Origin of the sequence: Streptomyces sp. NPDC049597, from assembly GCF_040675505.1 — a bacterium.
Taxonomy (GTDB): domain Bacteria; phylum Actinomycetota; class Actinomycetes; order Streptomycetales; family Streptomycetaceae; genus Streptomyces.
In genome coordinates this window covers 1-43673 of sequence record NZ_JBFAOY010000003.1, presented here as the reverse complement: position 1 = coordinate 43673, position 43673 = coordinate 1, and the positions used below count along the sequence as shown (strand labels likewise).

Annotated in this window: 31 protein-coding genes; 17 read left to right on the top strand and 14 right to left on the bottom strand. The window is 73.5% G+C overall.

Annotated elements, in window-relative coordinates:
* Positions 1–74: 74 nt before the first annotated feature.
* Positions 75–1670, bottom strand: a complete 1596-nt coding sequence (locus tag AB0K02_RS05480; RefSeq protein ID WP_365991051.1) for a hypothetical protein — start codon at positions 1668–1670, stop codon at positions 75–77.
* 38 nt (positions 1671–1708) lie between these two features.
* Positions 1709–1903, bottom strand: a complete 195-nt coding sequence (locus AB0K02_RS05475) for a hypothetical protein (RefSeq protein ID WP_018850156.1) — start codon at positions 1901–1903, stop codon at positions 1709–1711.
* 307 nt (positions 1904–2210) lie between these two features.
* On the opposite strand from AB0K02_RS05475, the gene AB0K02_RS05470 reads away from it, so the two are divergent.
* From AB0K02_RS05470 to AB0K02_RS05445, 6 genes are all read left to right on the top strand, one after another.
* Positions 2211–2603: an ankyrin repeat domain-containing protein gene (locus AB0K02_RS05470; RefSeq protein ID WP_365991050.1), complete on the top strand. Its 393-nt coding sequence runs from the start codon at positions 2211–2213 to the stop codon at positions 2601–2603.
* Positions 2604–2933: 330 nt separating this feature from the next.
* Complete coding sequence (locus AB0K02_RS05465) at positions 2934–4352, top strand: HEAT repeat domain-containing protein (protein WP_365991049.1); 1419 nt, start codon at positions 2934–2936, stop codon at positions 4350–4352.
* Positions 4353–4461: 109 nt separating this feature from the next.
* The gene (locus AB0K02_RS05460) at positions 4462–5586 is read left to right on the top strand and encodes a glycosyltransferase family 1 protein (protein WP_365991048.1); all 1125 of its coding nucleotides are present in this window, start codon (positions 4462–4464) and stop codon (positions 5584–5586) included.
* On the top strand, positions 5583–6743 hold the full coding sequence (locus AB0K02_RS05455) for a glycosyltransferase (RefSeq protein ID WP_365991047.1): 1161 nt from the start codon (positions 5583–5585) through the stop codon (positions 6741–6743). The genes AB0K02_RS05460 and AB0K02_RS05455 overlap by 4 nt, the downstream gene beginning before the upstream one ends.
* A 680-nt stretch (positions 6744–7423) precedes the next feature.
* Positions 7424–8287: an SGNH/GDSL hydrolase family protein gene (locus AB0K02_RS05450; RefSeq protein ID WP_365991256.1), complete on the top strand. Its 864-nt coding sequence runs from the start codon at positions 7424–7426 to the stop codon at positions 8285–8287.
* Positions 8284–11883 (top strand): hydantoinase B/oxoprolinase family protein, encoded by a 3600-nt coding sequence (locus AB0K02_RS05445; protein ID WP_365991046.1) that lies wholly within the window; start codon positions 8284–8286, stop codon positions 11881–11883. The genes AB0K02_RS05450 and AB0K02_RS05445 overlap by 4 nt, the downstream gene beginning before the upstream one ends.
* A 38-nt stretch (positions 11884–11921) precedes the next feature.
* On the opposite strand, the gene AB0K02_RS05440 is transcribed toward AB0K02_RS05445, so the two are convergent.
* The 5 genes from AB0K02_RS05440 to AB0K02_RS05420 all read right to left on the bottom strand — a co-directional run bounded on the left by AB0K02_RS05440 (position 11922) and on the right by AB0K02_RS05420 (position 16324).
* On the bottom strand, positions 11922–12788 hold the full coding sequence (locus AB0K02_RS05440; RefSeq protein ID WP_365991045.1) for a biotin-dependent carboxyltransferase family protein: 867 nt from the start codon (positions 12786–12788) through the stop codon (positions 11922–11924).
* Positions 12785–13429, bottom strand: coding sequence for an allophanate hydrolase subunit 1 (locus AB0K02_RS05435; protein ID WP_365991044.1), 645 nt, complete (start codon positions 13427–13429; stop codon positions 12785–12787). The genes AB0K02_RS05440 and AB0K02_RS05435 overlap by 4 nt, the downstream gene beginning before the upstream one ends.
* A complete protein-coding gene (locus AB0K02_RS05430; protein ID WP_365991043.1) occupies positions 13426–14190 on the bottom strand; it encodes a 5-oxoprolinase subunit PxpA in 765 nt (254 codons plus the stop codon). The genes AB0K02_RS05435 and AB0K02_RS05430 overlap by 4 nt, the downstream gene beginning before the upstream one ends.
* A 17-nt stretch (positions 14191–14207) precedes the next feature.
* The gene (locus AB0K02_RS05425; protein ID WP_365991255.1) at positions 14208–14954 is read right to left on the bottom strand and encodes a putative hydro-lyase; all 747 of its coding nucleotides are present in this window, start codon (positions 14952–14954) and stop codon (positions 14208–14210) included.
* Between the two features lie 92 nt (positions 14955–15046).
* Positions 15047–16324 (bottom strand): MFS transporter, encoded by a 1278-nt coding sequence (locus tag AB0K02_RS05420; protein ID WP_365991042.1) that lies wholly within the window; start codon positions 16322–16324, stop codon positions 15047–15049.
* Positions 16325–16617: 293 nt separating this feature from the next.
* Between AB0K02_RS05420 and AB0K02_RS05415 the strand changes: the two genes are divergently transcribed.
* From AB0K02_RS05415 to AB0K02_RS05400, 4 genes are all read left to right on the top strand, one after another.
* On the top strand, positions 16618–17328 hold the full coding sequence (locus AB0K02_RS05415; protein WP_365991041.1) for a GntR family transcriptional regulator: 711 nt from the start codon (positions 16618–16620) through the stop codon (positions 17326–17328).
* 111 nt (positions 17329–17439) lie between these two features.
* Entirely contained in the window at positions 17440–18966 is a 1527-nt protein-coding gene (locus AB0K02_RS05410; protein ID WP_365991040.1) for a hypothetical protein, read from the top strand.
* Positions 18967–19276: 310 nt separating this feature from the next.
* Positions 19277–20209, top strand: a complete 933-nt coding sequence (locus AB0K02_RS05405) for a hypothetical protein (protein WP_365991039.1) — start codon at positions 19277–19279, stop codon at positions 20207–20209.
* 107 nt (positions 20210–20316) lie between these two features.
* Entirely contained in the window at positions 20317–25281 is a 4965-nt protein-coding gene (locus tag AB0K02_RS05400) for a hypothetical protein (RefSeq protein WP_365991038.1), read from the top strand.
* 293 nt (positions 25282–25574) lie between these two features.
* Here the strand turns inward: AB0K02_RS05400 and AB0K02_RS05395 are convergent, their stop codons facing one another.
* Positions 25575–26072: a hypothetical protein gene (locus tag AB0K02_RS05395; RefSeq protein WP_365991037.1), complete on the bottom strand. Its 498-nt coding sequence runs from the start codon at positions 26070–26072 to the stop codon at positions 25575–25577.
* Positions 26073–26571: 499 nt separating this feature from the next.
* Here AB0K02_RS05395 and AB0K02_RS05390 point away from each other — a divergent pair, with 499 nt between their 5' ends.
* From AB0K02_RS05390 to AB0K02_RS05375, 4 genes are read left to right on the top strand one after another with little or no spacing between them, the layout of a single operon-like run.
* Positions 26572–29412, top strand: coding sequence for a nitrate- and nitrite sensing domain-containing protein (locus AB0K02_RS05390; protein ID WP_365991036.1), 2841 nt, complete (start codon positions 26572–26574; stop codon positions 29410–29412).
* The gene (locus AB0K02_RS05385; RefSeq protein ID WP_365991035.1) at positions 29409–29864 is read left to right on the top strand and encodes a roadblock/LC7 domain-containing protein; all 456 of its coding nucleotides are present in this window, start codon (positions 29409–29411) and stop codon (positions 29862–29864) included. The genes AB0K02_RS05390 and AB0K02_RS05385 overlap by 4 nt, the downstream gene beginning before the upstream one ends.
* A 9-nt stretch (positions 29865–29873) precedes the next feature.
* Positions 29874–30278, top strand: coding sequence for a DUF742 domain-containing protein (locus tag AB0K02_RS05380; protein WP_365991034.1), 405 nt, complete (start codon positions 29874–29876; stop codon positions 30276–30278).
* Entirely contained in the window at positions 30259–30864 is a 606-nt protein-coding gene (locus AB0K02_RS05375; protein ID WP_365991033.1) for an ATP/GTP-binding protein, read from the top strand. The genes AB0K02_RS05380 and AB0K02_RS05375 overlap by 20 nt, the downstream gene beginning before the upstream one ends.
* Positions 30865–30992: 128 nt before the next feature.
* Here AB0K02_RS05375 and glpK read toward each other — a convergent pair whose 3' ends face one another.
* The 3 genes from glpK to AB0K02_RS05360 all read right to left on the bottom strand — a co-directional run bounded on the left by glpK (position 30993) and on the right by AB0K02_RS05360 (position 34644).
* Positions 30993–32507 carry a glycerol kinase GlpK gene (gene glpK / locus AB0K02_RS05370; RefSeq protein ID WP_365991032.1) on the bottom strand — a complete coding sequence of 505 codons (1515 nt, stop codon included), beginning with the start codon at positions 32505–32507 and terminating at the stop codon, positions 30993–30995.
* A gap of 54 nt (positions 32508–32561) precedes the next feature.
* On the bottom strand, positions 32562–33323 hold the full coding sequence (locus AB0K02_RS05365; protein ID WP_365991031.1) for an MIP/aquaporin family protein: 762 nt from the start codon (positions 33321–33323) through the stop codon (positions 32562–32564).
* Between the two features lie 505 nt (positions 33324–33828).
* Positions 33829–34644 (bottom strand): M15 family metallopeptidase, encoded by an 816-nt coding sequence (locus tag AB0K02_RS05360; RefSeq protein WP_365991030.1) that lies wholly within the window; start codon positions 34642–34644, stop codon positions 33829–33831.
* A gap of 60 nt (positions 34645–34704) precedes the next feature.
* Between AB0K02_RS05360 and AB0K02_RS05355 the strand changes: the two genes are divergently transcribed.
* Positions 34705–35214, top strand: coding sequence for an NUDIX domain-containing protein (locus tag AB0K02_RS05355; RefSeq protein WP_365991029.1), 510 nt, complete (start codon positions 34705–34707; stop codon positions 35212–35214).
* Positions 35215–35227: 13 nt separating this feature from the next.
* Here AB0K02_RS05355 and AB0K02_RS05350 read toward each other — a convergent pair whose 3' ends face one another.
* Positions 35228–37606, bottom strand: a complete 2379-nt coding sequence (locus AB0K02_RS05350) for a glycoside hydrolase family 31 protein (protein WP_365991028.1) — start codon at positions 37604–37606, stop codon at positions 35228–35230.
* A gap of 227 nt (positions 37607–37833) precedes the next feature.
* Here AB0K02_RS05350 and AB0K02_RS05345 point away from each other — a divergent pair, with 227 nt between their 5' ends.
* Entirely contained in the window at positions 37834–39810 is a 1977-nt protein-coding gene (locus tag AB0K02_RS05345; RefSeq protein ID WP_365991027.1) for an acetoacetate--CoA ligase, read from the top strand.
* 121 nt (positions 39811–39931) lie between these two features.
* Positions 39932–40840, top strand: coding sequence for a hypothetical protein (locus AB0K02_RS05340; protein WP_365991026.1), 909 nt, complete (start codon positions 39932–39934; stop codon positions 40838–40840).
* Between the two features lie 61 nt (positions 40841–40901).
* Here AB0K02_RS05340 and ptsP read toward each other — a convergent pair whose 3' ends face one another.
* Positions 40902–42572, bottom strand: a complete 1671-nt coding sequence (gene ptsP / locus AB0K02_RS05335) for a phosphoenolpyruvate--protein phosphotransferase (protein ID WP_365991025.1) — start codon at positions 42570–42572, stop codon at positions 40902–40904.
* 76 nt (positions 42573–42648) lie between these two features.
* Positions 42649–43098: a PTS glucose transporter subunit IIA gene (locus tag AB0K02_RS05330; RefSeq protein WP_365991024.1), complete on the bottom strand. Its 450-nt coding sequence runs from the start codon at positions 43096–43098 to the stop codon at positions 42649–42651.
* Between the last annotated feature and the right edge of the window lie 575 nt (positions 43099–43673).

The following is a 43673-nucleotide window of genomic DNA, read 5'->3' as shown; positions in this document are numbered from 1 at the left end:
GGTCCGGGGCGCGACGCCCGGACGCACCGCGGCCGGGACCGCGTCGATGCGCGGGCCCGGCCGGGGTGGTGGCGTCAGCCTTCGGCGGGGACCGTGGCGGCCGCCGGTGCGGGGAAGGACGCAGGCCCCGCACCGGCCTCGGCGTCCGGCGCCTGCGTCGGCTCGTCCGGACGCGGCGGCAGCAGATCGAGCACCGCCTGCCGGTGCGCCTCGCTCGTCGCGTCGTCGAACGGGTCGGGCGTCGCCGGCACCTGGAGCCTGAGCACCGGACCCGTGCCCAGCCGCGCGTAGCCGCGCCCGGGCGGGACGTCCGTGGCCGGTGTCGTGTGGGGAACCGTGCCCAGCACCGTCCCGACCCGCTCGAAGTCCGCCGAACCGAGTGCGACACGGGCGCGCGTGTGCGTCCGCACGTTCTCGGTCAGGGCGTCCGTGCTGTCGAACTGCTCGGCCACCACGACCGTGACGTGCACCGCCCGGCCGTGCCGCAGGGGCGCCTGCAGCAGCTCCTGCGGGTCCATGTGACCGTCGGCGGCGGCGAGATGGCCGAGCACGCTCGGACGGTCGAGCAGGATCCACAGCGGCCGCTTCGTGTCGTCGGGCGCGGGCTTGCCCGCCTGCCGTGCGCGGTTGGCGACGATCAGGCGCCGCTCGGTCTCCTGCGCGGCCCATTCGAGGCCGGCCACCGCTCCGGCGAGATCGCACTCGACGGCGAGGACGCCCGGGCGGCCGGTGAGGCAGGCGTACTCGCCCGTGCCGCCGCCCTCGACGATCAGGACGTCGCCGTGCTGGAGGGCCTGCAGGGCGATGGAGCGCAGCAGCGTGGTGGTGCCGCTGCCGGGCTCGCCGACCACCAGGAGGTGGGGTTCGGTGGAGCGCGGCCCGGTGCGCCAGACGACCGGCGGCTCCTGCTGCGTGGTCTCGCCGCAGGTCACCGGCAGCGTGCGCTGGACGGAGTCGGCGTCGGTGAAGCCGAGCACGGTCTCGCCGGGGCCGGTGACGAAACGCTGGGCGGCGATGGAGGTGGACAGGGCGGGCAGCACGCTCATGTCGAGCTGATTGCCCTCCTCGTCCCAGCTGAAGCGGTACTCGCGGCCGCGACCGGACTTGGTGTGGAGCAGGTGCTCGATCCGGGCCCGGGAGTCGGCCTCGGAGTCGGTGAAGTACGCCGGGTACGTCACGCGCAGCCGGGTGAGCCGCCCGCCCTCGTCGAACGCGTAGTTGCTGAAGACCTTGCTCCACTCCCCGCCGTGGGTGAAGAGCGGAGCGGGGTCCTCGGGGGCCGAGAAGTAAGGAACGAGGGCCTCGTACAGGGCCTTGAGCCGGGCGACTTCGGCTTCGGCGGGGCCGGTCCTGACCGGTGCCCGGACCCGGCCCGCCCAGGCGGCCGCGGCCATCACCGTGATGAGGGCGATCAGCAGCCCGTACGGGACGACCGCGACGGCCAGGACGCAGACCGCCACGAAGAACAGGGTGGGACCACGCCGTTCCTTGGGAGTGGAGGTCCACTTGCTGCGGGCCATGGCGGCCAGCTTCCGCAGACCCCGCGTGACCGTGATCAGCGGATGGAGGACATCGGTGGCGCCGTCGGCGGCCGTGCGCGCGATCTCACGGCTTCGGGCGATCTGTGCGCTGCCGCTGGTCAGAATGCGGGGGAGTGGTCGCCGGGCCACATCTGTCTCCTGAAGGTGCTCGTCGGTCGTTCGGGGCGTCAGAACTTGATCCCGCCCAGCAGCCCGGCGAGGCTCGTGGTGCCCGCCGTGATGCTCGGCGCGATCGCGGTGCCCGCGAGGAAGAAGCCGAAGAGCGCGGAGACGAATGCGTGAGACGCCTTGAGCCCGTCTTTCCTGAAGAAGAGGAAGACGATGATGCCGAGCAGCACGACGCCTGAGATGGACAGGATCATGAGGTTCTCCTGGGTGAGGGGACATTCACCATGAGTTCTTCCATGCTTACAGAAGGTATCTATACGATAAAAGCTGCAAATGGGTGAAATCGGGCGGGTTTCACTGCACTGGAGCACGCACGTTCGTTGATCGGCGCGCACGCGGCAGGGCGCAGCGGCCCGGTGTCTCCCGCGGCCTGCCCACCAGGGGATCCGTTCCCCCTCGTCAGCGCCTCGTCCCAGGCGCCTGGCAGTACCCTGTCGGTTCACTCGTACGGCTGCTCCTGCCGTGCGGCCCAGGTCAACGCGGTGAAAGGCGGTCCGTCCGATGAGCGAAGTCCCGGACTCCGAGGTGATCGAACTCGCGACCAAGGTCTTCGACCTGGCGCGCCGGGGGGAGACCGAGACGCTCGCCGCGTACCTCGACGCCGGCGTCCCGGCCAACCTGACCAACGACAAGGGCGACACCCTCGTGATGCTCGCCGCCTACCACGGCCACGCCGCCACGGTCGAGGCACTCCTCGCCCGGGGCGCGGAACCGGACCGGGCCAACGACCGCGGCCAGACGCCTCTCGCCGGCGCGGTCTTCAAGGGCGAGGACGCCGTCATCCGCGTACTGCTCTCCGGCGGCGCCGATCCGCAGGCCGGAACCCCCTCCGCCGTGGATACCGCGCGGATGTTCGGGAAGACGGATCTTGTGGAGCTGTTCGACGGCCGCTGAGCGGCCGTCGCGCACGTTCCGGTCGGCGCCGCACGCGCTGCGACCAGCCATGACGGGACCACTGGCGGGGGTGAGCGCCCACAGCGGCCGCCAGGCCGTGGGGGAGCCGTAAATGTGGTCGCGGTGGTGAAATGCGTGGGTCATCATGACGTCAGCCCTGTCCCGGACCTCATCATCCGGGAATTCCCCTGGGGCACCGAAGAGAGGCAGAGGAACATGCTCACCACCAAGCAGAAGACGCGTATGACGACGGGCGGCCCGACATGCTGCTGCGCGGCCTAGGCATTCCAGTCACCGGTCGCGTCGACAGCTTGATGTGAGGCATTTCCCATGTTCGATCCAGTCATAGCGCCGAGCGGCACCCTGCTCGGCCTGCTGCAGAGGGGCCGCGGCGACGGCACACTGCACGCGCTCGCCGCGCCGCGCGCGGAGGCGCTCGCGGCACTCGACCACTGCGTCCTGAACGACCCCCGCCACGACTGGCAGGTCGAGAACCGCTCCCTCTACTACGCCCGCCTGTACCTCGACCTCCACGGCAGCCTCGAGGCGATCGAGCGGCACCTGTGCGACGCCGACGACCACCTGGACGCCGACGAGACCAGGACCGGCCTCGCACTCTCCGTGCTCGGGCACCTTGCCTCCTACGGCCGCGGCGATGCCCTCGCCCTGCTGCGCCGGTACGCCGCGCAGGGCGCCAACTGGGCCTGGGCCCTCGACGAGCTCGCCCTGCGCGACGACGACGCGGGCCTGCGCTCCCTCGCGGCCCCGATCCTCGCCCGCTTCCCCGCCACCCCCGAGGGCGACGCCGACCTGGCCGTCGCCGTCCGCGACGCCTTCGAGCCGCGGCCGTGGCGGCTGTGGGCGGAGGACCGGCGCGAATTCATCGGGGGCCGGGTGCGTGCCGCGCAGGAAGCGGGCTCCTTCGACCGCTGGCAGCGCCAGATGCGTCCCTCGGGCCCCCGCCCCGGCTGGAGCGTCCAGGCCGTCCTGGAATGGGCCGACCAGGGCCTGGCACGCGGCAGCGCGCTGCACGTGCCCGCCGCCCGCTGCCTGTCCGCCGTCGCGGGACCCGAGGACCGGCCCGAGATCGTGCGCGCGGCGCACGGCGGATCCGACGGAGCCCGCTGCGCCGCCCTGCACTACCTCGCCGAGTCCCGGGACCCCGTCGTCCTCGACCTGATCGAGGCGGCCGTCGCGAACGGATCGTCCGCCGTCGCCGAAGCGGCGATCTCCGCGTTCGAGCGGATGTGCGGCGACCAGGCCGTGGACCGGGCCCGGGGCTGGGTCCACCGGCCCGACGCCCTCGGCGCGTCCGCCGCCGGAGTCCTCGCCTGCCGGGGAGCCGCGAAGGACGCGCCCCTCGTGCTCGGCGCCCTCCGCGAGACCGTCCGCGCGGACGGACCCGACGCGCCCTTGCTGTGGACGCTCGTCGACGGCGCCGGCCGGCTCGGCATCGCCTGCGCCGCACCCGTACTGCGCCACGTCTACCGCGAGACGACTTCCTCCCGTCTCCGCGGCCGTGCCGCCCGGGCGCTCGCCGCCACCGACCCCTCCTTCGCCACCGGATTCGCCGTCGAATGCCTGTGGGACTGCGAGGAGACCACCAGAGAGGTCGCCGCGCTCCACGCCGAGACCGGTGACGTACGCGTCGCCGAACGACTGCGCAGGCTCGCCGCCGATCCCGCCGAGGAGGCGGAGGTGCAGACCGCCGTACGCAGCAGGATCGGGCCCGACATGCCCGCTGTGTGACGACTCGGAGCCGTCGGGCCGGGCGTGGCAACAAAACGCTCATGGGACGTTCCCCGGCCGGAAAGATCCACGTTGGCGCAGCCACCCCGGGCCCGACGACAACACGGGTATGCGTGTCGTCATCGTCACCGAATCCTTCCCGCCCGACGTCAATGGTGTGGCGCACTGCGCCCTGCAGACCGCACGGCACCTCGCCGCGCGCGGTCACGAACCGCTCGTCATCGCCCCGGCCGCGGCCGGGGCCGACAGCGCCGACCCCCACGCGCCGTGCCCCGTCGTCCGGGTGCCCTCCCTGCCCCTGCCCGGCTATCCGCAGGTACGGGTCGCGCTCCCCAGCCGCAGGGTGGCGGCGGCGATCACCGCACACCGCGCCGACATCGTCCACCTCGCGAGCCCCTTCGTGCTCGGCGTACGCGGGATGGCCGCGGCGGCCCGGCTCGGCCTGCCGGCCGTCGCCGTCTACCAGACGGACCTGGCCGGTTACGCCCGTACCTACGTCGGAGCGGGCGAGGGAACGGCCTGGCGGCGCATCAAAGCGGTCCACGGAGCCGCCGACCGCACGCTCGCACCGTCCACCGCGGCCCGGCGCGACCTGGAGGAGCACGGCGTCGAACGCGTGGCGCTCTGGCCGCGCGGGGTCGACACGGCCCGCTTCCGTCCCGAGCTGCGCGACGAGAACCTGCGGCGCGAACTGGCGCCCGGCGGCGAGCTGATCGTCGGCTACGTCGGCCGCCTCGCCCCCGAGAAGCACGTCGAACTCCTGGCCGGCGCCTGCGGCCTGCCCGGAGTACGGGTGGTCGTCGTCGGCGACGGACCGAGCGAGACCTCGCTGCGCGGCGCGCTGCCCGGCGCCGTCCTCCTCGGTCGTCGCACCGGGGACGACCTCGCGCGGATCTTCGCCTCCCTCGACGTGTTCGCGCACACCGGCCCCTACGAGACCTTCTGCCAGACCGTGCAGGAGGCCATGGCGAGCGGCGTCCCCGTCGTCGCGCCCGCCGCCGGCGGTCCGCTCGACCTCGTCGACCACGGGCGGACCGGCCTGCTCGTGGCGCCCCACAGCACCGACGCGGTGCGCGACGCCGTACGGACGCTGGCCGACGACCCCGCCCTGCGGGCCGGTTTCGCACGCGCCGGGCGCGCCGCCGTCGAGGGCCGCACCTGGGCCGCGATCGGCGACATGCTGCTGGACCACTACGCCGACGTCCTCGGCGCGCGCACGGCGGTGGCGGCATGAGCGGACTGCGCATCGTACGGCTCGCGAACTTCGTCACGCCGTCGTCCGGCGGGCTGCGCACCGCCCTCGACCAGCTCGGCCGCGGCTACCTCGCCGCCGGGCACGAGCCCGTTCTCGTCGTCCCCGGCGACCTGGCGAGCGACCGGCACACCCCGCAGGGCCGCGTCATCACCCTGCCGGGCCCCGAGCTCGTCGGCACCGGCGGGTACCGCGTGCTCGCCGGGCGCCGACGGCTGCGCAGCCTCCTGGAGGACCTCGCACCCGACCGCCTCGAGGTCTCCGACCGCACGACGCTGCGCTGGACCGGCGAGTGGGCACGCCGCCACCGCATACCGTCGGTGATGGTCTCGCACGAGACCGCCGACGGTGTGCTGCGCACCTGGGGCCTGCCGGACTGGCTCGCCGCGCGGACGGCGGACCGGCTCAACCGGCGCAGCGCCTGGGCCTATTCGAAGATCGTCTGCACGACGGAGTGGGCGGAACGCGAGTTCATCCGCATCGGCGCCTGCAACGTCGTACGGGCGCCGCTCGGCGTGGACCTCCGGCGGTGCCGGCCTGGGCGGCGCAGCACGGTGCTGCGCGCCCGGTACACCGACGGCGCGCGCGTCCTGCTGCTGCTCTGCTCGCGGCTCTCGGTGGAGAAACGACCCGGCACCGCCCTGGACGCGCTGGCGGAACTCCGGGAGCGAGGAGTGCCGGCGTCCCTCGTCGTCGCGGGGGACGGTCCCCTCAGGGCCTCGCTGGTGCGCAGGGCGGAGGCCGAGCGGCTGCCGGCCCGGTTCCTCGGCCACGTCGCCGACCGGGAGGCCGTCGCCGACCTGCAGGCGGCCGCGGACGTGTGCCTGGCGCCCGGTCCCGCGGAGACGTTCGGGCTGTCCGCGCTGGAGGCCCTGGCCTGCGGCACGCCTGTCGTGGCGAGCGCGTCCTCCGCGCTGCCGGAGGTGATCGGCGACGCCGGCGTCGCCGCGGCGGACACGGCGGCGGACTTCGCGGACGCGGTCCTGGAGATCCTCGCCCGGCCCGAGAGCACCCGCCGCGAGGCCGCCCGGGCGCGGGCCGAACTCTTCGACTGGGACGACTCGGTGACGGCGTTCCTGGCCGCGCACGACGCACTGCCGGCACGGAACGGAGCGAAGGAACCGGGAGTCCAGGCATGACGACCGCGGACCTCGACGGCACACGGCGCAAGGCCGCCCCGGCGACCACGGCGGCCCACACCGAGCCCGGGCTCTCCGGCCCGCCTGCGGACCGTGCGGCGGGCCGCGTGCCCGACCGCATTCCGGGGCAGCAGGCACCCCGGCCACCCGTGGGCGGGGCCCGAGCCGGCCGCCCGGCACCCGCACGCACCGGAGCGGCCCTCGTGGGGCCGGACGGCTCGGGCGAGACCGCCCCGCCGCCCCGCGGTGGGGTGCCCGCCCTCACGGGACCGCGACTGTGCGGCAAGGGCGGACCGCCGGTGGGAGGCGAGCCGGGTGAGGCGGGACCGGAGCTTCCGGGGAGCCTCTCGGGGAGCACGGAGCGCGGTGGCCAAGGGCATGCGACCGGGGGCGGCCGGATGCGGGGGCCTGACTCCCTCGAGGCGGGCGCGTCGCCGCGTGGTCGCGGTCAGGCGGCTGTCGGGACGCTGTCCTTGCCCGGCGCGGATCCCGGTGAGTACGCGGAAAGCGGTCGGGAGAGCGTGGCCGGACTCCGGATCGGCGCGGACGGGGACGGCTCCCCGGGCGGGTGGCACGCCGTACCCCTGCCGCACGGCGGCCGTGCCGGGGCGGTGCCCCCGGACGGGACCGCCGCACCACCGCGCGCAGAGGAAACAACGGGGACGGGCACCGTCCCGCCCCTGCGGTTCGTCGCGCTCGGCGACTCGCTCACCCAGGGCGTCGGCGACCCCGTCGGCGGCGGGTGGCGGGGATGGGCCGCGCTGCTCGCCGACAGCCTCGGGAGCGACGAGCGGCCCGCCGTCTTCAGGAACCTCGCCGTCAGCGGCGCCCTCAGCCGGGACGTCGCCGCACACCAGGCGCCGCAAGCCCTCGAGTTCGGGCCGGACATCGCGTCCGTCGTCGTGGGAGTCAACGACACCCTCCGGCGCACCTTCGACATCGGCCGGCTCACGGGCCATCTCGACCAGGTGTGCGGTGCGCTCTCCGCGCGCGGCACCGTCCTGCTCACGGCCTGCCTGCCCGACCCCGGCGCGATGTTCGCCCTGCCCGCACCCCTGGCCCGTCCTCTGGCCCGGCGGCAGCGGGCCGTCAACGCCGTGGTCCACGCCCTCTCCGACCGCTACGGCGCAGTCCATCTGCACGCCGCCGACCCCGCCTGGGTCGCCGACCGGTCCATGTGGAGCGCCGACCGGCTCCATCCCGGCGAACGGGGACACCGCATGCTCGCCCGGACCTTCCACGACCTGCTCTCCGCCCGCGGACTCGTCCACGGCCCGCCCCCCTCCACGGAACCCGACCGGCCGCGGCCCACCCGCGCCGAGGCGCTGCTGTGGCTCGCCACCGCGGGCACCGGATGGGTGGCGCGCCGGTGCACCGACCTGATCCCGCAGCTCCTGCGGCTCGCCGTCGACGAGATGCAGCACTGGGCACGCGGCACCAGCGCCCGGCTCGACCGGTCCGCCGAGCACGCCCTGTCCGCCGCTCTCGCCGCCGTGTCGCCGGACCCGCCGTTCCGCCCGGCCGGGGCAAGAATGGGGGAATGAGCGGGCGCTGGGAGTTCTGGATCGACCGTGGCGGCACCTTCACCGACATCGTGGGCAAACGCCCCGACGGGCGGCTCGTGACCCGCAAACTGCTCTCGCACAACCCCGAGCGCTACCGTGACGCCGCCGTCGCGGGGATCCGCCTGCTGCTCGGCACACCCGACGGCGAGCCCGTCCCGGCCGACCGCGTCGCCGCGGTCAGGATGGGCACCACCGTCGCCACCAACGCTCTGCTGGAGCGCCGCGGCGAACCGACCGTGCTCCTGATCACCGAGGGATTCCGCGACGCCCTGCGCATCGCGTACCAGAACCGGCCCCGGCTCTTCGACCGCCGCATCGTCCTCCCCGAGGCCGTGTACGAACGGGTCGTCGAGGTCCCCGAGCGCGTCGACGCCAGTGGAGCCGTGATCACCCCCCTCGAGATCGACGCCGTCACCGAGCAGTTGGCCGCCGCCCGCGCCGACGGCATGTCCGCCGCCGCCGTCGTGCTGATGCACGGCTACCGCCACCCCGACCACGAGCGGCGCATCGCCCGCGCCGCCCGCGACCTCGGCTTCACCCAGGTCAGCTGCTCGCACGAGGTCAGCCCGCTCATCAAGCTGGTGCCCCGCGGGGACACCACCGTCGTGGACGCGTACCTCTCCCCGATCCTGCGGCGCTACGTGGAGGAGGTCGCCTCCGAACTCGCCGGTATCCGCCTCATGTTCATGCAGTCCAACGGCGGCCTGCGCGAGGCCACGCACTTCCGGGGCAAGGACGCGGTGCTGTCGGGCCCGGCGGGCGGCGTCGTCGGGATGGCCCGTACGTCGGAGCAGGCCGGGTACGGACGGGTCATCGGCTTCGACATGGGCGGCACGTCCACCGATGTGTCGCACTACGCGGGCGAGTTCGAGCGGGAGCTGGGCACCCAGGTGGCCGGCGTCCGGATGCGGGCGCCGATGATGAGCATCCACACCGTGGCCGCGGGAGGCGGGTCCGTACTCCACTTCGACGGGCGCCGATACCGCGTCGGCCCCGACTCGGCGGGCGCCGTGCCCGGCCCCGCCTGCTACCGGCGCGGCGGCCCGCTGACCGTCACCGACGCCAACGTGATGCTCGGCCGCATCCAGCCCGAGCACTTCCCGGCCGTCTTCGGACCGGACGGCGACCAGCCCCTGGACGCCGGCGTCGTGCGCGAACGCTTCGCCGCGCTCGCCGATGAGGTCGCCCGCGCGAGCGGCACACCGCGCAGCCCCGAACAGGTCGCCGCCGGCTTCCTCGAGATCGCCGTCCTCAACATGGCGAACGCCGTCAAGAAGATCTCCGTCCAGCGGGGGCACGACGTCACCCGGTACGCACTGACCTCCTTCGGCGGGGCGGGCGGCCAGCACGCCTGCGCCGTCGCCGACGCCCTCGGCGTCGACACCGTCATCGTCCCGCCGCTCGCCGGTGTGCTGTCGGCCTACGGGATCGGGCTCGCCGACGCCACCGCCATGCGCGAGCAGTCCGTGGAGGCACCCCTGGACGAGGAGACCGCGGGACGCGTGAGCGCCCTGTGCGACGAACTCGCCGACCGGACGCGCGCCGAACTGCGGGCCGACGCCGTCCCCGACGACGCGGTCACCACCCGCGCGCGTGTGCTGCTGCGCTACGCCGGAACCGACGCGAGCCTGCCCGTCGCCCTCGGCTCCGCCGGGACCATGAAGGCCGCGTTCGAGTCCCTCCACCGCACCCGCTACGCCTTCACGATGGACAAGCCGCTCGTCGTGGAGGCCGTCTCCGTCGAGGCCGTGGGCGCCGCGGGTGACCACGGAGAGACGGTCGTGGAGGAGACCGACGGGTCAGAGGGGTCCTCCGAACCGAGGGCGCGTGTGGGCGTGTTCGTCGAGGGGGAGCGCGTGACCGTCCCGCTGCACCGGCGCGGCGACCTGCGGCCGGGGCAGGCGGTGCTCGGTCCCGCGATCGTCGCCGAGGCCGACGCCACCACCGTCGTCGACCCGGGCTGGCAGGCGGCGGCGGGCGACACCGGACACCTGCTGCTGACCCGCGTGCGTCCGAGGCCCGGACGCGTCGCGGTCGGCACGGACGTGGATCCCGTGCTCCTGGAGGTGTTCAACAACCTCTTCATGGCGATCGCCGAGCAGATGGGCGTGCGCCTGGAGAACACCGCCCACTCGGTCAACATCAAGGAACGGCTCGACTTCTCCTGCGCGCTCTTCGACGCGGACGGCAATCTCATCGCCAACGCCCCGCACATCCCCGTCCACCTCGGCTCCATGGGCGAGTCGATCAAGGAAGTGCTGCGCCGCAACGCGGGCGCGATGCGGCCCGGCGACGTGTACGCGATCAACGACCCGTACCACGGCGGCACCCACCTGCCCGACGTGACCGTCGTGACGCCCGTCTTCGAGGGGGACGCTCTGCGTTTCCTCGTGGCCTCACGCGGCCACCACGCGGAGATCGGCGGCATCACTCCCGGGTCCATGCCCGCGTTCAGCCGGACCATCGACGAGGAAGGGGTGCTGTTCGACAACTGGCTGCTCGTACGGGACGGACGGCTGCGCGAGGCCGAGACCCGGGAGCTTCTGACCGGAGCGCGTCACCCGTCCCGCGCCCCGGACACCAACCTGGCCGACCTGAGGGCCCAGATCGCCGCCAACGAGAAGGGGATCGCCGAACTGCGGCGTATGACCGAGCAGTTCGGCACGGACGTCGTCCAGGCCTATATGCGGCACGTCAGGGACAACGCGGAGGAGTCCGTACGCCGCATCGTCGCCGGTCTGCGGGACGGCTCGTACCGCTACGAGACCGACGGCGGCGCGGTCATCCAGGTCTCGGTCCGCGTCGACCACGAACGGCGCAGCGCCGTCATCGACTTCGCCGGCACGTCGGCGCAGCAGCCCGGCAACTTCAACGCCCCCACGTCGGTGGTCATGGCCGCCGTCCTCTACGTCTTCAGGACCCTGGTCGGCGAGGACATCCCCCTCAACAGCGGGTGCCTGGAGCCGATCGAGGTCCGAGTGCCGGAGGGCTCGATGCTCGCGCCCTCGTACCCGGCGGCGACGGTCGCGGGCAACGTGGAGACCTCGCAGGCCGTCACCGGCGCGCTGTACGCGGCGCTCGGCGTGCAGGCGGAGGGCTCGGGCACGATGAACAACGTGACGTTCGGCAACGACCGTGTGCAGTACTACGAGACGGTGGCCAGCGGCTCGGGCGCGGGCGACGGCTTCGACGGCGCGGACGCCGTGCAGACCCATATGACCAACTCCCGGCTGACCGATCCCGAGGTGCTGGAGTGGCGCTATCCGGTGCGCGTGGACTCCTTCGCCGTACGCGCGGGCAGCGGCGGCCGGGGACGCTGGCACGGCGGCTGCGGCGCCGTACGGCGCATCCGGTTCCTGGAGCCGATGACCGTGGCACTGCTGACCGGTCACCGGCGGATCGCGCCGTACGGCATGGCCGGCGGCGCACCCGGCGCACTCGGCGAGAACGAGGTCGTACGCGCCGACGGAAAGGTGGAGCGGCTCGGCGGCGTCGACTCCGTCGACGTCGGGCCCGGCGACGTACTGGTCCTGAAGACACCCGGAGGCGGCGGCTACGGCCCACCCGGCCCGTGACCGGTGCCGGGCAGGCCGGTGTGCCTCGGGAACGCCGGTCACCTCACCAGGGTGAAGCGCACCGGCGTGCCCGGGACGGCCTGTGCCGCCGCCGCGAGGTCCCGGCCGTCGACGACGCCCACCACCGGATAGCCGCCGGTCGTGGGATGGTCGGCGAGGAACACCACGGGCCGCCCGTCCGAAGGCACCTGCACCGCGCCCAGCACCATGCCCTCGCTGGGCAGCTCACCGGCGACCGCACGCTCCAGGGGCGGCCCGTCCGTGCGCAGCCCGATGCGGTTGCTCGCCGACGACACCCGGTACCCGGGTCCGGTCAGCGTCCCGAGGGCCCGTCGGGTGAACCAGTTGTCGCGGGGCCCGAGCCGGGTGCGCAGCACCAGCTCCTCCGGGGGAGCGGGCCAGGGCAGCGCGCCGTCGACCCGGGCCTGCGGACCGCAGGGCTCGCCCAGAGGCAGGACGGCACCGTCCGTGAGCGGCGCGGGGCCCAGGCCGGAGAGCAGATCGGTCGAGCGGCTGCCGAGCACCGGATCGACGGCTATGCCGCCCGAGAACGCGACGTAGCTGCGCACACCCCGCACGGCGGGGCCGGTCCCCAGCACCGCTCCGGCCGGCACCCGGACCGCCGCGCCCCAGGCCACCGGCCGGCCGTCGACGGTCACCGCGCACGGCGCGCCGCCCACGGCGGCCACGACGGCGCACCGCGGCCTTACCACGCATCCGTTGAGCGTCGTCTCCAGGACGGCCGCACCGTCGTCGTTGCCCACCAGACGGTTCACCAGCCGTGCGGCCGGGCCGTCCAGCGCGCCCGAACGCGGCACCCCGAGATGGGCGTGCCCCGGCCGGCCGCCGTCCTGCACCGTGGTCAGCGCCCCTGCCCGGACGACCGCCAGCGCCCGGTCGGTCATCGGCCCTCCGGTACGAAACGCACACGGGTCCCCGGGGAGAGCAGCGCCGCGGGCTCGCGCGCGGGGTCCCACAGCACGACGTCGGTGGAGCCGATCAGCTGCCAGCCTCCCGGCGACGAGCGGGGGTACACGCCCGAGTAGGCGCCGGCGAGGGCGAGGGAACCGGCAGGGACCGCGGTGCGGGGTGTGGCCCGGCGGGGGACCGTGTACCGCTGGGGCAGGCCCGTCAGATAGCCGAACCCCGGCGCGAATCCGCAGAACGCGACCCGGAATTCGGTGGACGCGTGGATGCGGACGGCCTCCTCCACGCAGACGCTCCAGACAGCGGCGACGTCCGGCAGGTCCGGGCCGTCGTAGCGCACCGGGATCTCGACCGAGCGCTCCGCGCGCGGATCGAGGTCCGGTATCGCCCATCCGGCGAGGTCGCGGGCGAGGGCCGGCGGGTCGTCCACGCCGTCCAGCAGCACCGTCCGGGCGGCGGGGACGATCTCCCGCACCGGCGGCAGCGTGCCCGCCGCACGCCGGCGAAGCAGCTCCGCGTGGAGAGCCTCCGCCTCCCCGCCGCCGGGCAGCTCGACCAGGAGCGCACGGTCGCCGACGGGCAGGGCCCGCAGATCTCGCACAGGGGTGCCGCCGGTCATGCGAACGCCTCCACACGGACTCCAGCCCTCTCCAGCTGCTGCCGCACCTCGCGAGCGAGCGCCACGGCACCCGGTGTGTCCCCGTGCAGGCACAAAGAGCGCGCACGGACCCCCACCGGGCTCCCGCACCGCGCGGTGACCACGCCGAAACGGGCCATGCTCACGGATCGCTCCACGACAGCCGCCGTGTCGCTGATCACCGCTCCGTCCTGCCCGCGCGGCACCAGGGTGCCCTCGGGCGTGTAGGCGCGATCGGCGAACGCCTCCGGAACGGCGGGCAGTTGCGCCTTCTCCGCCATGGTGTGCAGCTGGGAGCCCGGCAGCCCGAGGACCGGCAGCGCTGCGCCCGACAGCAGCACGCCCTCGACGACGGCCGCGGCCTGCTCCTCGTCGTGCACCACGCGGTTGTACAGGGCCCCGTGCGGCTTGACATACGCAACGCGCGACCCGGCCGCGCGCGCGAAGACTTCCAACGCGCCTATCTGGTACGCGATCTCGGCGGCCAGCTCGTCGGGCGGCACGTCCATGGAACGCCGTCCGAACCCGGCGAGATCGCGGTACGAGACCTGGGCGCCGATCCGCACGCCGCGCGCCGCGGCCAGCTCGCAGACCCGGCGCATGGTGGGTGCGTCGCCCGCGTGGAAGCCGCAGGCGACGTTGGCGCTGGTGACGACGGAGAGCAACTGCTCGTCGTCGGTCAGCCGCCAGCGGCCGAAGCCCTCGCCGAGGTCCGCGTTGAGGTCGATGGACACCCAGGTCATGTGATCCTCCTGTCCGGTCAGGCCACTCGGTACTGTTCGTCACGGGTGTCCGTGACGAACATCCGGCCCGGCGCGTGGGTGAGGGCGAACGGCGGGCGCGAGGCCGTCAGGGCGGCCTGCGGGGTCACCCCGCACGCCCAGAAGACGGGAACGTCTCCCGGCTCCGGCCTCACCGCTTCGCCGAAGTCGGGCTTCTCGAGATCCCGGATCCCCAGCCCGGCCGGGTCGCCGATGTGCACCGGAGCGCCGTGCACCGCGGGCATCATGGCACTGCGCGTGATCGCGGCGGCCAGGTGCCCGGCCGGGACGGGCCGCATCGACACCACCATCGGCCCGTGCAGCCGTCCCGCGGGGCGGCACATCCGGTCCGTCACGTACATCGGGACATTGCGGCCCTGCTCGACATGGCGCAGCGGGACGCCCGCCGCCGTCAGGGACCACTCGAAGGTGAAGCTGCAGCCGAGGAGGAACGTCACCAGGTCGTCCCGCCAGTGGTCGGTCACCTCGGTGGGCTCGTCGACGAGCTCGCCGTTCTCCCAGACCCGGTAACGCGGCAGATCGGTCCGCAGGTCGGCGCCGGAGGCGAGCGGCGTCGTCCAGGACCCGGCGTCCGTCACGTCCAGCACCGGACAGGGCCGGGGGTTGCGCTGACAGAACAGCAGCATGTCGTACGCCCAGTCGGCCGGGACGGACACCATGTTGACCTGGGTGTGGCCGGCCGCGATGCCCGCGGTCGGCACGCAGAGGCCGGAACGGAACCGCATCCGGGCCTCTGCCGCCGTCCACCCGCGGGCCTCGGCGATCGCCTGCGGCGCGCCCGCCGCGACGTCCAGCACCGGGTCCACCGCCGTCGCGCTCACACCAGCTCCTTTCCGCGTGTCTCCGGCAGGCCCACCAGGGCCAGCGCCGCGAGGCCGTAGCCCGCGGCGCCGAGGACCAGCGCGCCGCCGACGCCCCAGCTGTCGGACAGGAATCCGACGAGGGTGGGCAGGAAGGCGCCCACCGCCCGGCCGCTGTTGTACGTGAAGCCCTGGCCGGTCCCGCGCACGGCGGTCGGGTACAGCTCGCTCAGGAACGAGCCGAAGCCGCTGAAGATCGCGGACATGCAGAAGCCGAGCGGGAAACCCAGCACGAGCAGCAGACCGTTGGCTCCGGACGGGATGTTCGTGTAGGCCACGATCCCGGCCGCCGAGAGGGCCGCGAACAACGTGATGTTGTTCTTGCGGCCGATGCGGTCGGTCAGGTAGCCGCCGGTGAGGTAGCCGACGAAGGCGCCGGATATCAGGAAGGCGAGGTAGCCGCCGGTACCCACGACGGTGAGGCCGCGCTCGGTCTTGAGGTACGTCGGCACCCAGGTGGCGAGCGTGTAGTAGCCGCCCTGGACCCCGGTGGACAGCAGGGTGGCGAACAGGGTGGTGCGCAGCAGGTCCTTCGTGAAGATGGCGGAGAAGGAGCCGCGCCGGGTGCTCGTGCGGCGCTGCTCCGCCGCCTCGGGCGCGTCACTGACGTGGCGCCGCACGTACACGACGAGCAGGGCGGGCAGGGCGCCTGTCCAGAACATCACGCGCCAGGCGGTGTCCCGGTCGAGGAACTGGAAGACCAGTGTGTAGACGACGACCGCCAGTGCCCAGCCGGCCGCCCACGCGCTCTGCACCGCGCCGAGTGTGCGCCCGCGGTGCTTCGCCGTCGCGTACTCGGCGACCAGGATCGCGCCGACGGCCCACTCGCCGCCGAAGCCGAGGCCCTGCAGGGCGCGGAAGACCAGCAGCGTCTCGTAGTTCGGTGCGAAACCGCACAGGACGGTGAAAACGGCATAGGTGATCACCGTGATCATCAGTGCCTTCACCCGGCCGATGCGGTCGGCGAGAATCCCGGCGAGCGCGCCGCCTATCGCCGAGACGACCAGCGTGACAGTAGTGAGAAGTCCGGTCTGTCCGTTGTCGAGACTGAAGTACGCCGAGATCGCCACCATGCTCAGCGGCAGCGTGAAGTAGTCGTAGGAGTCGAGCGCGTAACCCCCGAACGCGCCGCCGAAGGCGCGCCGGCCCTGCGGGCCGAGGGAGCGGAGCCATGCGAACGCGCCGGTGTGCTCCGGCAGTTCGCCCTGTTTCGGCTGGGCCTGGGTCGTACTCATCTGCACCTCGCTGAGGGGAGGGAGTGCGGTGGCTGGGGCTGACTCTGTGCCGTCGGTGCGCGACGTCCGTGCGGGATGTGAGGGATGTGCGGGATGTGAGGGGGTGTACGGGGGTGTGCGGAGGGGCTGCAGGGACCGGGTGGTCGTCGGGAGGAGTGCCGGTGCGGGTCGAACGATGACGCCAACGTAGAGGATCGTTGAACGATCCGACAAGGGGCGCGTTGAGTCGTTCGAGCTTCTACGATGGACCCCGTGCGCCGGTGTGAGCCGCCCGGCGAGGGAGAGAGGGCGTTGTGGGGACGACGGAGCCCGGGGCCGGGGGACTGGCGGACGACCGCGCGCTGTTGGGGCGCACGAGCACGGCCGAGCGGGTGGCGGACATCCTGCGCACCCGTATCGCCGAGGGCTATTTCCCGCCCGGCGAGCGGCTGTCGGAGGACAGCATCGGCAAGGCGCTCGGCGTCTCGCGCAACACCCTCCGCGAGGCGTTCCGGCTGCTCACCCATGAACGGCTGCTCGTCCACGAGCTCAATCGCGGCGTCTTCGTGCGCATGCTCGCCGTCCAGGACGTGGAGGACATCTACCGGACCCGGCAACTCGTCGAGTGCGCCGTCGTCCAGGGCCTGGGCGAGCCCCCCTACGACCTGGCCGCGCTCGACGCGGCGGTCACCGGCGGCGAACGCTGCGCCCGTGAACGTGACTGGAAGGGCGTGTCGACCGCCAACATCCACTTCCACCGCGAACTCGTCGCCCTCGCGGGCAGTGCCCGCACCGACGAGCTCATGCGCAGCGTCCTCGCCGAGCTCCGCCTCGCCTTCCACGTCGTGGACGACCCCCGTGGCCTCCATCAGCCCTACCTCGTGCGCAACCGGGAGATCCTGGAGGCCCTGCGCGCCGGCGAGCGGACCAGGGCCGAGCGGCTGCTGGCCGACTACCTGGACGACTCGCGCACCCGCCTCGTCGAGACGTACGCGGGACTCGTCGTCGGCTCCGAGAGGGCGTAGCGCGCCCGGGCCGCCTCCCCGGCGGCCGGAGCGGAGAGGAAGGCCGGGCACGGAGCGGTCGCTTCTGCGCCGTTTTCTCCGTTGTCAGTGCGAGGACCTAATCTGTGCACCGTGACTTCGCCTGCTCCGACGGAATTCGTTCCGCCCCAGCTCAGCGCGGGGCCGCGGCCCGCGCAGGGCCCGGCCGCCGACGAAGGGCTGGCGCGGCGCCTCCGCGCGCTCGCGTGCACCGCTCCCCTGCACGACCTCGACGCCCGCAAGGCCAACCTCGCGGGGGAGTACACGGTCTACGCGATGGCCGAGATCGCCCTCGCCGCGATCGACCTCGTCACGCTCAACATGGACTTCGACACCGGAGCGGACCACGACCAGATAGTGGCCAGACTCCTCCCGCGAGTCGCGGCCCAGGCGCCGCACCGCCCGCAGGCCGAGCACGAGCGCGTCGCCCGCTGGGTCCTGGAGAACCTGATCAACGTCGGCAGCGTGGACCGCGGATTCCGCGCCGTGTACGGCACGTTCGGCACCGACGGGGTCTACACCCGCCGCGACTACGACTTCAAGCTCGTCGAGGAAGTCCCCGGATACGGCGGCAGCGTCTACCTGCGCACGACCGACGAGGCGGTCAACGTCCTCGTCGGCGCCCTCGACACCGACGTCACCAGCGCACAGATCGCCGCCGAGGTGAAGCTCGAGGTCCTCATCAGCAGGGGCCGCCTCGCCGACGCCCAGCTCGCCGCCGAGCAGGCGCGGTACCGCACCGTGCAGTACTCGGAGACGCTGCGCCGGACCCTGGACGCCACCCGGCGCAACGTGCGCGCGGTCGACTGGCTCAACGCCGTCCCCGACATGATCGCGGAGGCCCTCGACCACGTCGCCGACCGCTACCGCCACGAGAACGCGATCCTGACCAACATCCGCAAGGCGCGCGACGAGGCGGAGGACCCGGAGCACAAGCGGCGGGCCGCCGAGCTCGTCGACATCGTCAAGGACTGCATCCGCCGTCACACCCAGCTGCAGTCCCGGCTCCTGGAGGCCGGCCCGCTGTTCCGGGCCGAGCAGGACCGCCAGGCCTTCGCACGCCCCACCGCTCGGACCGGACTCGACCTGTACGGCCAGCTGCTGGCGCCCCTGCTCCCGCTGCCCGTCGCCTCGGCGACCCGCGTCACCGACGCCTTCTTCGCCCGCGGCACCGGGCTGCGCACGCCCGCATCCGTCCGCGTCGGCGACCTGGTCGACCTGCTGCTCACCCCGCCGCCGGAGCGGGAGCACCTCGGCGCGGAGATGCCGGAGCCCGATCTGATCGCCACCCCCGACGACAGCCGCTTCAGCGAGGAGCAGCTGGTGAGCGCCATGGAACTGCTCGATCTGGAGCACGACGCACCCCGCCGGCTCTCCGGTCTCCTCGCCGAGGCCCGTCGGATCGACCCCGAACTTCCCTATCTCGTCGCCCTGTTGGCCGTCCACGCGGCGAGCCCGCCGGTCGGCACCGCGTACCGGCAGGGCGAACAGCGCCTGCTGTTCGCCGTCGACGACGGCATGGAGCTGGACGACCCCGAGTTCGGCGGCGCGGACCTGATCGTGGGCACCGCACTGCTGGACGCGGCGGGCATGGCGGCGGACCGCACGGAGGGCATGTGACGTCCCGCCACGCCGAGCCGTCCCCTCAGCGGCAACTGCGCCCCCGGACCGCCCCGCTGCGCCCTGCGGACGTGGAGGGACCCTCAGCGCCTCCCTCGCCGGCGGGGCCGGTTCCGGCTCCCCGGCATCAGCCCGTCCACGGCTTCCTCGCACGGCTGCCCGGCCGCACGGGGAGATCGAGAGGACCGCGCCGAGCGCGGCTCGAAGTCGGGGGCCTGCCCCGGCTCGCGAAGGGCCGGGCAGGGGACCAGCCCGCGGAAGGCGCCGCCCGCCCGCACACGCACCACCACCGCACAGAGGAGCACCGACCGTGACCGAGCCGCACGCAGAGCACGCCGCGCCGTGGCGTGAGGCCGACGCGCCGCTCGGCCCTCCGGCCGGCCCGGTGTCCACGGCCGCCGGACCCACCCGTGGCCCCGGCACCGTCACCCCCGCGGACGCCGCCGACGCCGCCCGTCTCGTCTCCTTCGGCCTCCAGCCCAAGCTGCTCCCCGCCCGCGACGCCGAATACGCCGAACTTCTCCGCCGCTACCGCGAGGACACCGCCTTTGCCCGGCTCGCCGACGCCGTCGCGACCGGCCTCGGCCTCGTCGTGCTCGAGGTCTCGCCCCGCGCGGGCATGGCCGTCACCGCGGCCGAGGACTCCGTCTTCGCCGTCCGCATGGGCGACTACGCGCGCCGTGCCGCGGCCGACTCGGCCGACCGCTTCCTGCACGGCCTCGCCCACCTCGCGGTCGCGGCCATGGCCTTCCCCCGTCCCGAGGACCTCGCGGACGACGGCTACATCGGCCGGATCACCGTCAACGGCGTCGACGCCTTCGTCCGGCAGGCCTGCCGCAGGCTGGAGGAGCGCGCCGAGGAGCAGGGCGAGAACAGCGACCCGGCCAGCGACGCCCCGGGCCTGGAGGCGGCCTGGCGGGTCTACGCGCGCCGCAGCGCGACGGGCGCCACGAAGGACGCCCGCCGCCTTGCCGGATCCACCACCGGCATCGTCGGCAAGGCGGTCGCGTTCCTGACCGACTCCGGCTTCCTCCAGCGGACCGGCGACGACGCGGGAGGCGCGTACCGCACCACCGCCCGCTACCAGTTGCAGGTGCGCGACATGGCCGGCAGCGCGGCGATGGCCGAACTGCTGGAGCTGGGTGTCGTCCCCGTCAGCGACGGCACCGCGACGCTCGTCGCGCCGCCCGACGGCGACGACCTGGAGCTCGCGGCGGACGCCGGCCTGCCGTTCCACGCGTGACCGCCCCCGCCCCGCGTCACCGTCCCCGCGCAGCCGCCCTCCCCGCGCCACCGCACCGCACGCGCCACCGCTCGACGAAGCCAGAAGAAGACTGAGAGTCCGCCGCCATGTACGAGTTGTCCCGGGTCCGCCTCTACTCCATCGGCCCTGCCGGTGCGCGCTACGCCGACACCGTGCTCGACCTGCGCGGAGTCGGCGAGCCGGTGCCCAACCCCGCCCCCACCCAGGCGGAGTTCTTCGAGGAGGAGCCGGTCGGCCCGCCGCGCCGTCCCGCGCCCGCCGGCGTGCTCTTCCTGGAGAACGGCGGCGGCAAGTCCGTCCTGCTCAAGCTGATCTTCTCGGTCATGCTGCCCGGCCACCGCAACACCCTCGGCGGCGCGAGTTCGGGCGTGCTCCGCAAGTTCCTGCTCGCCGACGACTGCGGACATGTCGCCCTGGAGTGGCAGCACACACAGACGGGTGAGCTCGTCGTCGTCGGCAAGGTCAGCGAGTGGCGCGGACGCCAGGTCTCCAATGACCCGCGCAAGTTCGCCGAGGCGTGGTACTCCTTCCGGCCCGGCCCCGGACTCAGCCTCGACTCCCTCCCCGTCGCCGAGTCCACGGCCGTGCGGCCGCCGGTCGAAGGGGCCTCCGGAGCGCGTGGCCGGCGCCGGACCATGAAGGGCTTCCGCGACGCCGTCACCGAGGCCGGCAAGGCGTATCCGCACCTCGACGTGTACTGGGAGGAGATCCACGACCGCTGGAACGAACACCTCGGCGAGCTCGGCCTCGACCCCGAACTGTTCCGCTACCAGCGCGAGATGAACGCCGATGAGGGCGAGGCCGCGGGCCTCTTCGCCGTCAAGAAGGACTCCGACTTCACCGATCTGCTGCTGCGAGCCGTCACCGACACCCGCGACACCGACGGCCTCGCGGACCTCGTCAGCGGCTTCGGCAACAAACTCGGCCGCCGCGCCGAGCTCACCGCGGAGCGGGACTTCACGGCCGGCTCGGTCGACCTCCTCGGCCGGATCGTCGAGGCCGCCGAGGCACGTACGCGTGCACGCGAGATCCACTCCGCCGCCGAGCGCCGCACCCGCACCCTGGCGCGCCGTCTCTCGGCCCGCGCCACGGAGGAGCGGGCCCGTGCGGCCGACCTCGCCCAGCAGGTCACGGCCGCCGCGCACACGGTCACCGAGGCCGAGCAGGCCCGCAGCCGCAGCTCTCTGATCGCCGCCGAACTGGCCTACCGGCACGCCTCCCTGGCCCTGACCGTCGCCGAGAAGGGCGCCGCCGGGCAGCGCCGTGAACTCATCGACGCGCGCACGCTGCACTCGGCGTGGCAGGCGGCCGAGGCCGTGCTGCGGCACCGCGCCGCCGGTGACCGCTCCGCCCGTGTCGCGGCGGCGATCCGCGAGGCGGAGCGGGACGCGGCGCCGGCCCTGGCAGCACGCGCCAAGGCCGCCGGAGATCTCGTACGCGCCCTGCACAAGGCCGCCGAGGACGGGGAACGGGTCGCGAACGAGGAGGAGGAGCGTTCCCGCGCCCTCCAGGAGACCGCCGAGGCAGCCCACCGTGACGCCACGGTCGCGGCGACCGAGGCACAGCGAGCCCGCAGCGAGATCGGTCACCTGCGCCAGCGCCTCGCCGAGGTCGAGCAGGAGACCGCCGAAGCCGTACGGGCGGGCTGGCTCGACGACACCGCACCCGACGCCGACCCGGCCAGGGCCGCGCTGGCGGCCAGCGACGCGGAGAAGACCACGGTCGCGGCCTGGGACGCCGCACGTGAGGCGGCGCGCGTCACGGCCGAGCGAGCCAAGGAGGCCGCCGCGGCGGAGTCGCGCGCCGAGCTGACCGCCGCGCGCGCGGCGGACGCGGCGCAGGCCGCGGAGCACGCATACGAGGCGGAGCGCCGCGCGGCCGAGTCCATCGCGGAGGACGGCCGGCTGGCGGACCTGCTGAGCCTTCCCGCGCCCCCACCGCCCGGCCCGGCGGTACCGGCGCCGCGCGTCCCGAGCGCGGTCGCCGCCGACCACGCCCGTGGCCCGGCGACCACGGCCCGTGTGCCGCACGCCGGCGACGCCGCGCACGACGGGGCCGTTGCCCGGCCCGAGGACGCTCAGCCCGACGGCGACAGCGGGCATCGCGGGCCCGGGGCGGCGGCCGACGCGGGCGACGCCGCGCACGACGGGACGCCGGGCGGCCACGCCGAACGGGACGGGGACGGCGGTGCCACCGGGGCCGTGGCCCAGGCGGGTGCCGCCGACGGGCGGCGCACCCCGTCGCGACGGGCCGGTGACGGTCCGCTCAGCGCCGCCGAGCTCGACGGATTCGCGGACGAGCTGCGCGAGTTGCTGGAGCAGTCCATCGCGTCCGCCGAGCGGCAGCTCTTCGACCTGCGCACCGCCGCCGCCGACGACGCGCGCATCCTCGGCGCCCTCGGTGACGGCGGACTGCTGCCGCCCGCACCCGACGTGCTCGCCACCGTCGAGTACCTCGGTGAGCACGGCATCCCGGCGCTGCCGGGCTGGCGCTATCTCGCCCAGTCCGTCGACCCCGCCGACCACGCCGCCGTCCTGGCCGCGCGGCCGGAGCTCGTCGACGGTGTCGTGATCACCGACCCCGCCTCGCACACCCGCGCGCGAGAGGCGCTCGCCGGTGCCGCACTGCTGCCGCGCTCGGCCGTCGCCGTCGGCACCGCCGCCGCGCTGCTCGCTCCCGTCCCCGCGACGGGCGCCGGCACCGAGCAGGACGTCTTCCTCGTCCCGCCCAACCCGGCCATGCACGACGAGGCCGCGGCCGACGAGGAACGGCACGCGCTGCGGGCCAGGGCGACCGCCCGTGACGAGGAGATCCGCGCGCTCGCCGCACGCCTCGCGGGCGACCGTTCCCTCGCGGCCCGGCTCGCCGCCTGGCGCGAGGACTGCCCGCAGGGCATGCTCGCGGAGCTCGCCGCCGCCGCGCGCACCGCCCGCGCCGTGGCCGTGGAGGCACAGGAGGCCCTCGCCCAGGCCCGTACGGAACGAGCCGAGGCGGACGAGACGGCCGCCGACGCCGCGCGTGTGCGGGAGGAGCGGCAGGAGGCCGCGCAGCGCGCCCGTCGCGCCGCGGACGCGCTCGCCGGACTCGCGTTCCGGCTGCGTGAACGCGCGGGCTGGCAGGCGAAGCTGCGCGAACTGGCCGACGAGGCCGCCGAGTCGGAGGCCCGCGCCGCCGCCTGCCTGGAGCGCGCAAAGGCCGCCGACGAGGACCGGCGCGCCGCCCAGCGGGCCGGTGACGACGCCCGCCGCACCGCCCGCGCCCTGCGCGCCGAGCGCGCCGAGATCGCCGGAGCCCCCGAGAACCTCCCCGAGGACGACGGCGACGCCCCGCGCGCCTCCCTGCCCGCGCTCCGCGAGGCCTACCGCGCCGCCTCCCAGCTCTACGAGAAGGTCGGCGTCGGCGCCGACCTCCGCGCCGAACAGGCCCGTGCCGAGAGCGACGAGAGCGCCGCGCTCGCGGAGCTCGACCGGCTCACCAACAAGGTCCGCACCCGCGCCGCCCAGCTCCTCGAAGGCACGGACGGCGCCGACGGCCCGTCGCGCCAGGCAGCCGCCGCCCGCGCCGAGGCGCTCGTGCAGATGCTGGAGTCACGCGCGTCCGAGGCGAGCGAGAAGCTCGGCCGTCTCCGTGGCGAGGCCGAGCGGCTGGCCCCGGCCGACGGCACGTCGCACACCGATCTGCCCGACCACCTCGTCCCCGACGACGCCGAGCACGCCAAGGCGCTGCTGCGCACCGCCGACGGCGAACTGGCCGCGCGCACCGAGGCGCTGGAGACCGCCCGCACCACGCACGCGGAGCTGCTCCGGGCCCACCGGGCCGCCGAGGACGCCGCCGGCGGCTTCGACGAGACCGCGGCGCTCCTGCGCGACCTGCTCCGCGACCACCACCAGGACGACGAGACGGCCGACGCCCCGGAGCCGTATCCGGCCACGCTGGAGGAGGCCCGCCGTTCCGCGGCCGAGGCACGCCGGTCACTGCGCGGCTGCGCGACCGACCTGTCGGCCGCCGAGTCGGCCGTACGGGAGGCGAGCGACGTACTCGTACGGCACGCCAACTCCACGCGCTACGAGCAGGTCCGCACCCCCGCACGCCAGCAGATCCGCGAACTGCCCGCGGCCGCGCTGCCCGAGCACGCCGCGAGGTGGGCCGAGGCGTTCGCGCCCCGCCTGCGGGTGCTCACCGACGAACTGGCGCAGCTGGAGCGCAACCGGGACACCATCGTGGACCGCCTGCGCGGTCTGGTGGAATCCGCCCTCGCGACCCTGCGCTCGGCCCAGCGGCTGTCCCGGCTGCCCGAGGGGCTCGGGGAGTGGTCGGGGCAGGAGTTCCTGCGGATCCGTTTCGAGGAGCCGGACCAGGCCACGCTCGCGGAGCGGCTCGGCGAGGTCATCGACGAGGCGACCCGCGCGGCGGTGAAGAAGAACGCGTCCGCCGCCTACGGCGAGGGACGCAGAGACGGCATGTCCCTGCTGCTGCGGGGCGTGCAGGCGGCCCTGGAGCCGAAGGGCGTCGCGGTGGAGATCCTCAAGCCGGACGCCGTGCTCCGCGCGGAGCGGGTGCCGGTGGGACAGATGGGCGACGTGTTCTCCGGCGGACAGCTGCTGACGGCGGCGATCGCGCTGTACTGCACGATGGCGGCCCTGCGCAGCAACGACCGCGGGCGCGACAAGCACCGGCACGCGGGCACGCTGTTCCTCGACAACCCCATCGGGCGGGCCAACGCGACCTATCTGCTGGAGCTCCAGCGCGCCGTCTCCCACGCTCTCGGCGTGCAACTGCTCTACACGACGGGCCTGTTCGACACGACGGCGCTCGCGGAGTTCCCGCTGGTGATCCGGCTGCGCAACGATGCGGACCTGCGGGCGGGACTGAAGTACATCAGTGTCGAGGAGCACCTGCGCCCGGGGCTTCCCCAGATCGAGCCCGCGGGTGAGACGGTGCACGGCGAGATCACCGCCACGCGCATGTTCAAGCGGGCCGCGCTCCCTGAGCAGTCGGCGTCCGAGCAGTCCCCGGCCGGAGAGCGGGCGACGGCGGCACCGGACGCGTAGCCGACCGCCCGGCGGGGCCGGCACGGGTGGGACAGCCTCGGCGTCGGGCCGGGCGGGTCACGGGGACGGCGGCCCGCCGACGTCGGCCCCGTGACCTGCGGCTCGGACGGCCCTGTCCGTCGCCGGGCCGCAGCGTGGCTGCCACCCCGGCGACGTCGCCGGCCCCAAGCGAACACCCGCCCCGGCGGCCCGCTCCGACGCCGGTCCCGTGACCTGCGGCTCGGGCGGCCCCGTCCGTCTCGGGCCCAAGCGGGCACCCCGGCGACGTCGTCCTCCCCGGGCGAACCCGCGGGTCAGGCCCGTGACAGCCCGCCCGCGCCGGGCCTCCGTATGCGGGACGCCTCACGCGCGGACGCCCGCGCCGCCCGGCGTGCCCGGCGGCGCTCGCGGCGCAGTTGCCGCGCCGTGCTGCTGGGCACGGACACCACCCCATGGCGCTGGTTCCACACCTGCCGGGTCACCCATACGTCCAGCACCGACCAGGTAGCCACCACCGTGCTCGCCACACTGGTGAGGACCATCGGGAACGCCAGCCACGAACCCGTCACCGACAAAAGGAATGCCGCCATCGCCTGAATCAAGGTCAGGGACGTGATGATCACCGCTCGGACCGCAGCCGTACGCACCGGATCCGCCATGCGTCGCCTGGCCGTCGGCTCCTCGATCCAGAGCGAGCGCGGCACATGCGTGTCGTCATGTGCCGATGTCGCTCCGGACGCGCCGGACGCCGCTTTCCGCAACGCCTCCGGCGCGGAGCCCGGAATCTCTTCGCGGCGCTCGTGCGTGTCCATGGATCCTGTCACTCCCCACCTCTGTCGCACTTCAGGGTGGCTGCCCGGAATCCGTCGTTCTACTCCGGCTGTTCCGGCTCGCGCACTCCTGCACGGGCATCCGACGCATTCCGTGGAATGCGGTGCCCTGCCGAAGAGTCGGCGCGTGACGACTGTGAACCTCCGCGGCTCCCCGTACGTATGGACGATCGGGAAGCCGTGAAGATTCCCGCCATGGCGACCACGTCCGGGCTCGCGTTCCCGACCCGTACGCCGCACCCCGAAGCGAAGAATTCCGGCCAACTGCCCCGGTCCGAAAAGAGGCGTGTCGCCGCTCCCTCGCGACACAGAGAGGAATGCCATCTCCGCGAATACCAGGGCATCTCCGCTACCGGGCTCACTTCCGTCGGCCGAAAATCGTCCGGACGGGCCTTCGAGTTGTCTGTACGACAGTAGTAGGCTCGCGCCGTTTGTTGACCGAACACCCGCCGAGCCGGGCCGGGTTGAGCAGGGGGAGGCCATGCGCTTTCGCGGGAAGTCCATCCGCCGGAAGATCGTGGCGCTGCTCCTCGTGCCGTTGCTCTCCCTCACGGCACTGTGGGGATTCGCGACCGTCCTGACCGGCCGGGACGCCGCTCAGCTCGTGGCTGCCAGTTCCGTCGCCGAACAGGTCGGCCCCCCGGTCGAGAACACCGTCGACGCCCTCCAGAAGGAACGCCGTCAGACCCTTGTCTACCTGGCCGACCGCCGTGCCTCCGACGCACAGCCGGCGCTGCGCATCCGGCGGGACGCGACGGACACCGTCGTCGCCGGGCTGCGCGACAGGGCCAGGGCGCAGTCCGTGCGCGACGACATGACGCCCGCGACCGCGCAGCAGCTCACCTCGCTCCTCGACGCGCTCGACGGCCTCGGCGCTCTGCGCCGGTCCGTGGACAGCAACACGATCACCCGGGTCCAGGCCCTCGAGTTCTTCAACCGCCTCGTCGACCCGTCCTACGGCTTCCTGCTCACCCTGCACGGCCTCAACGACGCCGAGCTCGAACGGCAGGGGATCGGCCTGGTCGGGCTGCTCCGGGCCAGGGAGATGCTCGCACGCGAGGACGCTCTCGTCGCTTCCACCCTCACCACCCGCAAGGTCACCGGCGAGGAGATACGCACCCTCACCGACCTCGTCGCACAGCGCAATCTGTACTACGAGCTCAACCTCGCGAGCCTGCCCGCGAGGGACCGCGAGATCCACGAGGAGTACTGGCGCAGCCCCGAGACCGTGCCGCTGCGCGAGACGGAGGAACGCCTCATCACCGAGGGCCCCGTCGACCGGCTCTCCTCCGCCGAGATCGACCGCTGGGAAGAGGCCGCGACCCCCGTCCTCGACGACCTCGCCCGCGAGAGCAAGGAGGCCGGCGACCGCCACGAGGACCGCATCGAACCGGCGGCGTACAGCGTCTTCGTACGCGCCGGAGTCGCCGGCGTACTCGGCTTCCTCGCCGTCCTCGTCTCCCTGATCGTCTCCGTGCGCATCGGCCGCGAACTGGTCCGCGACCTGACCCGGCTGCGCAAGGAGGCCCACGAGGTCTCCGGCGTACGCCTGCCCAGCGTCATGCGCCGCCTCGCCGCCGGAGAGCACGTCGACGTCGAGACCGAGGCTCCGCGTCTGGAGTACGACAAGGACGAGATCGGGCAGGCGGGGCAGGCGCTCAACACCCTGCAGCGCGCCGCCGTCGAGGCCGCCGTGCGCCAGGCCGACATGCGGCGCGGCGTCTCCGAGGTCTTCGTCAACCTCGCCCGCCGCAACCAGGTCCTGCTGCACCGGCAGCTCACCCTGCTCGACGCGATGGAGCGGCGCACGGAGGACACCGAGGAACTCGCGGACCTCTTCCGCCTCGACCACCTCACCACTCGTATGCGCCGCCACGCCGAGGGCCTGGTGATCCTCTCCGGCGCCGCGCCCTCCCGCCAGTGGCGCAAGCCCATCCAGTTGATGGACGTCGTACGGGCCGCGGTCGCCGAGGTCGAGGACTACGAGCGCATCGAGGTGCGCCGGCTGCCCCGCATCGGCGTCGCCGGACCCGCGGTCGCCGACCTGACCCACCTGATCGCCGAACTGCTGGAGAACGCCACGGTGTTCTCACCCCCGCACACGGGCGTGCAGGTCCACGGCGAGCGCGTGGCCAACGGGTTCACCCTGGAGATCCACGACCGCGGACTCGGCATGGCGCCCGACGCGCTCCTCGATGCCAACCTGCGGCTCGCGGAGACACCCGAGTTCGAGCTGTCCGACACCGACCGGCTCGGGCTGTTCGTCGTCAGCCGGCTCGCCCAGCGCCAGAACGTGCGCGTCTCGCTCCAGCAGTCCCCGTACGGCGGCACCACGGCCGTCGTGTTCATCCCCGCCGCGCTGCTCACCGAGGCGCCGGAGACACAGGGGACCGGATTCCGGCTCGACCGCAAGACCGAGAGCGCGGCCGGCCGACGCGACCACAGCCGGCTCGCCCTGTCCAAGGTCCCTTCCGGGCTGACCGGCTCCGCGCTGCTCGACGGACCCGTGGAACTGGAGGCGCCCGTCGGCGCCCTGGGGCCGGACGACCGCCGTGACGACCGGTCCGGCGCTGTCGACCGCGCGGCCATCGTCGATGCCGCGCTCGGCGACCTGGAGGACACCGAGAGCGAACGCGGCGGCATCTTCCGTCCCCGCTCCCAGCGCCGCGAGGGCGCGGGCCGCGACCAGCAGCGGCAGGGGCTCGTACCGGGACAGGAGCCGCTCGGCGGACCCGTCCCGCTGCCCCGGCGCCGGCGGCAGCCGACGCTCGTCGCCGACCACGGCCGCCGCGTCGACGAGCGGAACACCGCCGGGCGGCACCACCCCGCCACCGACGCCGGACGCGGCACTGATGCCCCCGCACCCTTCGGACGGACCTCCCCGCCCTCCGGCGGGACCGCTCCGCCTGCCACGCCGATCCCCCTCGTCGCCGACCGCCGCGACCGGTCCGGCCAGGGACGCGAGCCGGTGGCCCGCGACCCCGGTCCGCCGGCCGCGCCCCGCGACCGTGCACCAGGCCCCGAGACGCCCGCCGCCGCTCCGCCGTTGCTCGACGGACTGCCGCGGCGGGTCCGGCAGGCCAGCCTGGCCCCGCAGCTGAGGGAAGCGGCCGCCGCCAAGCCGCCCGCGGCGGCTGCCGCGGGGCGGGGGTCCGAGCGGGACGCGGAGGAGGTCCGCGACCGTATGGCGTCCATGCAGCGGGGCTGGCAGCGCGGCCGCAGGCACAACGCCGAGGAAGCCGCGGCCGAACGCGGCACGGACCGGGCCACCGGCCCCGGCCGGAACGCACCAGGAACGACATCGGAGGGGGACGGTCCATGACCGCACCGAACGCCGCAGCATCCAGCGCCACCGGCGCGCAGTTCGCCGCCGGAGGCGCCGGCGAGCTCAACTGGCTCCTCGACGAACTGGTCGACCGCGTCGCCAGCATCAGCAAGGCGCTCGTGCTCTCCAGCGACGGCCTCGCCACCGGCACCTCCAAGGAGCTGACCCGCGAGGACAGCGAGCACCTGGCCGCCGTGGCCTCGGGTTTCCACAGCCTCGCCAAGGGCGTCGGCCGCCACTTCGACGCCGGGCAGGTCCGCCAGACCGTGGTGGAGCTCGACGAGGCGTTCCTCTTCGTCACCGCGGCCGGCGACGGCAGCTGTCTGGCCGTGCTCGCCGACGCCGACTCCGACGTGGGCCAGGTCGCCTACGAGATGACGCTCATGGTCAAGCGGGTCGGCGCCCACCTGGCCACCGCGCCACGGACCGGTCAGGCCGCCGGGGGGTGAGAGGCTGCCATGAGTGATGCACTCCGGAAAGGCCGCACCCCCCACCACTGGATCGACGCGGACGCCGGTCCCGTGGTCCGTCCGTACGCCATGACGCGCGGCCGGACCGCGCACGACAGCCGCCACCGACTCGACCTGATCGCCCTGGTCGTGCCCGAGGCGTCCGCCGCCGAGACCCGCCACGACCAGACGCTGTCCCCGGAGCACGTCGAGATCGTCGAACGCTGCGGCGGCACACCCCAGTCGATCGCCGAACTCGCCGCGGGACTGGACCTGCCCGTGGGCGTGGTCCGGGTCCTCGTCGGCGACCTCGTCGACGACGAACTCGTCCATGTAACCCGTCCCGTACCCCCGGCCGAACTGCCGGACGTGAGCATTCTGCGCGAGGTGATCAATGGCCTTCGGGCGCTCTAGCCGCCGAGAGGCACCGCCGGAGCCGGTGACTCTGAAGATCCTGGTGGCGGGCGGCTTCGGCGTCGGCAAGACCACCCTGGTGGGCGCCGTCAGCGAGATCAGACCGCTGCGCACCGAGGAGACGCTCAGCGAGGCGGGGCGTCCCGTCGACGACGTCTCCGGTGTGGAGGACAAGACGACGACCACGGTCGCCATGGACTTCGGGCGGATCACCCTGCGCGACGACCTGGTGCTCTACCTCTTCGGCACCCCCGGCCAGGACCGCTTCTGGTTCCTGTGGGACGAGCTGGCGCAGGGGGCGCTCGGGGCGGTGGTCCTCGCCGACACACGCCGTCTGGGGGACTGCTTCGCCGCCATCGACTACTTCGAGCGCCGCGGCATCCCCTTCGCCGTCGCGGTCAACTGCTTCGAGGGGGCGAACCGGTACCCCGCGAGCACCGTACGGGCGGCTCTGGACCTCGACGCCGAGGTACCGGTGCTCATCGGCGACGCCCGCGAACGCGAGTCGGTCAAGGAGATCCTGGTGGCCGTCGTGGAACACGCGTGGGTCCGCGCGGACCAGGCCCGCGAGCCCGCCACCACCTGACGCCACGCGCACCGGACACGGCCCGTACCCCCACCGACAGGGGTACGGGCCGTGCGCTTCCAGGGCGTCCCGCGGTGGCGGGCCGCGGCGGGCGGCCGTTGGCGTTCCGCGGCCGGCCCCCGCCGGCCTCAGCTCCCTGCGGCCTCCTCCTCCCAGCCGAAGCTCTTCTCCACCGCCTTGCGCCAGTTGTGGTACTCGCGCTCGCGCACCGCGGCCTCCATCCGCGGCGACCACTCGACGTCGCGCTGCCAGTGGGCCTTCAGCTCGTCCAGGTCCGCCCACACACCGGTCGCGAGCCCGGCCGCGTACGCGGCGCCCAGACAGGTCGTCTCGGAGACCTTCGGCCGGATCACGGGCACCGCCAGCACGTCCGCCTGGTGCTGCATCAGCAGGTTGTTGGCGGTCATGCCGCCGTCGACCTTCAGCGTGGTGATGCGCACCCCGGAGTCCTGGTACATCGCGTCGACGACCTCCCGCGTCTGCCAGCTCGTCGCCTCCAGCACGGCCCGCGCCAGATGCGCCTTGGTGACGTACCGGGTCAGCCCGGTGATCACTCCTCGCGCGTCGGAGCGCCAATAGGGCGCGTAGAGGCCGGAGAAGGCGGGCACGATGTACGCGCCGCCGTTGTCGTCGACGCTCGCTGCCAGTGTCTCGATCTCGCCGGCCGACCGGATGATCCCGAGCTGGTCGCGGAACCACTGGACCAGCGCCCCGGTGATGGCGATCGATCCCTCCAGGCAGTACACCGGATTCTCGTCGCCGATCTTGTAGCCGAGCGTGGTGATCAGTCCGCTCTTCGAGGGCACGGGCCGGTTTCCGGTATTGAGCAGCAGGAAACTTCCCGTGCCGTACGTGTTCTTGGCCGTGCCCGTGTCGTAGCACGCCTGGCCGAAGACGGCGGCCTGCTGGTCGCCCAGAGCGGAGGCCACCGGCACGCCGGACAGCTGGCCCACCGCCGTGCCGTACACCTCGGCGGACGACCTGATCTCCGGGAGGATCGCCTCGGGCAGGTTCATCGCCGCCAGGATGGCCGGGTCCCACCGCAGGGTCTGCAGGTCCATCAGCATGGTGCGTGAGGCGTTGGTGACGTCCGTGGCGTGGACGCCGCCGTCGGTGCCGCCGGTGAGGTTCCAGATCAGCCAGGAGTCGATCGTGCCGAACGCGATCTCGCCGCGCTCGGCCCGTGCGCGCAGCCCGGGCACGTTGTCCAGCAGCCAGGCGGCCTTGGGCCCGGAGAAGTAGCTGGCGAGCGGCAGACCGGTGGTGTCGCGGAAGCGGTCCTGGCCGTCCGCGCCGCCGAGTTCACGGCAGAGCGCGGCCGTGCGGGTGTCCTGCCAGACGATCGCGTTGTGCACGGGCTTGCCGGTGGCGCGGTCCCACAGGACCGTCGTCTCGCGCTGGTTGGTGATGCCGAGCGCGCTGAGCTCGCCGGCCCGCAGCCCCGCCTTGGCGAGGGCGCCCGCGACGACGGCCTGGACCTTGGACCAGATCTCGGTGGCGTCGTGCTCCACCCAGCCGGGCCGGGGGAAGATCTGGCGGTGCTCGCGCTGGTCGACGGCGACGATCTCGCCGTGCTGGTTGAAGACGATGCAGCGGCTGGACGTGGTGCCCTGGTCGATAGCGGCGACGAACCTGTCGGTCATGACGTCCCCTTACGTCCCCTTGTGGAAGCGGCCCCGAGGCCGGGAGGCATGCGGCTAGAAGGCCGCGTTGAAGATCAGACCCGCCAGCAGCCCGCCGATGAGGGGCCCGGCGACGGGCACCCAGGAGTAACCCCAGTCCGAGGTCCCCTTGTTGGGGATCGGGAGCAGGGCGTGGACGAGGCGCGGACCGAGGTCGCGGGCGGGGTTGACGGCGTATCCGGTGGGCCCGCCGAGGGACAGGCCGATGCCGACGACCAGGAGGGACACCAGCAGGATGGAGATGCCCGATCCGTAGATGCCGGTGTCCTGGCCCGGGATCTGGCCCACTCCGATGCCGTCGTTCCTGCCGAACGCGAGGATCGGCAGCACCAGGCCGAGCGTGGCGATGATCTCGGTGAGAAGGTTGGCGGCCGGCTTGCGGATCTCGGGGCCGGTGGAGAAGATCCCGAGCGTCGGCTGGGCGGTCTTGATGTCGGCGTTCGCCTGGAACTGGGCGTAGTAGACGAGATACGCGAGTACGGCGCCGATGATCGCGCCCACCATCTGCGCCGCGATGTAGAGCGGCACCTTGCCCCACTCGCCGGTGTCGACGGCGACGCCCACGGTCACGGCCGGGTTGAGGTGCCCGCCGGACAGCGGAGCAGCGGTGTAGGCGCCCGCCAGCACGGCGAAGCCCCAGCCGAAGGCGATGACGACCCACCCGGCCGCCCTCGCCTTGGAGTGGTGCAGCGTGACGGCGGCGCAGACGCCCGCGCCGAAGAGGATGAGGATCGCGGTGCCGATGACCTCACCGAGGAATATGTCTCCGTTGCTCATGGCGGCTCCTTTGCCCTGGCCCGGGGCCCCGGCCCCGGTCCTCCGTGCAGGGTGCGTGCTCCATGGCGTCCATGGCTGCGGACCCGGGGGCTGGGGAGGTCCCCGGCCCCCGCCCGGCGTCCGTGACGAGCGTGGTGAGCGTGCCGAAGTGCGGCGATGCCGACGAGGAGGCAGTTTTCCCCCGCCGTGACGGGGCGTCAAGGTCGCGGACAGTACCCAGAGCTCACGGCGGGTGCTGGACACGGAGGGCGGGAACGTCAAGAAACCGCGTGGCGTTGTCCGTGAGCCGTGAGCCGTGAGCCGTGAGCCGTGAGCCGTGAGCCGTGAGCCGTGAACCGCGCCGCTGCCGGGCAGCTCCCGCACCGGGGTGAGGGCCTGCCCGGGCACGGCCTCACCGGCCCCTTCCGGGCACAGGGCCGTCAACGCTCCACCGGGCCAGGCCGTCAGCGGCTCTCGGCGCACGTCCGCTGCGCCACGACCGCACCGCAGCGGCCGGGCGCCCGCGTCAGCCCGCCCGGTGCCCCGCGACCGAGCGCCGCGCCACCGGGAAGTCGAAGTACGTGTCCGGGAACGGCTCCGGCTTGTACGTGAAGTGCCACCACTCCTCGGGCAGATTCACGAACCCCTGCGCGGCGAGCGTCCCCTTCAGCAGCTGCCGGTTGGCGCGCTGAGCCGCGGTGATCCGCGGGTCGTCGGTGTGCGACAGCGTGTCGAAGCAGTCGTAACCGGTCCCCATGTCCACGGAGTTGTCCGGGAAGCGCTCGGAGACGGGCGCGTAGCACGCCGTCAGCGGCTCGCCCGGCACGTACTCCCGCGTCGGCTCGGCCGGCAGCTTCACGATCGTCAGGTCCACCGTGCTGCCGCGGCTGTGCCCGGACTTCTCCGCGATGTAACCGTCCGCGAACAGGCGCGACTTGTCGACCCGCGGATAGAACTCCTCCTTCATCGCCTCGTCGTCGAGGTCCTTCGCCCAGCGCACGAAGTGGTCGACCGCGCGCTGCGGCCGGTAGCAGTCGTACACCTTGAGCGAGTACCCGTGCCGCAGGAGCTGGGACTGCGCCCGGCCCAACGCCTCGGCGGCCGGCCGGGTCAGGATGCACAGCGGCTGCCGGTACCCGTCGACCGGCACGCCGACGAAGTTGTGGTCCGTCGTGTAGCGCATCTCCTCGATGATCGTCGGCGCGACGGTGCGCAGGGACACGAACTCGCGCGGCGCCTTCGGTTCGGGGGTCGCCCCGGCGACGGGGGCGGCCGCCGACGCGGCGAGCAGCCCGGCGGCGGCCACGGTCAGAGCGCGGAGAGCGGAACCAAGTCGAGTCATGCGCACACCGTTTATCACTTCCCGCCCCGGCGGGAAAGAGTGATCGGATACAGTCCGCCCGTGCCCCAGGACTCCCACTGCGGCTACTGCGGAGCGCCGTACGGCTCCCCAGCCGGCTGGCCCCGCACCTGTCCCGCCTGCGGCGAGACCGCTTACCGCAACCCCCTGCCCGTGGCCGTCGCCCTCCAGCCCGCGTACGACGACCGGGGCACCGGACTCGTGGTCATCACCCGCACCATCGAACCCGCGCGCGGCGGGACCGCCCTGCCCGGCGGCTTCATCGACCACGCCGAGGACTGGCGGCACGCCGTCGTGCGCGAGCTCGCCGAGGAGACCGGTATCGAGGCGCCGCAGCACGACGTGCGCCTCGCCGACGCCCTCAGCTCGGCCGCCGGGCACCTGCTGCTCTTCGGACTGCTGCCCGCCCGACCCGCCGCCGCGCTGCCACCGCCCCGGCCCACCGACGAGACCGACGGCTGGCACCTGCTGCGCGGACCCGAGGAGCTGGCCTTCCCGCTCCACACGAACGCCGCACGCAACTGGTTCGCGGGCGCGTACGCACACCGCTGAGCGGCCAGACCCGTCAGCCGAGACCGCGCACCCGCACCGGTCCTTCCGCCGCCACCCGCCCCGCGTCCGTGACCCGTTCCAGCACCACACGGCCCTCCTCCAGACGCGTCGCATAGCGCTCGATCCGCGACAGCGCCCAGCCGTCACCGGTGTCACGCACCACCAGTCCGCCGCCCTTGCGCCCCGCCGCCGGCGCCCAGACCTCCAGTTCCACCCCGCCGTCGTCACCCCGCACCGCGAGCACCGTGCCCGCCCGCGCCAGCACGGGAATCCGGGACACGGGCGCGTCCACCAGCACCTGAGCCGGGCCCTCGTACGCGCGGCCCGTCGCCGTGTCGTACCAGCGCCCGCGGGGAAGCCGCACCGCCCGCCTGTCCGAACCAGGCTCCAGCACCGGCGCCACCAGCAGGGAATCACCCAGCAGGAACGCGTCCTCGCAGTCGCGCAGCACCCGGTCCTCCGGGCAGCCCCACCACAGCGGACGGGCGTACGGCGCACCGGTCAGCCGTGCCAGATGCGCCAGTCCCACCAGATACGGACGCAGCCGCTCCCGCTCCCGCAGCGCCGCCCGCGCATGCGCCAGCACCTCGGGCCCGAACTCCCACGGCTCCGCGCCCGGGTTCCCGGCACGCAGCAGCGGAAGGTACGCGGCCATCTGGAGCCGCCGCAGATACAGTTCCGCCGACATCCCGGCCACCGGCCCGGCCTCCGCTCCCGCGAACGGCACGCCGCAGACACCGAGCCCCAGGACCAGCGCCAGCGAGGCACGCAGGCCCGGCCACCCCTCCGCCACCGGCCCGGCCCACACCCCGCCGTACCGCTGCACCCCCGTCCAGCCGGAGCCGGACACCACAGACGGCCGCTCGTCGGGACGCAGCCGGCACAGCGCCTCGTACGCGGCGCGCGTCATCGCCAGACCGCCCACGTTGTGCGCCTCCCGGTGGTCACCGCCGCGGCCCTCCAGCACATGCCGCGCCGAACGCGGCAGCGCCATGGCCCCGGACACCGACTTCGCCCACGGCGCGGGCGCCTCGTGCCACATCCCCGAGAAGCCCTGGTCCAGTAACTCCCCGTACAGCTCGCCCCACCACGCCCGGGTCAGCGGATCGGTGAAGTCCGGGTGCACGCGATCGCCCGAAGCCGCCACCCCGCGCACCTCGGCACCCCGCGCGTCCCGTACGAACGCCCCCGTGCGCGCCCCGGTCTCGTACACCTCGTCACCCGGCCGCACCGCGACGTCCGGACCGACGACGCGGACCAGCCGCACCCCGTCCCCGCGCAGGTCCTTCGCCAGCGCGGGCAGATCCGGGAACCGCGCCTCCTCCACGCCGAACGACCCTGCCGTGTCCTCGGGAGGTGTCCGGCGGAACCAGCCGGGCCCGGCCTGCCGCGCCGGACGACCCCGGCCCCCGCCGAGATGCACGGCCGACAAGGGCAGCCCGTGTTCCCGGTAGTCGGACACCAGACGCCGCACCGCCCGCTCGTCGTCCGTCCCGGCGCCCGCGTGCTGAAGCCCGAGCGCCCACGAGGGCGGCAGCGCCGGCGCTCCTGTGAGATGCGCGAAACCGCTCAGGACACGAGCCGGAGTGCCCACCAGCACCCAACTCCGCAGCGGCCCGCCGTCCATCCTCAGCTCGACGGCCCCCGGCCGGTCGTGGCCCGAGCCCGCCCCCTCCTCGCCCTCGCGCACCGTGACCCGGCCGTCCCAGGACGTGTCGTGGAACGCCAGATGCGACCCCGCATCGGCGACCACCATCTGCACAGGCATCGTGATGTGCGGAGCATCCCCCTCCGGCCCTGCGGCTCCGCCGTTCCACAGCCGGTGGGTGCCCCCACGCAGCCGGAGGCCCGTGCCCCGGCCGCCCAGACCGAACATCCGGGCGTCGGCGCCGACCTCGCTGCGCTGCACCCAGCGGGCCGGACCGCCGCCTACGGGCTCCCACCAGCGCGGCGGAAGGTCACGACGCAGCACCACACCGCCGGGAGTGCGGATCTCCACGGCCCCGTGCCGCGACACCTCGACCGTCACCCGCTCCGACACCACCCGCCAGCCGCCGTCCTTGTCGGGCTCGAGGGTGGCCCGCGGATCGGGCTCCGGGGGCGGCCCCGCCAGCCCGTAGGACGGCAGCGGCTCCGCACCGTCCCAGCCCCGGAACACCGCCCCGCCCGTGGCGACCACGATGCGCAGCTCGGAACGGGCGAACCGGACGACCCCGCCGCCCGGCAGCGACTCCGCCTCCCGCGCCGCCCCCGGCACCCTGGCCCGCTCCGCACCCCTGCCCGACAGCTCCCGGGCGTCGGCCCTGACCCGCCGCCACGCGGAGCGCGCCGCCCGCAACCCCTGAACCGAGCCGACATTCCTCACCGAGCGCATCAGGTCACGACCGTCCATGCAGCTCACCCTGCCACCCGGCCGGCGGATCAGGGGTCCTGTTCAACTGCCGTTCACCCGTGGTCGGAGCACATATGCGCCCTCCCGACCATGGGCGGGGAGCCCTGGTGCGAAAGACGATCACGTGGCATCGTCCGTGTCAGCCCGCGTCCGCGCACACCCCGCCCGCCCGCGGGCCGCGCAGACACCGCGCACCGACCGCGTAGAGAAAGCCCGGGAGCCGACCCATGACCTCAGCAGCGAACCCCGCCCCGCTCTGGCAGCCCGACGCCGACCGCATCGCGGCCGCCCGCGTCACCCACTTCCAGAACTGGGCAGCCGAGCGCTACGGAGCACCGGCCGAGGGCGGCTACCCCGCGCTGCACCGCTGGTCCGTGGAGCAGCTCGAGACGTTCTGGCAGGCCGTAGCCGAGTGGTTCGACATCCGCTTCTCCACCCCCTACGAGCGCGTGCTCGGCGACCGGACCATGCCCGGCGCCCAGTGGTTCCCCGGCGCCACGCTCAACTACGCGGAACACGCCCTGCGCACCGCAGAAGACCCGGCCCGGGCACATGATCCCGCACTGCTTCATGTGGACGAGACACACGAGCCCACGCCCGTCACCTGGGCAGAGCTGCGCCGCCAGGTCGGCGCACTCGCCGCCGAACTGCGCGCCCTCGGCGTACGCCCCGGCGACCGCGTGAGCGGATACCTGCCCAACATCCCCCAGGCCGTCACCGCCCTGCTCGCCACGGCCGCCGTCGGCGGCGTATGGACCTCCTGCGCCCCCGACTTCGGCGCCCGCAGCGTCCTCGACCGCTTCCAGCAGGTGGAACCGGTCGTCCTCTTCACCGTCGACGGCTATCGCTACGGCGGCAAGGAACACGACCGCACCGCGACCGTCGCCGAGCTCCGCCGCGAACTCCCGACCCTGCGCGCCGTCGTCCACATCCCCCTGCTCGGCACCGAGGCCCCCGACGGCGCCCTCGACTGGTCCGCCGTCACCGCGGGCGACGCCGAGCCCGTCTTCGAGCAGGTCCCCTTCGACCACCCCCTGTGGGTCCTCTACTCCTCCGGCACCACCGGCCTGCCCAAGGCCATCGTCCAGTCCCAGGGCGGCATCCTGCTCGAACACTTCAAGCAGCTCGGTCTCCACTGCGACCTCGGCCCCGGCGACCGCCTCTTCTGGTACACCTCCACCGGCTGGATGATGTGGAACTTCCTCGTCTCCGGCCTCCTCACCGGCACCACCGTCGTGCTGTACGACGGCAGCCCCGGCCACCCCACCACCGGCGCCCAGTGGAGCGTCGCCGAACGCACCGGCGCCACCCTCTTCGGCACGTCTGCCGCCTATGTCATGGCCTGCGCCAAGGCCGGTGTCCACCCCGCCCGCGACCACGACCTCTCCAAGATCACCTGCGTCGCCACGACCGGATCCCCCCTGCCGCCCGACGGCTTCCGCTGGCTCCACGACGAGGTCGCCGACGACCTCTGGATCGCCTCCGTCAGCGGCGGCACCGACGTCTGCAGCTGCTTCGCCGGCGCCGTCCCCACGCTCCCCGTCCACATCGGCGAACTCCAGGCCGCCTGCCTCGGCACGGACCTCCAGTCCTGGGACCCCCAGGGCAAGCCGCTCATCGGCGAGGTCGGCGAACTCGTGGTCACCAACCCGATGCCCTCCATGCCCATCCGGTTCTGGAACGACCCCGACGGCAGCCGCTACCGCGACAGCTACTTCGAGATGTACCCGGGCGTCTGGCGGCACGGGGACTGGATCACCATCAGCGAAACCGGCTCCGTGGTCATCCACGGCCGCTCCGACTCCACCCTCAACCGCCAGGGGGTGCGTATGGGATCCGCCGACATCTACGAGGCCGTCGAACGCCTCCCGGAGATCCGCGAGTCCCTCGTCATCGGGCTCGAGGAACCGGACGGCGGCTACTGGATGCCTCTGTTCGTCCACCTCGCCGAAGGCGCCGAACTCGACGACGCCCTCAAGGACCGCATCAAGCGGGCCATCCGCGAACAGCTCTCCCCGCGCCACGTCCCCGACGACATCATCGAGGTCCCCGGCGTACCGCACACCCTCACCGGCAAGCGCATCGAGGTCCCCGTCAAACGCCTCCTCCAGGGCACGGCGCTCGACAAGGCGGTCAACCCCGGATCGGTCGACAACCTCGAACTCCTGCGCTTCTACGAGGACCTGGCCCGCACCCGCAGGTAGCTCCCGCTCCCGGTCGCGCCGGACGCCGCTCCCGGGCGGCGTCCGGGGCGACCGGCGCCGTTGTCAGTGCCACCACCTAGCGTGAGTGAGCAGTGACCAACAGCGCTCAGGGGGAATCAGCATGGCGCACACCAGCAGGTCCCAGCGGCCCGGCACCCACGCATCGATGCGGCGCACCCTGCGCCGCGAAGTCCCCAGCACCGTCGGCATCCTCGCCGACCCCCGCGACTTCACCGCGATGCGCCGCTACCGCAGCTTCACCTTCGACGACCACACCACCTATCTCCGCCACTCCGAGCAGCTCCTGAAGACGCTCGCCACCCGGCAACTGCACACCACGGTCGCCCTCTTCGATCCCGACGAATACGCCGAGTTCTGCACGGAGACCGGCCTCGACGCCGACACCGCCGAGGCCCGCAGCCGCTTCACCGCCGAGCTCACCGGCCGCGGCCCCACGGTCCGCTACACCGGACAGCCACTGGCCGAGCTGCTGCCCCGGCTCATCGACCAGGCCGTCCGCCACGCCACCTGGCAGTACGCGACGCTGCTCCTCGCCGACCTCGGCACCTGCGCCGACTGCGGCCAGGACATCGGACGCTCCGCCTTCGACCGGGCGTCCCGGATCCTCATGAGACTCCTCGAAGCAGCCGGACCCGGCACCCACCATCTCGTGTGCAGCGTCCCGGGCCCCGACGAACAGCTCCTGGCCGTCCTCCACGCCCAGGGCTCCGCCACGGCCTCCGCAGAGATCGACGCCGGGGAGGGCGCCGAGTTCGTGACCGTCCTCGCCTCCGGAATCGCCCTCGAAACCACCGGCGGGGTCGTCCTGCGCACCAGCCGCCCCGGCAGCCCGGACCACCTCCACGGCTGGCGCCTCGACCACGGCCGGCTGATCCCGCTCACCGCGGGCGAGGTCTTCAGCGCCTACTGCACCGACGCCGCCACCGGTGAACCGCTGTCACCCGAGCCCGGCGTCGAGTACTGCGCCGGGTTCCCCGTCACGACCGACGATCCGGACACCCATCACTGAACGGCGAAGGGGGCCTCCCGCCGCCCGGCGGAAGGCCCCCTCGACACAACACGGCCGACGACTACTCGCCGGACAGCACCGCCTGCGCGGCCAGCCGTGCCTCCTCGGCGGTGTCGGCGGCACGCGCAGCGGCCGCGGCCCGCTCGCACTGCGCCAGCGTGTACTTCGCCAGCGTCGCCCGCACATAGGGAATGGACGCCGCACCCATCGACAGCGACGTGACACCCAGACCCGTCAGCACACACGCGAGCAGCGGATCGGAGGCGGCCTCACCGCACACACCACAGCTCTTGGCCTCGGCCTTCGCGGCCTCAGCGGCCAGCGCCACCAGATCCAGCAGCGCCGGCTGCCACGGATCCTGCAGCCTCGACACCGCACCCACCTGCCGGTCGGCGGCGAAGGTGTACTGGGCGAGGTCGTTGGTCCCCAGCGAGAGGAACTCGACCTCCTGCAGGATCGAGCGAGCCCGCAGCGCGGCCGACGGGATCTCCACCATCGCGCCGAACTTCGCCTGCAGCCCCGCCTCCCGGCACGCGTCCGCGAACGCCTTCGCGTCCGTACGGTCCGCCACCATCGGCGCCATGACCTCGAGGTACACCGGCAGGCCCCGCGCCGCCTTCGACAGCGCGGACAACTGCGTGCGCAACACCTCGGGGTGGTCGAGCAGCGAGCGCAGCCCGCGGACACCCAGCGCCGGGTTCGGCTCGTCGGCAGGCGTCAGGAAGTCGAGCGGCTTGTCGGCACCGGCGTCGAGGACACGCACCACGACCCGGCCCTCGGGAAACGCCTCGAGCACCTGGCGGTACGCCTGGACCTGCTTCTCCTCGGACGGCGCCTGCTTGCTGTCGTCGAGGAAGAGGAACTCGGTACGGAACAGCCCGACACCCTCGGCACCGGCATCGACCGCCGCCGGCACGTCCGCGGGACCGCCCACGTTGGCCAGCAGCGGCACCTTGTGCCCGTCCGACGTCGCCCCCGGGCCGCTCGACGCCGCGAGGGCGGCCTTGCGCTCGGCGGCGGCCTGCTCCATCGCGGCCCGCTTCTCCGCACTCGGCTCCACGAAGATCTCTCCCGTGCTGCCGTCCACCGCGATCAGCGTGCCCTCGGCCAGCTCACCCGCGCCCGGCAGAGCCACGACAGCGGGGACGCCGAGCGCCCGCGCGAGGATCGCGCTGTGGCTCGTCGGTCCGCCCTCCTCGGTCACGAAGCCGAGCACGAGCGCCGGGTCCAGCAGCGCCGTGTCGGCCGGCGCCAGATCGCGCGCGATCAGTACGTACGGCTCGTCGCTGTCCGGCACGCCCGGCATCGGCACCCCGAGCAGCCGGGCCACGATCCGGTTCCGCACGTCGTCCAGGTCCGCGACCCGTCCGGCCAGGTACTCACCCGCACCCGCCAGCAGGGCCCGGTAGGCGGCGAACGCGTCGTACACCGCACGCTCGGCCGTGCTGCCCACGGCGATGCGGCGCTCCACGTCCGCCATCAGTTCGGGGTCCTGCGCCATCATGGCCTGCGCCTCGAGCACAGCCTGCGCCTCGCCGCCGGCGAGATTGCCCCGGGCGATCAGATCGGCGGCGACGGCCTCGACGGCCTTCCGGGCCCGTCCCTGCTCGCGTTCCGCTTCCTCCGCCGGTATCTGCTTGGCCGGCGGCTCGAGAACCGCCGTGCCCATGTGCCGCACCTCGCCGATCGCCACCCCGTGGCTCACGCCGACGCCTCGCAGCGTTGTCTCCATGTCACCCGTCTCCGGTTGAGCGGCGGTCCGTGCCGCCGCGGTCTGTGTCGAACTCGCCGTCACCGGCGTACGGCGGTCATCGCCAGCCGAAGAGGCTGTCGCCGGCCTTCACGTCGCCGTCCTCACGGAGGTCGGAGAGGGAGTCGGGGGTGGCCTCGAGCGCCACGACCGGACAGATCGGCGACTTCCCGGCCGCCTCGACGGCCGCGGGGTCCCACCGGACCACTGCCTGGCCGCGCTGCACGGTGTCGCCCTTGTTGACGAGGAGCTCGAAGCCCTCACCGTTGAGCTGCACCGTGTCGATGCCCAGATGCGTCAGAACGCCATGCCCCTCGTCGTCGACGACGACGAACGCGTGCGGGTGGAGAGAGACGACGATGCCCGCGACGGGGGAGACGACCTCCGAAGCCCCCGGCTCGGGATCGATGGCGGTCCCAGGACCGACCATCGCACCGGAGAAGACCGGATCGGGCACGGCCGCGAGCCCGATGGCCCGTCCGGCGAGAGGGGACGTCACTGTGGTCATGGAGCCTCCCAGGGCTGGGATTTCGTGCTGCGTCGACACTGGTCGTACCGGACGACGCGCTGTTCAGCAGGGTATGTCATATGAAGTCCTAGTTCCGCCTGACAGCTACCAGTTGACGGACCTAGGGGCGCACCGCAAACGATTTGCCTCGACTGCGGCCGAGCTGTACTGTCGTACCCCTGCCTGGCCCCAACGCGACATCGAGTCGGGGAGTCGGCAGCGCTATCAAGCCGAGATCCTAACTGGTCTAAACCACTGCTGTCCGCAGGGTGGTGGTCAGAGGGAGCAAGAAAGCCTGATAGTGTTGGAAACACCGAAGGGAAGCGCCCGGAGGAAAGCCCCAGAAGATTCTGCGGGTGAGTACAAAGGAAGCGTCCGTTCCTTGAGAACTCAACAGCGTGCCAAAAATCAACGCCAGATATGTTGATACCCCGTCCATCTCCGGATGGTCGAGGTTCCTTTGAAAAGTCCATCCCGCTCGCGGGGTGGCGATACACAGCGAGGACGCTGTGAACGACCGGTCCTATTCCGACCGGTTGTTCCGCTCTTCGGATGTGCACCCGATCACGGGTAAA

Excerpts from the sequence above, each read along its gene's own strand:
- AB0K02_RS05350 (WP_365991028.1), bottom strand. The coding sequence starts at position 37,606 with ATGGACGGTCGTGACCTGATGCGCTCGGTGAGGAATGTCGGCTCGGTT.
- AB0K02_RS05375 (WP_365991033.1), top strand. The coding sequence starts at position 30,259 with ATGGCCTTCGGGCGCTCTAGCCGCCGAGAGGCACCGCCGGAGCCGGTG.
- AB0K02_RS05425 (WP_365991255.1), bottom strand. The coding sequence starts at position 14,954 with ATGCGGTTCCGTTCCGGCCTCTGCGTGCCGACCGCGGGCATCGCGGCC.
- AB0K02_RS05435 (WP_365991044.1), bottom strand. The coding sequence starts at position 13,429 with ATGACCGGCGGCACCCCTGTGCGAGATCTGCGGGCCCTGCCCGTCGGC.
- AB0K02_RS05395 (WP_365991037.1), bottom strand. The coding sequence starts at position 26,072 with ATGGACACGCACGAGCGCCGCGAAGAGATTCCGGGCTCCGCGCCGGAG.
- AB0K02_RS05365 (WP_365991031.1), bottom strand. The coding sequence starts at position 33,323 with ATGAGCAACGGAGACATATTCCTCGGTGAGGTCATCGGCACCGCGATC.
- AB0K02_RS05440 (WP_365991045.1), bottom strand. The coding sequence starts at position 12,788 with ATGACCGACCGGGCGCTGGCGGTCGTCCGGGCAGGGGCGCTGACCACG.
- AB0K02_RS05345 (WP_365991027.1), top strand. The coding sequence starts at position 37,834 with ATGACCTCAGCAGCGAACCCCGCCCCGCTCTGGCAGCCCGACGCCGAC.
- AB0K02_RS05420 (WP_365991042.1), bottom strand. The coding sequence starts at position 16,324 with ATGAGTACGACCCAGGCCCAGCCGAAACAGGGCGAACTGCCGGAGCAC.
- AB0K02_RS05400 (WP_365991038.1), top strand. The coding sequence starts at position 20,317 with ATGTACGAGTTGTCCCGGGTCCGCCTCTACTCCATCGGCCCTGCCGGT.
- AB0K02_RS05330 (WP_365991024.1), bottom strand. The coding sequence starts at position 43,098 with ATGACCACAGTGACGTCCCCTCTCGCCGGACGGGCCATCGGGCTCGCG.
- AB0K02_RS05470 (WP_365991050.1), top strand. The coding sequence starts at position 2,211 with ATGAGCGAAGTCCCGGACTCCGAGGTGATCGAACTCGCGACCAAGGTC.
- AB0K02_RS05385 (WP_365991035.1), top strand. The coding sequence starts at position 29,409 with ATGACCGCACCGAACGCCGCAGCATCCAGCGCCACCGGCGCGCAGTTC.
- AB0K02_RS05445 (WP_365991046.1), top strand. The coding sequence starts at position 8,284 with ATGAGCGGGCGCTGGGAGTTCTGGATCGACCGTGGCGGCACCTTCACC.
- AB0K02_RS05430 (WP_365991043.1), bottom strand. The coding sequence starts at position 14,190 with ATGACCTGGGTGTCCATCGACCTCAACGCGGACCTCGGCGAGGGCTTC.
- AB0K02_RS05460 (WP_365991048.1), top strand. The coding sequence starts at position 4,462 with ATGCGTGTCGTCATCGTCACCGAATCCTTCCCGCCCGACGTCAATGGT.
- AB0K02_RS05360 (WP_365991030.1), bottom strand. The coding sequence starts at position 34,644 with ATGACTCGACTTGGTTCCGCTCTCCGCGCTCTGACCGTGGCCGCCGCC.
- AB0K02_RS05390 (WP_365991036.1), top strand. The coding sequence starts at position 26,572 with ATGCGCTTTCGCGGGAAGTCCATCCGCCGGAAGATCGTGGCGCTGCTC.
- glpK (WP_365991032.1), bottom strand. The coding sequence starts at position 32,507 with ATGACCGACAGGTTCGTCGCCGCTATCGACCAGGGCACCACGTCCAGC.
- ptsP (WP_365991025.1), bottom strand. The coding sequence starts at position 42,572 with ATGGAGACAACGCTGCGAGGCGTCGGCGTGAGCCACGGGGTGGCGATC.
- AB0K02_RS05380 (WP_365991034.1), top strand. The coding sequence starts at position 29,874 with ATGAGTGATGCACTCCGGAAAGGCCGCACCCCCCACCACTGGATCGAC.
- AB0K02_RS05340 (WP_365991026.1), top strand. The coding sequence starts at position 39,932 with ATGGCGCACACCAGCAGGTCCCAGCGGCCCGGCACCCACGCATCGATG.
- AB0K02_RS05465 (WP_365991049.1), top strand. The coding sequence starts at position 2,934 with ATGTTCGATCCAGTCATAGCGCCGAGCGGCACCCTGCTCGGCCTGCTG.
- AB0K02_RS05475 (WP_018850156.1), bottom strand. The coding sequence starts at position 1,903 with ATGATCCTGTCCATCTCAGGCGTCGTGCTGCTCGGCATCATCGTCTTC.
- AB0K02_RS05455 (WP_365991047.1), top strand. The coding sequence starts at position 5,583 with ATGAGCGGACTGCGCATCGTACGGCTCGCGAACTTCGTCACGCCGTCG.